Below are 57,671 nucleotides of genomic sequence, written 5' to 3'. Positions count from 1 at the left end.
TGACGGAGTTCATCCGGGATTTTACGGGAATTTCCTCGGAAGTCTGCTTCGTCGGTCGATCGGATCATTTTCAAGTGTGGCAGCCGCAGGCGTTTCACGAGGCGCAGGCGAAGGCCAGGGAGGTTGTCAGGCAGCGAGGCCTGAGAACCTAGAAAGACGGGGAAACGGAATGGCGGCGAATCTTGGCGAGGGAGAACCTGATGCCAATGGCGGACCGGTTCGCCACATTCCGGTTCTTCTTCCGGAAGTTCTGGCGGCGCTCGAGGCGCAGCCGGGCAAGCTTATCCTGGATGGAACCTTCGGTGCCGGCGGCTATACCTCGGCCATACTGGCGGCGGGTGCCAATGTTGTCGCGCTCGATCGCGATCCGAATGCGATTGTGGCGGGCCAGGCTCTGGTCGAGGCCAGCGGTGGTCGTCTGTCACTGCAGCACACACAGTTTTCACAGCTTTCCGAACATGCGCCGACCGAGGGTCTGGACGGCATCGTGCTCGATATCGGGGTCTCCTCGATGCAGATCGACGAGGCCGATCGCGGCTTTTCGTTCCAGCGCAATGGTCCGCTGGACATGCGCATGTCGTCCTCGGGTGTTTCGGCAGCCGACGTTGTCAATCGCGCAAAGCTGACCGACCTCATTCGCATCTTCGGATTTCTCGGTGAGGAAAAGCACGCTGGCCGCATTGCGCGCGCCATCGAGAAGCGCCGTGCAACCGAGCCTTTCCGGACGACTCGTGAGCTGGCCAACCTGATCGAGACGGTCAATCCGCGCAAAGCCAAGGACAAGATCCATCCGGCGACCCGCGTGTTCCAGGCGTTGCGGATTTTCGTCAACGACGAGTTGGGCGAATTGGCGCAGGCACTGTTCGCAGCCGAACGTTCCCTGAAGCCGGGCGGTCGACTGGTCGTCGTGACGTTCCATTCGCTGGAAGACCGTATCGTGAAGAAGTTCTTTTCCGAGCGTTCGGGCAAGGCGTCAGGTTCGCGCCACCTTCCTATGGTCGAAGCACGTCCAGCGACCTTCGAGCCTGTTGGCAAAGGCATGGTTGCTGCAACCGAAGCGGAGGCGGATATCAATCCGCGCGCCCGCTCAGCCAAGCTTCGTGCCGGGATCCGGACAAAGGCGCCAGCAGAACGCGCCGACATGTCGATCTTCGATCTGCCGGACCTCGCCACTCTCGACAAGATCGGAGGCTAACAATGCTCAGAACGTTCGACCTCATTCTGGTCGGATCGATGCTGGCGGCGGCGGCTGTCACCTATCAGATCAAGCACCACACCGATAACAAGGCGGCAGAGGTGCGCAGGCTCGAGGCCGAGATCAAGCTTGAGCAGGACACGATCGAACTGCTCCGAGCCGATCGGGCGCTGTTGACGCAGCCAAACCGGCTGGAACGATTGGTCAAATCCTATTCGGCGGAGCTGAAGCTTGAGCCGACAGCGCCCGAGCAACTGGCGCGTCCGGTAGAGCTGCCGATGCCAAGAGATCAGCTGCCAAAGCCGGAAGTCGCAGAGGGCGAAACGCCGTCTGATCCGGTCAAGGACCTGATCACGACGGGATCTGTGGAACCAATGGAATCGGTGGACGACTGATGACCTTTCTTTCGCGAATCATGCTGTTGAAGAGCCGGGCGCATTTCTCCACGGATGTGCAGCGCAGCGGCACGGTCATCAATGGTGCAACCTTTAAAGGTACCGGCAAGCGCAAGACGGAAATGGCACGCACCCGCGTCGGCATCATGATCGCCGGCTTTTGTTTCGCCTATGCGATCATCGGTGGTCGGCTTGTCCAGTATGGGTATGCGCAGCCGGAAACGGTATCCAGCATTCTGCCCGCCGATCGACTGATGGCATCGCGCCCCGACATTCTTGATCGCAATGGCGAGGTTCTGGCGACCGACATTCGTACCGTCTCGCTGTTTGCCGAGCCGCATAAGATTGTCGATCCGGACGAGGCGGTCGAAAGGCTCGCAACCGTTCTCCGTGACCTCGACATCAAGGGGACCTACAAGAAGCTTTCCTCGAATTCCCGGTTCCAGTGGTTGCGTCGCCAGTTGACGCCGAAGCAGCAGAGCCAGATCCTGGCGCTCGGCATTCCGGGCATCGGTTTTCGTCCGGAAAAACGTCGCTTCTATCCGGGCGGCTCGACCGCCTCGCATATTGTCGGCTACGTCAATATCGACAATCGCGGTATGACCGGGATGGAGAAGTATATCGACAACCAGGGCATGGCAGACCTGCGCGCGCTCGGCATGACAAGCGATATGCCGCTTGAACCGGTCAAGCTGTCGATGGACATCCGCGTGCAGAACATCGTGCGCGACGTGCTTGTTTCCTATGTCGATAAGTTCAAGGCGCTCGGCGCCGGCGGCGTTGTTCTCGATGCTCATACCGGTGAAGTGTTGGCCATGGCCTCGCTACCCGACTACGATCCGAACAATCCCGCTGGTTCCGAGGAGGGCTGGCTCAGCCGCATGTCGAACGGTACGTTCGAGATGGGCTCGACGTTCAAGTCATTCACCATTGCGATGGGGCTGGATTCCGGCAAAGTGTCGCTGAAGGACAGCTTTGATGCGCGCTATCCGATCCGGATCGGCGGTTTCACCATCAAGGATTTCCACGGCAAGAATCGCGTTCTGACGGTGCCGGAAATCTTCCAGTATTCCTCCAATATCGGTACTGCCAAGGTTGCCGATCTCGTTGGTACCGATGGGCACAGGGAATTCCTGACTCGCCTGGGGCTGCTCACCAAGATGCAGACGGAACTTCCGGAAGTGGCAATGCCATCGCAGCCGCGTGAGTGGAAGAAGATCAACTCGATCACCATCTCGTTCGGACATGGTGTATCGACAACGCCGTTGCAGACGGCGGTGGCGGGTGTCGCACTGGTGAATGGCGGCAAGCTGATCGAGCCGACATTCCTGCCGCGCACGCGCGAGCAGGCCGATCTGGTCGCCACACAGGTGATCAAGCCGTCGACCAGCGACGACATGCGCTTTCTGTTCGAATGGAATGGGGTCAAGGGCTCCGGCCGCAATGCGCGCGTCGAGGGATTCGACGTTGGGGGCAAGACCGGCACGGCCGACAAGGTGGTCAACGGTCGTTATGTCGGCGACAAAAACTTCAACGCCTTCCTGGCGGCGTTCCCGATCGACAATCCGCGCTATGTCGTGCTGACATTTATCGACGAGCCGAAGACGGACAAAGGAAACGGCGCCGCACTGGCCGGTAACACCGCCGCGCCGATGGTTGCCGATATCATCCGCAGAAGCGCCGCAATTCTTGGTGTAGAACCGAAATTCGGAGAAGACGGCTCGGCCTTGCTCGTCTCTTATTAAATGGATCGAATATTAACGGGGCGATTCGGAATGATTTGCCCCGAGAGGATGGAATGCAGATGTTACTGGGCAAGCTGGCGGGCGAGCACTATCAGGATCAGATGACCAAGGAGGTCGGCTCGATCGAGATCACGGGTCTTGCTGCCGATAGCCGCAAGGTTGTGCCCGGCACTCTGTTTTTTGCACTCACAGGCAGCAAGGCTGATGGTGCCGCCTATGTCGCCGATGCTGTGACGCGCGGCGCGGTTGCTGTTGTCGCAAGTCATCCTGTCGATGCGCCCGTACCCGTGATCATGTCGGAAAATCCGCGTCATCTGCTGGCAATGACAGCCGCCCGTCTCGTAGGTCGCCAGCCGGCGATCATTGTTGCTGTGACCGGTACCGCGGGCAAGACGTCCGTCGCGTCATTTACCCGACAGATCTGGGCGGAGGCCGGCACGGCAGCAGCCCAGATCGGCACCACCGGAGTGATTTCGCCCAAACGCAATGACTATGGTTCCTTGACCACGCCGGACCCGATCGCGCTGCATACGTTGTTGGGTGAGTTGGCCGACGAAGGCGTGACCCATGCGGCGATGGAAGCATCCAGCCATGGTCTCGACCAGAGCCGGCTGGATGGCGTCAAGCTCGCCGCCGCGGGTTTCACCAATCTCGGCCGTGACCACATGGACTATCATCCGACGGTGGAGCACTACATGGCGGCCAAGATGCGGCTGTTCGATACGCTTTTGCCGAAGGGATCTCCGGCGGTGATCTTTGCCGATGACCCCTGGTCGGACGAGGCGATCCGGGCCGCGACGGCTGCCGGCCATGACGTGCGCACCGTCGGTCGCAAGGGCGATTTCCTCAGCCTCAAGCGCGTCGAGCATTTCCGCCACAAGCAGGTGGCCGAAGTGCATTGCGGTGGCGAGATCTTCGAGGTGCATATTCCGCTCGCCGGCGATTTCCAGATTGCCAATGCCCTGGTCTCGGCCGGGCTCGCGATTGCGACCGGTACGCCTGCATCCGTTGCGCTGAAGGCGCTGGAGCATCTCAAGGGTGCCTCGGGCCGGCTCGAGCTGGTCGGCCAGAGCAAGAGCGGTGCGCTTGCCTATGTCGATTACGCGCACAAACCGGATGCGCTTGAGAATGTTTTGAATTCAGTCCGTCCGTTCACCACTGGCCGTGTCATCGTCGTGTTTGGCTGCGGTGGCGACCGCGACAAGGGCAAGCGACCGATCATGGGCGAAATCGCCACGCGGCTTGCCGATATCACCATCGTGACCGACGACAATCCGCGTTCGGAAGTGCCCGCGACCATCCGGTCCGAGATCATGGCTGCGACACCCGGCGGCATAGAGATCGGCGATCGCGCGCAGGCGATCCGGGCAGCTGTCGCCATGCTGTCTGCTGGCGATACGCTGATCGTGGCCGGCAAGGGACACGAAGAGGGCCAGACCGTCGGCACCGCAACCTTGCCGTTTTCCGATCATGCCGAACTGCGCAAAGCATTGGAGGAGTTCGACCGTTGACCTTTCTTTGGACATCGCGTGACATGGTGGCAGCTATGGCCGGACGACCTTTCGGCAATCTGCCGGAGGGCATTACCGGCATTTCGATCGACAGTCGCACGATCACGCCGGGTGAGGCCTTCTTTGCCATCAAGGGCGATCGGGTCGACGGCCATGACTATGCCAGCATTGCGATTGCCAATGGCGCGTCGCTGCTCGTGGTCAATGAAGCAAAGCTTCCGGCGCTGGGTCGCCTGACCGTGCCGATGATCGTGGTCGAGGACGTTCTGAACGGACTGGAAAAGCTCGGACAGGCTGCGCGCGACCGGACACCGGCCACGGTGATTGCGGTGACCGGATCTGTCGGCAAGACGACGACCAAGGAAATGCTGCGCGTTGCGCTGGAGCCCTCCGGCAATGTGCATGCCGCCGTGGCCTCCTTCAACAACCACTGGGGCGTGCCGCTGACGCTGGCGCGCATGCCGATGGATACGCGCTACGGCGTGTTTGAGATAGGCATGAACCACCCGGGCGAGATCGGTCCGCTGGCGCAGATGGTGCGGCCGGACGTGGCGATCATCACCACGATTGCACCGGCGCATCTCGGCAATTTTTCAAGCGTCGAGGAGATTGCCGCAGCCAAGGCGGAGATTTTCGATGGCCTTGCCCGCGGTGGCGATGTCATCCTCAATCGCGACAACGCCTATTTCGAACAGCTCGAACAGGCGGCCTACGCTGCGGGTGTGGAAAACATCCACACCTTCGGCCAGCATGCCAAGGCGGAATTCAGGCTTGCCGAATTCGATGGCGCGGCGGAACGCTCAACGGTGTGGGTCTCCTTTGGCGGCGAAACCCGCGAGATCAGCATTGGTGCGCCGGGCCGGCATCTGGCGGAAAATGCGATGGCTGTCCTGGCTGCCGTCTCGCTGGTCGGTGCCGATGTCGATGCCGCGATCGAGGCATTGGCGAACCTTGCTCCGGTCAAGGGGCGTGGTCAGCGCCACAAGCTATCGATCGGCCGCGATGTTCTGACATTGATCGACGAGAGCTACAACGCCAACCCGGCATCGATGCGGGCGGCGATTGCCGTTCTTGCGGCATCGCAGCCGGAATATGACGGTCGGCGCATTGGCGTGCTCGGCGACATGCTGGAAATGGGCGAATTCTCGGCCAGCGTTCACGCGGAACTGGCGAGCCCACTTATGGCCGCGGGGATCGAACATGTCTGGCTTGCCGGACCTGAGATGACGGCATTGCGCGATGCGCTGCCGGAAAGCGTGCATGTGGTCTATCTTGAGACCACGGCCGAGCTGGCGAATTTCGTCGCAGCCGAAGTGCGCGGTGGTGACGTGATCATGGTGAAATCCTCGCTCGGGATTGGTTTCGGCAAGATTGTCGCGGCGCTGCTTGACAAGTATCCGGCATTCCCCGACACGGAGCGCCACTTTTAATCCGGGCTTTTGGAAAGGGCTCCAATGCTAATCTGGCTTGTGGAACTGGCGGACCACTTTCAATTCTTCAATTTGTTTCGGTACATCACCTTCCGCACGGGTGCTGCCCTGTTCACCTCTGCCCTTGTTGTCTTCCTGTTCGGTCCGATGATGATTTCGTCGCTTCGTGTCCGGCAAGGCAAGGGACAACCGATCCGCGCCGACGGTCCGCAGACCCATTTCAAGAAGGCCGGCACGCCAACGATGGGCGGTCTGATGATCCTTGCCGGCATTGTCGTGTCGGCGCTGCTGTGGGCCGACCTTTCCAACGTCTATGTCGTGGCCACGCTGATGGTGACGCTGGGCTTTGGTGCGATCGGGTTTTATGACGACTATCTCAAGGTCACCAAACAGACGGACAAGGGCTTTTCGGGCAAGGCCCGCCTTGGCCTGGAGTTTCTGATTGCCGGCATTGCCGTTTATTTCATGATGGGTTCGGCGCTGCATTCGGGGGCGCAGGGCTCCACCTTCGGTTCGTCGATCACCTTTCCTTTCGTCAAGGATTTCATGATCGATCTCGGCATTTTCTTCGTGCTCTTCGGCGGCTTCGTCGTTGTTGCGGCCGGCAATGCGGTCAATCTGACTGATGGTCTCGATGGCTTGGCGATCGTGCCGGTGATGATTGCGGCCGCGTCGTTCGGCGTGATTGCCTACCTGACCGGCAATGCCGTGTTTTCCAACTATCTGCAGATCCATTTCGTCCCCGGTACCGGCGAGCTTGCCGTGCTCCTGGGTGCCGTGATCGGTGCCGGTCTCGGCTTCCTCTGGTTCAATGCACCGCCGGCTGCCATCTTCATGGGCGACACCGGCTCGCTGGCGCTCGGTGGCCTGATCGGTTCGGTGGCGGTGGCCACCAAGCACGAGATCGTCATGGCGATCATTGGCGGCCTGTTTGTCATGGAAACGCTGTCGGTGATCATCCAGGTTGGCTATTTCAAGATGACGGGACGGCGCGTGTTCCTGATGGCGCCCATCCACCATCACTTCGAGAAACTTGGCTGGACCGAAAGCCAGGTGGTGATCCGATTCTGGATCATTGCGGTTGGCCTCGCGATGCTCGGTCTTTCGACCCTCAAGCTGCGTTGAGGTCGAGATGATCCCGGCCACCACATGCAAGGGCAAGCGGGTCGCATTGTTCGGGCTCGGCGGTTCGGGCCTCGCAACGGCGAAGTCGCTGGTTGCCGGCGGCGCGAAGGTGTTCGCCTGGGACGACAATCCCGACAGCGTTGCGAAAGCGGCAGCCGAGGGCATCGACACTGTCGAGTTGCATAGCCTTGACTGGAAAACGATATCGTCCTTCGTGCTGTCACCGGGCGTGCCATTGACCCATCCGAAGCCGCATTGGTCGGTGGCACTCGCCAGGGCCGAAGGCGTGGAGATCATCGGCGATGTCGAGATCTTCGCGCGCGAACGTCGGGCGTTTGCTCCCAATTGCCCGTTCATCGCCATCACCGGCACCAACGGCAAATCGACCACGACGGCGTTGATTGCACATATCCTGGAAAGTAGTGGCCGCGATACGCAGCTTGGCGGCAATATCGGCCGGGCTGTCCTGACGCTCGATCCGCCAAAGGAAGGCCGGTTCTTCGTCGTCGAGTGCTCGTCATACCAGATCGATCTTGCTCCAACACTGAACCCGACGGCCGGTCTTCTTCTAAATCTCACGCCCGATCATCTCGATCGCCATGGCACGATGCAGCATTATGCCGAGATCAAAGAGCGTTTGGTCGCCGGCGCGGCGACGGCGATCGTCGGTGTCGATGACAGCCACTGCGAATTGATTGCCGACCGTGTCGAGCGCGGTGGGCACAAGGTGATACGGATCTCCAAGCGCCAGCCTCTGGCCGACGGACTGTATGCTGATGGTTCGCGGATCATTCATGCTGAAGCCGGTGCGACATCACTGATCGCCGACCTCGACGGCATTCAGACCCTGCGGGGCGCACACAATGCACAGAATGCGGCGGCTGCCATTGGTGCCTGCCTTGCGGTTGGCGTCTCCGTTGCCGATATCCAGGCCGGATTGGCAAGCTTTCCGGGCCTCAAGCACCGGATGCAGCCAGTCGGCCGGCGTCGGCAGGTGGTTTTTGTCAATGACAGCAAAGCGACCAATGCCGAGGCCGCCGCGCCAGCCTTGTCGAGTTATGCGCGGATCTACTGGATCGCCGGCGGTCTGCCGAAAGAGGGTGGCATCACAAGCCTCGCTCCACTCTTCTCCCGTATCGTAAAGGCCTATCTGATTGGTGAAGCGGCTTCGGGCTTTGCCGCGACGCTGGGCGAGCAGGTACCGTACGAGATATCCGGAACACTCGACCGCGCCTTGGCCCATGCCGCCGCCGATGCCGATCAGGATGGCGAAGCCTCTGCGGTCATGCTGTCACCGGCTTGCGCAAGTTTCGACCAGTACAAGAATTTCGAAGTTCGCGGCGATGCCTTTGTCGGTCACGTCGCGGGACTGGATGATGTCACCATGCTGATCGACATGCCAACAGGAGGCAAATGATATGGTTAGCCGTGTGGAGAGAGGTCCGCTTGCGGACTGGTTCTGGACCATCGACCGCCTGTTCATGATCATCTTCGTCATGTTGATGGGCATCGGGCTAATGCTCTCCTTTGCGGCTTCGCCGGCGGTTGCCGAGCGGCTGGGCCTCGACAGCTTCCACTTCGTCAAGCGCCATGCCGTGTTCATGCTGCCGGCGCTGAGCGTGATGATCGGCCTTTCCTTCCTGTCCCCACGGCAGGTGCGTCGGACAGCGATGGCTTTGCTTGCCGTCTCGCTGATCATGATGGTTCTGGTGCTGTTCATCGGTGTCGAGGTCAAGGGTGGCCGACGCTGGCTGTCGCTGGCGGGGCTCTCGATCCAGCCGTCCGAATTCATGAAGCCTGCTTTTGTGGTGATCTGCGCCTGGCTGTTTGCCGAACATGCGCGCCAGCCTGAAATTCCCGGGAACCTGTTTGCCATCCTGCTGTTCGGCATTGTCGCAGCCCTTTTGATTGCCCAGCCCGACCTTGGGCAGACCATCCTGACCGCCAGCGTCTGGGGCAGCATGTTCTTCATGGCCGGCGTGCCGTGGTTCTGGATTGTCGTGCTGGGTGCCCTGGGTGTCAGCGGTTTTGTCGGAGCCTATATGACGTTGCCCCACGTTGCGGGTCGTGTTGACCGGTTCCTAACGGGCGAGGGTGACACGTTCCAGGTGGATACTGCCCGCGAGGCGATCATCCGGGGCGACTGGTTCGGCCAGGGACCGGGCGAGGGGATCGTCAAGCGGATCATTCCCGACAGCCATACGGACTTTATTTTCTCGGTCGCCGCCGAAGAATTCGGCATCATCTTCTGCATGCTGCTGGTGGCGATCTTCGGCTTCCTGGTGCTGCGCGGCCTCAGCCATGCATACCGCGAGCGCAATGACTTCAACCGCTTTGCGGTAGCGGGTCTGGTGCTGTTGCTCGGTATCCAGTCGATGATCAATATCGGCGTCAACCTCGAACTGCTTCCGGCCAAGGGCATGACCCTGCCGCTGATTTCCTATGGCGGTTCGTCGATGACGGCAATCTGCGTAACGGCCGGCTTCATTCTGGCGCTGACGCGCCGGCGTCCGGAAAAACGGGCGCAGGAGCGCAGCCTGTTCCGCTCGGTTGCCGGCGTTCCGGCGGAGTAGGGTCATGTCCAAGGGGATCATATTGCTTGCCGCCGGTGGAACCGGCGGCCATCTGTTTCCGGCGGAAGCGCTGGCACACGAATTGAAGCAGCGCGGCTATAGCGTGCATCTTGTGACCGACCGTCGCGCCGAACGCTACGCCGGCAGCTTCCCGGCCGACGCCATCCATACGGTGGCCTCGGCGACGATCGGATCGAAAAACCCGGTGGCGATCCTCAAGGCGCTGCTGGCGCTGTGGCAGGGATATCGCGAGGCGCGCAAGCTTGTCTCCACATTGAAGCCGAAAGCGGTGATCGGGTTTGGTGGTTATCCGACCGTGCCGCCGCTGATGGCGGCGGCGGGGCTGGGTGTGCCAACGGCCGTGCATGAGCAGAATGCGGTTATGGGCCGTGCCAATCGCATGCTCGCCGCGCGGGTCGATGCCATTGCCGGCGGGTTCCTGGCACCCTCCGGACGCCATGCCGCGAAAATGGTTGTGACCGGCAATCCGGTTCGACCGGCCGTGATTGCGGCGGCGGCCAAGGACTACATTCCGTCGTCCGCCGGTCAGCCATTCCGCCTGGTGGTTTTTGGCGGAAGCCAGGGCGCGCAGTTCTTTTCAGATGCCATTCCGGCTGCGATAGCCCTCCTGCCGCTCGACCAGCGCCAGCGCCTCGTGGTGACGCAGCAGGCGCGCCCCGAAGACCAGCAGAAGGTCATCGGCATCTATCAGGGGCTGGGTCTTCGCGCCGATGTCGAGCCTTTCTTTACCGACATGGCAAAGCGTCTTGCCGCAGCCCATCTGGTGATCTGCCGCTCCGGCGCCTCGACGGTATCTGAACTTGCGGTAATCGGCCGTCCGAGCATCCTCGTGCCTTACCCCTACGCACTTGATCACGATCAGGCCGCCAATGCCGCAGCACTTGCTGCCAACGGCGGTGCCCGGGTGATTGCACAAGCCGAACTGTCGCCGCAACGAATTGCGGATCTCCTTTCGGAGGCCCTGGCCGGGCCGGAATTGCTGGCAAAGACGGCGACGGCGGCAAAAAGCACAGGGAAGCCCAACGCTGCCGGCTTGCTCGCCGAACTGGTTGAGGCTATTGCCGCGGGCAAGGGCGTTGCCCAGGTCAAGGGAGCCATACAATGAAAATGCCGAAATCCATCGGGCTGGTCCATTTCATCGGGATCGGCGGGATCGGAATGAGCGGGATCGCCGAGGTTCTTCACAATCTCGGTCATAGGGTACAGGGATCCGACCAGTCGGACAGCGCCAATGTGCAGCGTCTGCGCGCCAAGGGTATCGAGGTGTTTGTCGGCCACACCGCCGAAAACCTCGGCGAGGCCGAGGTCGTGGTCGTCTCGACCGCGATCAAGAAGAACAATGCTGAACTGATGGCTGCGCGCGAAAAGCTGTTGCCGATCGTTCGACGCGCCGAAATGCTGGCGGAGCTGATGCGCTTTCGCAATGCGATTGCGATCGGCGGCACACATGGCAAGACCACCACCACATCGATGGTGGCGGCCCTTCTTGATGCCGGCCAGATGGATCCGACGGTGATCAACGGCGGGATCATCAATGCCTATGGCACAAACGCCCGCATGGGCGAGGGCGAGTGGATGGTGGTCGAGGCCGACGAGTCGGACGGCACATTCCTGAAGCTGCCGGCAGACGTGGCCGTGATCACCAATATCGATCCGGAGCATCTCGATTATTACGGCACGTTTGACAATGCGCGGGCGGCTTTCCGCCAGTTTGTCGAGAACGTGCCGTTCTATGGTTTCGGCGTCCTGTGTCTCGATCATCCGGAAGTGCAGGCGCTGGTCGGCAGGATCGAGGATCGCAAGGTCATTACCTATGGCGAAAACCCCCAGGCCGACGTGCGCTTTTCCAATGTGCGCCTCGATGGCACGCGGTCGATCTTCGATGTGGAGATCCGTCGTCGCCGGACGGGCCGCGTGTTCACCTTCAACGACCTTATCCTGCCGATGCCGGGCCGCCATAATATTTCCAATGCCTGCGCCGCGATCGCCGTTGCCAATCGTCTGGACATTTCCGAGGATGCGATCCGCAAGGGGTTGGAGGGTTTCGGTGGTGTGAAGCGTCGCTTCACGCTGACCGGAACCTGGAACAACGTTCAGGTGTTCGACGACTACGGGCATCACCCGGTCGAGATCAAGGCGGTGCTGAAGGCCGCGCGCGAATCTTGCAAGGGCCGGATCATCGCGGTGCACCAGCCACATCGCTATTCGCGTCTTGCCAGCCTGTTCGATGACTTCGCGAACTGCTTCAACGATGCCGATACATTGTTCGTGGCGCCGGTTTATGCGGCGGGCGAGGATCCGATCGAGGGGATCGATTCGGAAACGCTGGTCTCGCGGATCAAATCCGGCGGCCACCGCGACGCGCGCTATCTGCCGTCACCGGATCAACTGGCTTCGCTTGTCGCAGGCATTGCACAACCGGGTGATTTTGTGGTCCTGTTGGGGGCTGGTAACATCACGCAATGGGCGGCGGTCCTGCCAGCGGAACTTGATGCAATTTCGGGAAAGTCTTGAATGAAACAGGTGGATGGGGAAAAGCTGCTGGCCTCACTGGGCCCAGGTGTCAACGAGCTGAAGGGGCGGCTGACGCCGGATGCGCCTATGGACCGGGTCACCTGGTTTCAGGCGGGTGGCCTGGCAGAACTGATGTTTCAGCCGCATGATACTGCGGATCTGATCGCATTCCTCAAACTTCTGCCGGAAGAGGTCCCTCTCACTGTTGTCGGCGTCGGTTCGAACCTTCTCGTGCGTGACGGCGGTATTCCCGGTGTGGTCATCCGTTTGTCCGCCAAGGGCTTCGGACAGGTCGAACTGGCGGGGGAGAACCTGATCCGCGCGGGAGCGATCTGCCCGGACAAGCATATCGCCGCCATGGCAATGGACAACAATATCGGCGGCTTCCATTTCTACTACGGCATTCCGGGTTCGATCGGCGGCGCCATCCGTATGAATGCCGGGGCCAATGGCGGTGATACCGCAAGTCGTCTGGTCGAGGTCGAGGCCGTCGACCGCAAGGGCAATATCCATGTCCTGTCGAATGCCGACATGGGGTACAGCTATCGCCATTCGTCAGCGCCGGAAGGCCTGATCTTTACCAGTGCACTATTTCAGGGGTTTGCCGAAGACCGCGCGAAGATCCGTGCCGATATGGATGCGGTTCGCCATCATCGCGAGACGGTGCAGCCGGTCAAGGAGAAGACCGGAGGTTCGACGTTCAAGAACCCGGAAGGCCATTCGGCCTGGGAATTGATCGACGAAGCCGGCTGCCGCGGCCTGATGATCGGTGGCGCCCAGATGTCGTCGCTGCATTGCAACTTCATGATCAATGTCGGTCATGCCTCCGGCTACGACCTGGAATATCTCGGTGAGACCGTGCGCCAGCAGGTGTTCGAACATTCCGGTATCAAGCTCGAATGGGAAATCAAGCGCGTCGGCATCTTCATGCCGGGCCGCGAGGTGAAGCCCTTCATGGGGCAGGTGGCCACGACCGCCTAGACCACGGGCGGACCGGCTGAAGACTGCCGTTCCCGCTCCCCTTTCAGGCGAACGTCTTGCTGAAAGCGGACGTGAACCTGATGGCGCCATTGTTGTCCACGGCTTCCGCAAGGACCACATCCATCGTCTTTCGGCTGATCCGGACAAGCCCGAACCCGCCCATGAATGCGGCTTTCGGCTTGATGATGTCGTAGCCATATGACTGATACAGCATCGGTGTCTCATGCTGATGGCCGTGGATGATGGCGACCACGTTATATCCCTTCAGCGCGTCCAGAAACACTGATCGTGCCTCGTCCGACCACCAATGCGGTGCGCCAGCGCCGTTTTCGTCGAACGTTTGCCTGGCCGGATCCCAGCGTTCGCGTGAAAAGGCATCGAAGCCGTAGTGCTGGAAGATCATTACCGGGCGGCCATCGGCTGCATTTGTGGCCAGATCGCTTTTCAGCCAGTCAATTGCGCTGATCGCGCCCTTGTTGGTGTCGCCGGCAAAGCGCTGTGCCTGGATCAAATGCAAGCCATCCCAGTTCCAGGAATAGCTATCGGACGGGTCGTGGTAGTTGTCGACCGGCACCGTCGGCTTGAAGAATACGCTGGGACGATGGTTCATCTGGACATATTCGCGCATTTCGCGCCGATACCAGTCGACTTGCGATGCGATGCCGTCCTGGTCGAGGTCGTGGTTGCCGAGGCCGAGATAGACCGGGTAGTGGACGCGGTCCGTGCCGACGCCCTGCTGATAGCGGTGGGAAAATTGCAGCAGTTGCGACCCTTCTGCCGCAAGTGCCGTCTGCCCGCCGCCATCGTCCGTCATGTCACCGCAGACAACAATGCCGCGCGGCGTGGCGATCGGTTGTCCGGCACTGGCGAGCCCGGTTGGTTTTCCATCGATATCCGTCGGCCAGTGTTCATGGGCGATACGGTTCAGCGCCGCGATATGCCGCAGCAGGTTCTCATCGGTCTTTCCTTCCTCGGCACAGTTTGGGCTGAGGCCATTGCCCATGCTGCAGGTGTGGACGTCATTGATGACCAGAAACGTGACGTCGGTCGCCGGGATCGGATCACTGGCGATGAGCGGTGAGGGGAGCAGACATGAAAGTCCGGTCGACACTCCGCAACCGATAACCTGACGTCTTGAAATCATCTGGTGCTCCCGTGCTGCTGCTTGACTGCGAGGTTACGGCGGAACTCCCAGGGAGGCAATCGTTCGCAAGCCGCGCAAATCGCAACAAAGGATGCAAAATCAAACCGCTCCGAGAATTGCTTGCCATCTTGATTCCGGTCGCATGCATCTTGCGCGGCTGAGGTCGGTGCGCGTTTCTGTCCACCTCTCTTGACCCCACGAATTTTTAACTTTGCTGAAATACGCTTCGCAGCGATTGGGGACGTTATGATCAGCAAGGCAAACGAGTGGATGATCCGGCAATTGAGCTTGGGCGAATTTGGGTCGCGCAAGGCGGTGTTTTCGCGCTCGATCCGGATGGCGGTCAAGATTGCGGTTTTTGCCTATGTGCTGAACATCCTTTCGCATCTGGGACTCGTTGCGTTCGGCTTGCTGCCGTATGACCTGGGACCGGCCCTGGTAATCGCCACGGTGCTGACGCCTCCTGTTTCTTTTGTTGTCGCTTTGCTCGCCTACTCGGTCGTCGGTTTTGCCGTTTACGACCTCGGTGTTTCACGCCAGCGATTCGAAGCACTCAGTCGAACCGACATGCTATCCGGTTTGATGAACCGGCGTGCCTTTCTCGACGCGTTTGAAAAGAGCCGTGGGCCGGTATCTCTGCTGCTGTTCGACATTGATCGTTTCAAGACGGTCAACGACACTCTCGGGCACAAGGCAGGTGACGACGTCATCGTGGTTGTCGCCGACGTTCTGGCCGCCGCGGTCAACGGGCATGGCGCTCTTTCACGCATCGGTGGCGAGGAATTTGCCATCCTTCTGACTGGTGTTGGACCCGATGAGGCGATGCGGCTTGCCGAAGACATTCGGGCCCGTGTTGCCGATGCATCAATCGGCGCGGTTGGTCGAGTGTTCAGCGTAACCGTCTCGGGAGGCGTGGCGGATGCGACGGCAGATCGCGGTTTTAGCGAAATCTTCTCCGATGCGGACATGGCGCTCTATCATGCCAAGGCCACCGGTCGAAATCGAATCGTGCATGCTGCTTCGATGGTTTCGGCCGCTGCAGATCGCGCGCGTCATCCATCGGCGATCATTGATGCTCCAGCCGCGCTTCGCCGCGCCTGATCAGCCATCGGCATATTTCATCGTTATTTATCAGTTTGTTGCTGACTTTTCCGCTGATTGAGAGTCAGCATGATCAGGTATGGCCTGTCGTTGGAAATTAACGAAAGTAAACGCTTCATTAACCTTAATGTTGTTCTACTCGTGCTGCAAAGGTCGCGGCGGAATGAGAGTTCGCACAGGACCCAGTTCTGGAATGGTTGAGAGGCGTTGATGAGTGGCATGCATGTCGCGGTTCTGATGGGAGGAATTTCCTCTGAGCGTCCTGTCAGTCTCTCTTCGGGGACGGCGTGCGCTGCCGCGCTTGAGGGCGAGGGCTACCGCGTCACCAAGGTGGACGTCGGTCGTGATATCGGTCAGGTGCTTTCCGACCTGCGACCGGATGTTGCGTTCAATGCGCTTCATGGCCCGTTTGGCGAGGACGGTACGATCCAGGGGGTACTCGAATATCTTGGTATCCCGTACACGCATTCCGGCGTTCTTGCCTCGGCGCTGGCTATGGACAAGCGCCAGGCGAAACTAATTGCTTCTCAGGCCGGGGTTCCTGTGGCCGAGGCTGTCGTCATGAGCCGGTTCGATATCGGCAATGAGCACCCGATGGCGCCTCCTTACGTTGTGAAGCCTGTTCGCGAAGGCTCAAGCTTTGGCGTCGTGATCGTGCGCGAGGATATGGCGCATCCGCCACAGATCCTCACCTCTTCCGAGTGGCGCTACGGCGATCTCGTCATGGTGGAGCGATATGTGGCTGGTCGCGAACTTACCTGTGGCGTCATGGATGGACGCGCGCTGGCTGTTACCGAAGTCGTGCCGCTTGGGCATGGCTTCTATGACTATGATGCAAAGTATGCGGAAGGCGGCTCCAAGCACGTGCTTCCGGCGGAAATTTCACCAAAAATTTACCAAAAAATACAATCATTGGCAGTCAAGGCACATCAGGCGATCGGTTGCCGCGGAGTGAGTCGCTCAGACTTCCGCTACGACGATCGGTTCTCCGAAGATGGTGATCTGATCTGGCTGGAACTCAACAATCAGCCGGGCATGACCCCCACCTCCCTGTTGCCGGAAATGGCGGCCCATGCGGGCCTTGGTTTTGGTGAATTCGTTCGTTGGATGGTGGAGGACGCCTCTTGTTTGCGCTAAGCGGCAACAAATCGGCTGATATCGGTGGAGCGTTTCCTGGCGTGCGTGTCGCTTCTTCGGATGCTGTCGTCCTGCCGCGCCCACTGCGTCGCGTTGTTCGTTTTGTGGTCAGTCTCTGCTCTGGCCGAATCGCTTTGCCGCGCCATGCTGGCAAGATCGCATTTGTCGGCTTCTATTCGGTCGTCGCGCTTCATGGTGTTGTTGTCGGTGGTCATGGTCCGGCAGTGCTCCAGTCGATGACCTCGACGGCGGGTTTCGCCATCGAAGACGTTCGCGTTTCCGGTAATCAGCACACGTCCGAAATCGATGTGCTGCAGTTGCTGGGCCTCGATGGTGCAACGAGCCTTCTCGGGCTCGATATCGACCAGGCGCGCAAGTCGCTTGCTGATCTGCCGTGGATCGAGTCGGTCGAGGTTCGCAAGGTTTACCCAAGCACTGTCGAAATTCAGCTGCGCGAGCGCCAGGCCTATGCGATCTGGCAGCATGGTTCCGATCTCTCGATCATCGAGCGCTCGGGTTCCGTGATCGCGCCGCTGCGTGACAACAAGTTTGCCTCACTGCCGCTGTTCGTCGGCCGCGATGCCGAGACTGGCGCTGCGGCAATCGAAGAAGAGTTTGCCAAGTGGCCGGGCATTGCCTCGCGTGTGAAGGCCTTCGTGCGTGTCGCCGGCCGTCGCTGGGATATTCATCTCGATAACGGCATCGTCGTGAAGCTGCCGGAAACCGATATCGATCAGTCGCTGGCGCTGCTGTCGCGTTTCGACGAGGAACAGCAGGTGCTTTCGCGCGATATCGCGGCGATCGACATGCGTCTGCATGATCGTGTTGCAGTTCGTCTGACGCCCGAGGCGCAGGAGCGCCGGATTGCCGCGGTCGAGGCGCGCCGCAAGGCGCTGAAAAAGGCGGAGCAGAACATATGAACTTCTTCGGGGGCTCTAATTTCGGTCTGCCGCGCACCAAGCCGCTTTCGTCCAAGCGCGCCCATGTCGTCTCAGTGCTCGATATCGGCTCGACCAAGGTCGTCTGCATGATCGGCCGCCTGACTCCGCGTCGTGAAACCTCGGTCCTGCCGGGTCGCACGCACAATGTCGAGGTCATCGGTCTCGGTCATCAGCGCTCGCATGGCATCAAGTCCGGTGTGATTGCCGATCTCGATGCGGTCGAAAATGTTGTCCGTCTCGCCGTCGATGCCGCTGAGCGCATGGCCGGCCTGACTGTCGAAAGCCTGATCGTCAACGTGTCTGCCGGTCGCATCGGTTCGGACGTCTATACGGCAACCATCGATCTTGGTGGCCAGGAAGTGGAATCGGGCGATCTGCGCAAGGTTCTGGTTGCTGCCGGTCAGCAGTCGCAGGGCAATGACCGCGCCGTTCTTCATTCGCTGCCGACTGGCTTTTCGCTTGACGGAGAGCGGGGAATCCGCGATCCCCTCGGCATGTATGGCGACGTCCTCGGCGTCGACATGCATGTGGTCACGGCCGAACGTGCAGCGCTCCGCAATCTGGAGCTCTGCATCAATCGCGCCCACCTGACCGTCGAGGGTGTGGTCGCCACGCCTTATGCCAGCGGCCTTGCGGCTCTGGTCGATGACGAGGTGGAGCTCGGTTGCGCTGCGATCGACATGGGCGGCGGCATGACCACCATTTCGGTTTTTGCAGAAGGCAAGCTGATCCATACGGACGCCATCGGGATTGGCGGTCATCATGTGACCACCGATCTGGCGCGCGGGCTTTCGACCCGTATCGAGGATGCAGAACGCTTGAAGGTCGTTCACGGCTCGGCTGTCGCCAATGGCGCAGACGACCGCGAGATGATTTCTGTCCCGCCGATCGGCGAGGACGACCGCGATCAACCGACCCAGGTTCCACGGGCGCTTCTGACTAGGATCATCAGCGCGCGGATCGAGGAAACGCTCGAACTGCTGCGCGACCGGATCCAGAAGTCGGGTTTCTCTCCGGTGGTCGGCAAGCGTGTGGTGCTGACCGGTGGCGCAAGCCAGCTGACAGGCATGCCGGAAGCGGCCCGCCGTATTCTCGCCCGCAATGTGCGGATTGGTCGTCCGATGGGCGTGTCGGGTCTTCCGGCCGCAGCCAAGGGACCGGCCTTCTCCACAGCGGTCGGATTGATGATCTATCCGCAGGTTGCGGATCAGGAAACACATGCCGGGCAGGGCGGGTTGTTCTCGCCCTTCGGCAACGGAAACAGCCGCTTCGCCCGCATGGGTCAGTGGTTGAAAGAGAGTTTTTGAGTTCACCCGCCGGGCCCGCAAGGTTCGGAACAGGGAAATCTGTTGAAATGACTTGGCCGGCTAGGCGATGCGGCCGGAAAAAGAAGGGACTGGTACAATGACCATCAAGCTGCAGAAGCCAGACATCACTGAGCTGAAGCCCCGGATCACCGTATTCGGTGTCGGCGGCGGCGGCGGCAATGCCGTCAACAACATGATCACAGCCGGCCTGCAGGGCGTCGACTTCGTCGTCGCCAATACAGACGCCCAGGCGCTGACCATGACCAAGGCTGAGCGGATCATCCAGCTCGGCGTGAGCGTCACCGAGGGCCTCGGCGCCGGTTCACAGCCGGAAGTCGGCCGTGCGGCTGCCGAAGAATGCATCGACGAGATCATCGACCATCTCAATGGCACACATATGTGCTTCGTCACCGCCGGCATGGGCGGTGGTACCGGTACCGGTGCTGCTCCTGTCGTCGCACAGGCCGCCCGCAACAAGGGTATCCTGACCGTTGGCGTCGTCACCAAGCCGTTCCATTTCGAAGGCCAGCGCCGCATGCGGCTTGCTGAAGCCGGCATCGAAGAACTGCAGAAGTCTGTCGACACGCTGATCGTCATCCCGAACCAGAACCTCTTCCGCATCGCCAATGACAAGACAACCTTTGCCGACGCCTTTGCCATGGCCGACCAGGTTCTCTACTCGGGCGTTGCCTGCATCACCGACCTGATGGTCAAGGAAGGTTTGATCAACCTCGACTTCGCCGACGTCCGTTCGGTCATGCGCGAGATGGGCCGTGCGATGATGGGCACAGGCGAAGCGTCCGGCCAGGGCCGCGCGATGCAGGCTGCCGAAGCTGCCATTGCAAACCCGCTGCTCGACGAAACCTCGATGAAGGGCGCGCAGGGCCTGTTGATCTCGATCACCGGTGGTCGCGACATGACGCTCTTCGAAGTCGATGAAGCGGCAACCCGTATCCGCGAAGAAGTCGACCCGGATGCAAACATCATCCTCGGCGCGACCTTTGACGAAGCGCTCGAAGGCATCATCCGTGTCTCCGTCGTTGCCACCGGCATCGACCGCGCCGCGCTCGCCTCCAAGGGTTTTGAAGCCGCACCGCTGGCAAAGCCAGTTATGCGTCCTTCCGCGGCCGTTGCTTCGGCGCCGGCCGCATACCAGCCTGCAATGACGCAGGCCCCCAAGACCATGGTTGACCCGGTCGCAGAAACCATCCGTTCGGCAGAAGCTGACATGGAGCGTGAACTCGAAATCGCAATCGCTCGCCAGGCTGTATCCCAGCCGCAGGCCGCTGCCGAACCGGAATTCCGTCCGGCGAGCCGTCTGTTCGGTGCTCCGGCACAAGACGTTGCTCCGGCTCCGGCACCGCGTATGGCAGAACCGATGATGGCTCCGGCTCCCGTCGTTTCCCAGCCGGCTCCGGTCGCACAGGCTCCGGTCTACCATGCGCCCGTTGCTCCGGCACCGATGCAGGTGGAGCCGATGGCTGCTGCCCCACGCATGACCCAGGAACCGGCACGCATGCCGAAGGTCGAAGACTTCCCGCCGGTTCTGCGGGCTGAAATCGACCATCGTTCGCAGGTCGCTGCCCCGGCAGCCCAGGACGAACGCGGCCCGATGGGTCTGCTGAAGCGAATCACCAATTCGCTCGGCCGCCATCAGGACGAAGAGCCTGTCGTCGGCGACATGACCGGTTCGGCGCCTGCCGCGCCGCAGCAGCGTCGTCCGCTTTCGGCTGAAGCCAGCCTCTACGCTCCGCGTCGTGGCCAGCTTGATGATCAGGGTCGTGCAACACCTCCGACCCGTACGTCGAATGAAGACGACCAGCTGGAAATCCCGGCCTTCCTGCGCCGCCAGACCAACTGATCAGCATTTCCGACTGCTTGCGGAAACCCGGGCGTAAAGCCCGGGTTTTTTGCTTTTCGGAGGGCCGGCTTGATGAGGATTTTCTTGAGCTTTTTCAATCCGGTAGTTTCGTTACAGTCGGAAAGAAACAGTGATTTGGCTTGAGGGCGCTACCTACGTATGTATGAACACGGAACAGGGCTCAGGCTCTTCATACGACACATTGGTGCGTGTGGCTTCTTCAAGATGCTGGCACCAGGTTAGATAAGGCATTCGGAATGGCAATTGCTTTGCTCGGATTTCAAACGACGATCGCGGCTCCGCTTTCAATTACGGGTATTGGCGTTCATTCCGGTCGTGACGTCACAATCACCCTGCAGCCGGCGGAAGCGGGTACGGGCATCGTGTTCAGCCGCCAGCATGACGATGGCTCGACCAGCGAGTACCGTGCGGTTTCGGCCCATGTCGGCAATACCGATCTCTGCACCGTGCTGGGTACCTCTGCGAGCCGTTCGATCGCCACGATCGAACATGTCATGGCGGCGATTTATGCGCTCGGTCTCGACAATCTGATCGTTGAAGTCGACGGCGCAGAAATGCCAATCATGGACGGAAGTTCGGAAGTGTTCATCGACGCGATCGAGCAGGTCGGCATCAGCAATCTGGGCGTGAAGCGTCGCTATATCCGCGTGACCAAGCCGGTTCGCATCGAGGCAGGCGCGTCCTGGGCGGAATTCCGTCCTTACGACGGCACCCGATTCGAAGTGGAAATCGATTTCGACAGCAAGCTGATCGGCCGCCAGAAATGGCAGGGCGACCTTACGGCCGAGACCTTCAAGACGGAGTTGTCGCGGGCACGCACCTTCGGCTTCATGCGTGATGTCGAGCGCCTCTGGGCGGCAGGCTTCGCGCTCGGCTCGTCGCTGGAAAATTCCGTCGTCATCTCCGATGATGATACAGTGATCAATGTCGAGGGGCTCCGTTACGAAGACGAGTTCGTTCGTCACAAGACGTTGGATGCGGTTGGTGACCTGGCGCTTGCCGGTGCCCAGTTCATCGGGTGCTATCGTTCCTATCGGGGCGGTCACAAGCTGAACGCGAACGCGCTGAAGGCACTTCTCAGCGATGCGTCGGCCTATGAAGTGGTCGAAGCTCCGGCGCGCAGCCTTCAGGCGCGGGCACGCGAATTCGTGCCTGTCCAGGCAGTTGAATTTGCGCCGTGGACGGCTTGATCGATCTGTTCCAGATTCCAAAGTTGTTTGAATGATTTGGGCGCCGGTTCCGCTTGTTGCGGGTCGGCGCCTTCGCTTTTCCGGCCGGAACCGTTCGAATTGGAACTTTCTTCGGCCGTCGCCACAAAATTGCGTTAAATCGCCATCACTGCGTTGCTCTCATACGTCTTTTGTGGCTAGAAACGCCATTTGAAAGCGACGACTTTTTAGGCGGCGCTGCAATCGGGATCTTTCGGAATGAGTGAAGTAGGATCGGTCGTTGTGAAGAAAGCCGCGCGTGTCGCCAGTCTTTGCCTGATGATGTCGCTGGCCGGTGTGCTGGCCAGTTGCCAATCGGATCCCGACATCGACATCACCAAGCTCTCGGCAGAAACCGATCCGCCGGATGTTCTCTACAATCAGGGCCTTGCCAATATCAAGGCCGGCAACATGAGCGAAGCGGCTCGCAAGTTCGATGCCGTCGATGCCCAGCATCCGTTCTCCGAATGGTCGCGCAAGGCTCTGGTGATGAGCACCTTCACCAAGTATCGCCTCGGCCGCTATGGCGATTCCATCGCCAGCGGCAACCGCTACATGAGCCTTTACCCCAGATCGGATGATTCAGCTTACGTCCAGTATCTCGTCGGCCTTTCCAACTGGAAGCAGATCGCCAACGTCACGCAGGACCAGAAGGCTTCGCAGAAGACCATCGAGGCGATGCAGCGCGTGGTCGACGAATATCCCGATTCAGAATATGTCGATGACGCACAGGCCAAGATCCGTTTTGCCCGTGACCAGCTTGCCGGCCGCGAAATGCAGGTTGGACGCTATTATCTGGAGCGGAAGGAATATCTCGCCGCCGTGTCGCGTTTCCGTGTCGTGGTCGAGGAATTCTCCAATACGAACCAGATCGAGGAAGCGCTCGCGCGTCTCGTGGAAGCCTATTTCGCCATGGGCATCGTGCAGGAAGCGCAGACCGCTGCAGCCGTTCTCGGACATAACTATCCAGACAGCCAGTGGTATGCCGACTCCTACAAGCTGCTGCAGAGCGGTGGTGTCGAGCCGCGCGAAAACGAGGGTTCGTGGATCGCACGCGCCGGTCGCAAATTCCTGACCGGCAGCTGAGAACCATTTCCTGTTGCCACCGTCCGTCAAGTGAGATCTTGAGCCCATGCTGGTCCAGTTATCGATCCGGGATATCGTTCTGATCGAGCGGTTGGATCTTGCCTTCGAGGCAGGCCTATCGGTTCTGACAGGTGAGACAGGCGCCGGCAAATCGATCCTTCTGGATAGCCTGTCGCTCGCTCTTGGTGGGCGAGGCGACGGTTCGCTAGTGCGTCATGGCGAAGACAAAGGGCAGGTCACTGCGGTCTTCGACGTCGGCGGCAGCCATCCATCCCGAACGCTTTTGCGTGGCAATGGCGTCGATGACGATGGCGATCTCATCTTCCGTCGGATCCAGTCAGCCGATGGCCGCACCCGCGCTTTTATCAACGACCAGGCGGTTAGCGTTCAACTGATGCGCCAGGCCGGCCAATTGCTGGTCGAGATCCACGGCCAGCATGACGACCGCGCCCTGATCGATACCGATGCGCATCGTATGTTGCTCGATGCCTTTGCCGGCCTGTCCGATGAGGCCGTGACACTGGGCGAGAGCTATCGTCGCTGGCGCGAGGCAGAGCGTAGCTTCAAGACCCACAAGGCCAAGGTCGAGGCGGCGGCGCGCGAGGCCGACTATCTGCGTGCCTCGGTCGAGGAACTGGAGACCTTGTCGCCACAGGATGGCGAAGAGGACGATCTGGCAGAGCGCCGCTCACGGATGCAGAAGTCCGAGCGCATTGCCGGCGACATTTCCGAGGCCTCGGAATTTCTCAATGGCAATGCATCGCCAGTCCCGCATATCGCGTCGTTAATGCGCAAGCTCGAGCGCAAGAGCCATGAGGCGCCAGGGCTTCTGGAAGAAACGGTACAGCTTCTCGGCTCGGCCCTCGACACGCTCTCGAGCGCGCAGATGGAGGTTGAGGCTGCATTGCGGCGGACGGAATTTGATCCGCGCGAGCTTGAGCGGGTCGAAGAACGGCTTTTCGCCCTGCGCGCCGCCGCCCGGAAATATTCAGTGGCCGTTACCGGTCTACCGGCGCTGGCCGAAAAGATGGTTGTCGACCTTGCCGATCTGGATGCCGGTGAAGAGCGCCTTGGGCAGCTTGAAGCTGCTGTGACCGAGACGCGGGCGCATTACGACCATCTGGCAGTCCTGCTCTCCTCCAAGCGTCATCATGCGGCCGTGGCACTCGCCGAAACTGTCATGGAGGAGTTGCCGGCGCTCAAGCTGGAGCGGGCCAAATTTATGGTGGAAGTGGCCAGCGACCCTCAAGCCGCGACAGCCGAGGGCATCGATACGGTCGAATTCCACGTGCAGACCAATCCAGGCACGCGACCGGGTCCGATCATGAAGGTGGCCTCGGGCGGTGAACTGTCCCGTTTCCTGCTGGCGCTCAAGGTTGCGCTGGCAGACCGCGGTTCTGCACCGACGCTGGTCTTTGATGAAATCGACACGGGCGTGGGTGGTGCGGTGGCCGATGCCATCGGCCAGCGGCTGAAGCGGCTGTCGAGCAAGGTTCAGGTGCTGTCCGTGACCCATGCACCGCAAGTGGCCGCACGCGCCGCGACGCATTTCCTGATCTCCAAGGGACCGGCGGGCGATGCCGGCGACAAGATCGCGACGCGGGTGGCGATCATGGAGCCGGATCATCGCAAGGAAGAAATCGCCCGCATGCTGGCCGGCGCATCGATCACCGACGAGGCCCGGGCGGCGGCGGCCAAGCTTCTGGCGGGTGAGGCCTGAGCAGGCCGTTGAGGGCTATCGATTGCCGTTGCATTCGGGTGGGAAACCTGTTTCGCTCCGGCAACCATGATTGATATTCTTACGACTTACTGGCCTCATGTGCTTTTCACGCTGTCGATCATTCTCGGCACAGTGGCGGCCGTGCATGCGACGATGACAAAGCGGGAAGTTCGCTCGGCCCTCGGCTGGGTGGGGGTCATCGTGCTGTCGCCACTGGTCGGGGCGATGATCTATGCCGTGGCTGGCATCAATCGTATTCGACGCGCCTCATTGATCTCGCGACGCGCGCTGCGCCTTGATGAACTGTGGCGCAGCATCTCCTCCTACGGTGTGACGGGAGACGTGATCGCTGCGCGTTTCGGTCCCCAGATGGCATCGCTCAAGACGCTGGGGGACCGGGTGGCGCGCCATCCGCTGTCATCGGGCAATCGCATCACGATGCTTGGAACGGGTGAGGAAACCTATTCGTCGATCTGCAATGCAATTGCCGGGGCCGAACGCAGCGTCATTCTTGAAACCTATATCTTCGATCGAGACGAGATCGGCCTCAAGGTTGCCGATTGCCTGATCGCAGCCCACAGGCGCGGCGTGGCCGTACGTGTCCTGATCGACGCCGTCGGTGCCCGCTACAGCGTGCCGAGCATCATCGGCTATCTGCAGGCAGCAGGCGTCTCGGTGGCTGCCTTCAACGGCCAAGTCATCATGGGACTTCGGCTGCCCTATGCCAACCTCAGGACACATCGCAAGATCGTGGTTGTCGATGGCACAACCGCTTTTATCGGCGGGATGAATATCCGGGCCGGCTTCACCGGACCGGACAGCGCCCGTGATACACATTTCAAGGTCAGCGGGCCCGTTGTCGCCGACATTCTGGCTGTTGCAGCAGAAGACTGGCATTTCGAAACCAGGGAAGTGCTGAAAGGTGCGGAATGGCGGCTGGGGCTGGATGGCGCAGTCGCGGGAGAACCGTCTTTTGCCCGGCTGATCGTGTCGGGCCCGGATGCCCATCTGGAAACCAACCACAAGATGCTGATCGGCGCGTTTTCGGTGGCGCAGCACTCGATCCGGATCATGTCGCCATATTTCTTGCCGGATGCCGTGCTGATTTCCGCACTCGCCACCGCAGCACGCCGCGGCGTGCAGGTCGATATCGTCGTTCCCTCGCGCAACAATCTGGCGATCGTCAGCTACGCCATGACGGCGCAGTTCGACCAGGTGCTGAAGGACGGCTGCCGGGTTCTGCGGGCCGCCGGTCCCTTCGATCATTCCAAGCTTGCAGTGGTCGACGGCAAGTGGGTGTTTGTCGGTTCTTCCAACCTCGACTCGAGGTCGCTTCGGCTGAACTTCGAAATCGACATGGAAATCTTCGACAAGGACGTGGCAAGCGAGATCGAGGGTCGGATTGCCGCTGCCATGGAGGATGCCGAGGAGGTTGTGCTGGATGAGCTGCGAGCGAGACCGTTCGCGATCAGGCTCTTTGAACGTTTCCTCTGGCTTGGATCGCCCTATCTGTAAGGGACGGCGAGCCAACTGCTTGCGACACGGCCGGACTGTGACCTTTGGGTATCTGACTTTGACTGCTTGAGGCTTGATTGGTGGAATGAAAAAGACGAACGGCAGTCTCGCACGGACGATGATCTCGTCGATCCGCAATCGGCGTCAACGGCCGTATGGTCCGGCGTTGCGCGAGGCCGAGGATGGTCTGATCACTGTCGCATCCTACAATGTGCACAAATGCGTCGGCACCGATGGGCGTTTCGACCCCGAGCGGGTGATCGAGGTGATCCGTGAGATCGAGCCGGATGTGATTGCGCTTCAAGAGGCAGACCAACGTTTCGGCGAACGCTCAGGATTGCTCGACCTGACGCGTCTTCGGCTGGATACCGGCCTGTTGCCGGTGCCGGTCGTGGGCGGTCCGAAATCACATGGCTGGCGCGGCAATGTCCTGCTGTTTCGCCAGGGCATGGTGCGCGACGTGCACCAGATTGCCTTGCCTGGGCTCGAGCCGCGTGGAGCACTTGTCGCCGAACTCGAGATCAAGGGGCATGCGGGACTGCGGGTGATCGCGGCGCATCTCGGCCTGCTGCGCTGGGCTCGCCGGGCGCAAGCTGATGTGATCCTCGACATCCTGCAGGCACGTGAAGAGCGGCCAACAATCCTGATGGGGGACTTCAACGAATGGCGATTGGGGCCTGGCTCGGCGCTCACCCGCCTGGAACCTATCTTCGGGCCGCTGCCCCCACCGATCCCGAGTTTTCCGGCGCGCCTGCCGGTCCTGTCTCTTGATCGGATCATGGCGAACCGCGCCGACCTGATATGCGACATGACGGTGCATGATACGCCTCTGGCCAGACTTGCCTCCGATCATCTGCCGTTGACGGCAAGGATCAGGCTTCATCCGGCTATGGATTAGCGCGACGGAGGCTTTTCAACCGGTCAGATTCGGGGGTAAGACCGGCGGATAATTTTTCGGAGGGCGCCATGGCCGTTGAACTGATCGCAGTCGAGGATCTGAACGAAGAACAGGCGCGCGCCGAGTTGGCTCGACTTTCTGGCGAGATTGCCCATCACGATGCTTTGTATCACGGCAAGGACAAGCCGGAGATTTCCGACGCAGACTACGATGCGCTGAAGTGGCGCAACGATGCGATCGAGGCGCAGTTCCCGCAGCTTGTGCGCATCGACAGTCCTTCGCAGCGGGTGGGTGCTGCACCTGCCGGGATTTTTGCCCAAGTGACCCACGCCCGACCGATGCTGTCGCTCGACAACACGTTTTCCGACGAGGATGTCTCGGACTTCGTTGCCTCCGTCTACCGGTTCCTCGGCGTGATGCCCGACAATTCAATCGCCTTCACAGCGGAGCCGAAGATCGACGGGCTTTCGATGTCGCTGCGCTACGAGAACCGCAAGCTGGTGACGGCCGCGACCCGTGGCGATGGAACGACCGGCGAAAACGTGACAGCCAACATCCTCACGATCAAGGAGATCCCGACAGAACTTCCGGCGGATGCACCCGATGTCGTCGAGGTGCGTGGCGAGGTGTACATGGCCAAGAGCGCATTTTTCGCGCTCAATGCGCAGATGGAGGCCGAGGGCAAGCCGACCTACGTCAATCCCCGCAACACCGCCTCCGGTTCGCTGCGGCAGCTCGACCCCAAAGTGACGGCGAGCCGCAATCTGAAATTCTTTGCCTATGCCTGGGGCGAGATCTCGTCCATGCCGGCCGACACGCAATGGGGCATGGTCGAGACCTTCAGGACATGGGGCTTTCCGGTCAATCCGCTGACCCGGAGACTGACGTCGGTCGAGGAGATCATCGGCCACTACCGCGACATCGGCCTGCAGCGTGCCGATCTCGATTACGATATCGACGGTGTTGTCTACAAGGTCGACCGGCTCGATCTGCAGGGGCGTCTCGGCTTTCGTTCGCGCAGTCCGCGCTGGGCGACCGCGCACAAATTCCCGGCCGAACAAGCCTTCACCACCGTCGAGGCGATCGATATCCAGGTGGGGCGTACCGGGGCCTTGACGCCGGTGGCGCGGCTTGAGCCGATCACCGTCGGCGGTGTCGTCGTCACCAATGCGACACTGCACAATGCCGACTACATTGAAGGCATCGGCAATGGTGGCGAGCGCATCCGCCCCGAGGGGCACGACATCCGGGTTGGCGATACGGTCATCGTGCAGCGTGCCGGCGATGTGATCCCGCAGGTTCTGGATGTGGTGCTGGAAAAACGGCCGGCAACGTCAGTTCAGTATCTCTTTCCGACAAAATGCCCGGTCTGCGGCAGTCATGCGGTTCGGGAAAAGAACGAAAAGACCGGCAAGCTCGATTCCGTCACGCGATGCACCGGTGGCTTCGTCTGCCGGGCGCAGGCGGTGGAGCACATCAAGCATTTCGTGTCTCGCAATGCCTTCGACATCGAGGGGTTGGGAACCAAGCAGGTCGACTTCTTCTTCGAAGCCGAAGATCCGTCGCTGTCAATCCGCACGGCGCCGGACATCTTCACGCTCAAGAAGCGCCAGGACGGCTCGCTGCTGACCAAACTGGAAAACATCGAGGGTTTTGGCCGCGTCAGTGTCCGCAAGTTGTTCGATGCGATTGATGCTCGGCGCGAGATAGCCTTGCAGCGTTTCATCTTTGCCCTTGGCATCCGTCATGTCGGCGAGACCACAGCGAAGCTTCTGGCGCGCTCCTATGGTTCCTACGCGGCGTTTGCAGAGGCGATGCAGGCGGCCGCTCCGCGACACGGCGATGCCTGGAACGAGTTGAACAGCATCGATGGCATCGGCGAAGTGGTTGCGGCCTCTATCGTCGAGTTTTTCAAAGAACCGAGGAACCTGCAGGTCGTCCAGCGCTTGCTGGACGAGGTGACGCCGCTCGATGCGGAAGCGCCTGTGGCCAGCAACAGTCCCGTTGCCGGCAAAACCGTCGTCTTTACCGGCTCGCTGGAGCGGTTCACCCGTGATGAAGCCAAGGCGCGCGCGGAAGGTCTCGGCGCCAAGGTTGCAGGCTCGGTCTCGAAGAAGACGGATTATGTGGTGGCGGGTCCGGGGGCCGGTTCCAAGCTGGACAAGGCGCGGGAACTGGGCGTGTCGGTCATGACCGAAGACGAGTGGCTCGAATTGATCGGTGGCTGAACAGGGCTCGCCGCGGAAAAGGGAACCGGACGGCGGGGTGAAAAATACCTCTTCGTCTAGTGAAAAAGGATAAGTTGAAATACCCCCCTGAAATATAGGTCAATCAGGTTTGAAAACGAGGAAACGGGCGCTCCACCGGGGAGTGAAAGCTCTCTTCTTCGTTTGCTTCCCCTCTCTTGAACCACGGCGGGTCATGCGGCTTATTCTGATCAATGATGTGTCCGTGGTCCTGGGTGGCGCCACCAAAGTTGCGATGCAATGCATCGAGGCTGGCCTGTCAGCCGGACTCGACTGCACGGTGCTTGTCGGGGACGATGGCGAGGGCGTGAGGCGGAATTTTCCGGCGGCCAAGGTCGAGGCGCTGGGAGAGAGACCGCTTCGCGACGGGGTGCATCTGCGTGACGTGGTCGACCGGAATTTCAATCGGCAGGCCTATGCGGCGCTTGATCGGCTTTTGGGCGCCAGCCGGGAAAGAACCGTCGTTCATGTCCATGGCTGGTCGCAGATCCTGTCGCCGTCGATCTTTCACGCGCTGGCTAAACACGGTAGCCGGGTCATCGTGACGGCCCATGATTTCTTCCTCAGTTGCCCGAATGGCGGATATCTCAATTTCAACACCGGCGATGTCTGCGAACACAAGCCGATGTCGGCAGCCTGCATCACGAGCAATTGCGACAAGCGCAACTACCTGCACAAGCTCTGGCGTGTCGGTCGGATGTTGACGCAGACTGCGGCCGGCAAGGAATTCTGGGGGCGGGTCGAGGTCATCCTCGCGCATGAGAATATGGAGCTTCATCTGACCGGGGGAGCGTTGAGCCGATTTCAGACTCTGCGGACGCCCTGTAAACCATTGACGGTCGGACCCGTCAGGGCCTGGGAGAACAGCCGCGCGCTTTTTCTCGGGCGCATGACCTGGGAAAAGGGCGTGCGGACGCTTGCCGAAGCATTGAACAGCACCGGCAGGGCGGCAACGTTGATCGGGCGCGGGCCCTTGCTGCAGGAGATGCAGGCAGCGTTGCCACACTGCTACGTGCCGGGCTGGCTGGAGGACAGCGAAGTCGACCGCATGGCGGCCGAGGCGCGATTCTTCATCATGCCTTCGCGCATGCCCGAGCCTTATGGCCTGGTGGCGGCGGAAGCGGTGATGAGCGGGATTCCGGTGATTGCCAGCAGCAACGCTCTGATTGCCGAAGAGGTTTCGCGCAACGGCGCAGGTTTGGTGTTCGAAAGCGGCAATGCCGCTTCGCTCGCCGAGAAGATCGCTCTGATGGACAATGACGCACTCGTTCGCAACCTGAGCGAGGGAGCTTACGAATACGGGAAGCGCATTGCGCCGTCGACCGATGAATGGCGCCAGCGGATCGTCGATATCTACAGAGGCAATGCCAATTTGTCCGTGCACTGAGGAGGGGGATGTCATGACCAGGGCTTTGGTGACCGGTGGAGCCGGGTTTGTCGGACGTCATATCTGTGCACGGCTCCTGTCGGAGGGGCTGGACGTCGTCTGTGTCGACAACCTGGTCGCGGGAACCGGTGCGCTGCCTCCTGAACGGTGGCCGCATCCACCGAATGGCCGCTTCACATTCGTTGCTGCCGATTGCCGTGACTATTTTGCCCGCACGGATGAGCACTTTGACTATGTCTATCATCTCGCGGCCGTTGTCGGTGGACGGATCATGATGGAGACGCAAGCGCTCTGCGTTGCCGAGGACCTTGCTGTTGATGCCTTGATGTGGAAATGGGCCGCCGCCACCCGACCTGGCTGCGTCGTCTTCTTCAGTTCGAGCGCCGCCTATTCGATCGGTTATCAGCGGGTCGTCGGGCATCAAAGGCTGCGTGAGGAGATGATCTCGTTCGAGGATGCACTCGGGGTTCCGGATCTCAGCTATGGATGGGCCAAGCTGACCGGCGAATTCCTGATGAAGCTCTATGTCGAGCGGTATGGCGGCCGCGCAATCGCCTATCGCCCTTTCAGCGGCTACGGCGAGGATCAGGATCTCGCCTATCCGTTTCCGGCAATCTGCCAGCGGCTGATGGCTGAAGCGGGCAGGGACGAGGTTTTCGTCTGGGGGTCCGGGCGGCAATGCCGTGATTTCATCCATATTTCCGATTGCGTGGATTTCGTCTGGCGCAGCGTGGACCGGTTGCCATCGGGGAAGAGCCTCAACCTGTCGACCGGGATCGCAACGTCTTTCATCGCCCTTGCTGAGGAGGTTGCGCAGCAGATCGGATGGCAGCCGAATGTCTCCGGTCTGTCCGAAAAGCCCGAGGGTGTCTTTTACCGTTGCGGCGATACGGCAATGCAGGAGCACTACGGCTTGTTGCCATCGGTCACCCTTTCCGAAGGGATTGGCCGGATGTTGGACCAACTTAGATTTACCGCCGGGCGGGCAGCGTAAACGCCCACTGGTGGACTTCATTCGACACTGGCTGAAGGGCTCAAGGCTCGGTGAAACCGACGGCGCGAATCTTGAAATCGCGGTCGTTCGGGTTCTGGGTGAATATCAATGCACCATGCGCAGTTGAACGCGCGGCGACATAATCGACTGTGACTGCGGCTTCCTCAACAAGGCGACCCTGTTCAGACACGGTGCCATGCACCTCCACGGCAGCAGCGGTGGATTCGCCATTGTTTCGCAGATCAAAGAGCACCCGCCACCCGGCATCCGTTCTTTCCGTCGAAACGATGTCGACCTGCAGCTCGGCCGGACTGTCCGTGCCATTGACTGCTTCGTAGCTGATCCAGCCGACAACCAGAAGGATGAGGAGCGAAGAGACTGCGCCGGTCAGCCACTCTATCCAGTGCGGCTGCAGTGTCTCGGTATTCAGCCGTTTGCCTGCTGCCGTCGCCGTTTTACTTTCGGATTTTTTCATCGGCGATCTTCCTACAAAATCAGCCGGGCTGCCGCAGCACCGATGGCCGCGGGAAAGCCCAGGACGATGACGATCAGAACAATCTGGGTGATGCCCGTGTCGTCCAGCCGTTCGAATGTCCACAATGTGTAGAGGCTGACGCACAGGGCGACGAGATAACCGGGCAGGGTGAAACGGATGAGGGCGTGCCAACCGGGCACGCCGCTTTCCAGCCTGTGGCCGCCGCGAAACGACAGCGCATAGACGAAGCCGTGCATCATGCCGATGGAAATGGTCACCAAGGCAAGCGTATGCCACGGCGTCATCTTATAGGCGATCAGGATCATTTCCTCCGTCGGGGCCAGATTGAGCGACAGGAACAGCGCGCCAACCGCCATCATGGAGAGTTCGACGGCATAGCTGCTGCCATCCTGCGCGACGTTACAGTCAGCGCCGTCATCGTCGGCGTCTTCCGTGCCGATACCGAGCTGGCTGCGTGCGAGTAGGGCACCGATGCTTGCCGGCACCGCCTGGATGGCGACCATGCCGACCCATTGGCGTGGCGCCATGTCTGGCGTGATGACGCCGAGGATCAACAGGAGTGTGGCACTTGCCGCAATGCCCATGCCGTAGGCCACGACGGCATCGCGAATGCTGGTGCTCCAGCAGTTGGTATGCTCGAACCCGATCCGGTGCGAAAGAAAGATGAGAAGCGGCATGTTGAGGACGAGGAGCAGGAGCAGACGCGTCCGCTCCATGTAGAAGCCAAGGTTCCACATCTCCATGGTCATCAGCATCGGCAGCGCAAACAGCAATGCGCCTGCCAATCCCCGAGCCAATCCGGTCAGGAATTCGCTGACATCCGTGGATGTGTGTTTTCGAGCGCTGGTGCTGGCGGCCATTGGCAATTGTTCCCCGTCGCGCACTCAATGCGCGGGGGCGGGGCTTGTTCCATCGATGACGGAGCCCCTGCCTCAAACAGGCAAAGATGGGGCAGAGGCTGCCCCATCGATCGTTCAGCCCTTAGGCTTGAAGGTCTTCTTCTTCGGTCCAGCCGAAGGGCCTCGGTCGTCGAACTTCGGCTTTGCGGCATAAGCGGGCTTGTCACCCTTGGGCTTGCCTGCCCAATCGGACTTGGCCGGCTTATCCCAGGCGTTGGACGCGCTCTTTGGCTTCTTCTTGAAGTCAGGTTTGGCCGCGGCTGCGTCGTCACGTTTCGGCCTGGCCGGTGCATCGCCCCAGACATCGGCATCGGCGCGCGCCATGTCGTCCTTGTACGGCTTGCGCTCTCCGCTATCGCTCTTTGCGGCATACGGCTTCTTGTCACCATAGGGCTTTTTATCGCCGTATGGCTTCTTGTCAGCGAAAGGCTTCTTGTCGCCATAGGACTGGCGTTCGCCTTCTTCGCGTGGCGGACGCGCTGCGCGTTCCTTGGGGGCTGCCGAGAAGTCCGGAGTTCCAGGCAACTGGGTTACGGTGATGCCGCGCTCAAGTGCCTTGTTGGGGCCAAGCGCCGAGAGGAACTGGTCGAGATTGCTCTGGGCAATTTCAACGAAGGTTTCTTCCGGCTGCATCTTGATGGCGCCGATTTCGTTCTTGGTGATGTTGCCGTTGCGGCAGAGCATCGGGATCAGCCAACGCGGCTCGGCATTCTGGCGACGACCGACCGATAGCGAAAACCACACGCTCGGGCCGAATTCGCTGCGCGGACGCACTTCGGCGTTGCGGGGTTCGAAGGTTTCGCCTTCGCGGCGCTTGCGTTCTGCCTGCAAAGCAACCGGGATAAGATCCTCGGGTGCCGAGCGGTTGCCGCGCTGCAGGCGAAGGAATGCGGCTGCGACCTGTTCGGCGCCATGCTGGGCAAGAAGGGTTGCGATGAACGGGGCTTCGTCCTCGTTGATCGCCTGCGCCAACGCAGGGTCGGCCAGCAGGCGCTCGTCGTCACGCGCCAGAACCTCGTCCGCCGATGGCGGAAGCGCCCAGTTCGGCTGGACATTGGCGCCGGCGAGCAGGCGTTCGGCCTTGCGGCGGGCGCTGACCGGCACGATCAGGGCCGAGACGCCCTTGTTGCCGGCGCGGCCGGTCCGGCCCGAACGGTGCAGAAGCGTTTCGGAATTGTTCGGCAGGTCGGCATGGATGACGAGTTCGAGGCCGGGCAAGTCGATACCACGGGCGGCGACGTCGGTTGCGATGCAGACGCGAGCCCGGCCGTCACGCATGGCCTGAAGCGCATGCGTACGTTCATTCTGCGACAGTTCGCCAGAAAGCGCCACGACCGAGAAGCCGCGATTGTGCAGGCGCGCGGTCAGATGATTGACGGCGGCGCGGGTCGCGCAGAACACGATGGTGTTGCGTGCCTCGTAGAAGCGCAGCACGTTGATGATGGCGTTCTCGCGGTCGGGATTGGCAACCGTCAGCGCGCGGTATTCGATATCGACGTGCTGCTTCTTTTCCGAAACGGTCTCGATACGCTTGGCATTGCGCTGGAAGTTCTTGGCAAGGTCCGCGATCGAGCGCGGAACCGTCGCCGAAAACATCAGGGTACGGCGTTCGTCCGGCGAGGCTTCAAGGATGAATTCGAGGTCTTCGCGGAAGCCGAGGTCGAGCATTTCGTCGGCTTCGTCTAGAACCACGGCGCGCAGTTCGGACAAATCAAGCGCGCGGCGGGTAATGTGGTCGCGTAGACGGCCAGGCGTTCCGACAACGATATGGGCGCCACGCTCCAGAGCACGGCGCTCGTTGCGGACATCCATGCCGCCGACGCATGATGCGATCACGGCTCCGGTCTTTTCGAACAGCCATTCCAGTTCGCGCATGACCTGCATGGCCAGTTCGCGGGTCGGTGCGATGCACAGAGCCAGAGGAGCGGCCGCGCGGCCGAAGCGATTCTCGGTGCCGAGCAAGGTCGGGGCGAGTGCGAGGCCGAAGGCGACCGTCTTGCCAGAGCCTGTCTGGGCGGAGACCAGCGCATCCGAGCGTTCGAGATCGGGATCGATCATCGCCAGCTGCACGGGGGTCAGCGTGTCATAGCCACGTTGGCGCAATGCCTCGGCGATCGCCGGGACGATGCCGTCAAAATCAGTCATCGGGGTCAACTTTCGAAATTGGTGTCTCTTGCGGGCCAAAGCACCGCGCCCGCCGATTGCGGGTATGTTGGCGCCGTTCCTACTCGTCTCGGCCCAGAAAGTATAGAGGGCAGGGGACAAAAGGCCGCATATGGTGAAGGCGAGGCAGCAAAACTGCCGCCTGGCCGTGTGTGCCAAGGGCCAATCGGCCGGTTTGTGGTCAGGTTCGGAGCCTTGCCATTGCATGGGCGTCGACACGAAACCCGGCACGCAAGGCGAAGGCGCGGTGCGTGCCCTCATGCTCGAAGCCGAAACTTTGGTAGAGCGCGATCGCAGGCGCATTGTCGGTGAACACCGTGAGTTCGAGCCGTGTCAGATCCATCCAGTCGAAGGCGATAGCGACCAGTTCGCCCAACAGTGCTCGACCGATACCACGTCGCTGGTATGCATCATGTACGCCCATGCCGATCTCGCCGACATGCGCCCGACGCCCGGACTGACGTGTCAAACCGGCATTTCCGACAATTGTGCTGTTCATGATCGCGACCAAGGCAACCGTGTTGGCAGGCTGATTCTCGATATGTTTTCGGACATCCTCGACGCGGGGATATGGCGGACGCAAAGTGCCGGCACGGACACCCGGCAGGCTCTGCATGGCAGCGATGCCGCTTGCGTCGCCGGGGCATTGGGCGCGGATCGATAGGCCGTCCGGCCACCTTGCATTCATGGCGAGGGGGCATTGCGCCTCCGGTCGTGACGCACTTGGAAATTGGCTTGTGGGTGGGTCGTCCTGCATTGCTGCTCTCCTTGACGTGTGCGGGAGCAGGGACTTGTCGAGCCCTGCTTATCCCGGCAGGGCTCGTGGTTTGATCGCTGCGCGGACTAGTCGCGCAAGGATGCAGCCACGTTCCCGGAGGGAACGGTGGTAAGCATCATCACACGATGTGTCGAACGGTTTGCGATCATGACGTTACTGTGCGTTGTCGGCCCGTCTTCGTCAATCCGGGTTTGCGCCAACCGTCGTCTCGGCTAAGACAGGGCGTATATAGGTTGAGAAGAGTCGCGCCCGTTGAAAACCATCGCCATTGATTTCGAGACAGCCAACGAAGAGCGCGGCAGCGCGTGCTCGGTTGGCCTTGCCTGGATCGAGGACGGGCGGATCGTAAGGGTCGAGGAACGGATGATACGGCCGAAGAGTATGCGTTTTTCGCCGTTCAATGTGGCCATTCATGGAATCAGGCCAGAGCATGTCGAAGATGCCGACGAGTTTCCCGAGGTTATGGAAGAGTTTGCGGACGATTTTGCCGGAGCAACCATGATCGCCCATAATGCGGCTTTTGATTTTTCGGTCTGGCGGGCTTCGCTTGACGGCTACCGCATGGCCTATCCGACATTCTCCTATCTCTGTAGCGTCAAGATGGCGCAACGTGTCTGGCCGCATCTGCCATCGCACAAGCTCAATATCCTGGCCGCCCATCTCGGCATGCGCTTTGTCCATCACAATGCTGCTGAGGATGCGGTCGTCTGCGCTCAGGCATCGATCGCCATGGCCACGCAGAAGGGCGCAGCGCAGATCATCGATCTAGCCGCGATGATCGGGCTTACACCTGGGCGGCTGCACGCGACAGGTTACCAGGCCTGTTCGGTGCGCAAGGCAACAGTGCGCGCCTTGTAAAGGTGCGAAACCGCCTTAAGTCTCTGACAAGACGAAAGCGGAGAAGCTCAATGACAATTGCAAAGATGATTCGAAACCTCGCCAGCGCTGCGATGCTTTCGCTGGTTATGCTGCCCGTGGCATCCAGTGCCCAGGTTGTGGGCGAGGTGGGTGTGGACTGGGTCGGTAATGACATTATCGTCGAGGCGGTGAATGACCCAGGCGTCAAGGGCGTAACCTGCCACGTGACCTATTTCGACCGTTCGATTATCGATCGCCTGTCAAAGGGCAACTGGTTTGAAGACCCGTCCAATAATTCCATTGCCTGCCGGCAGACCGGTCCCATCGAGATCGGCGACATAGATCTGTCGAAAGACGGTGAGGAAGTGTTCCGCGAAGGGCGCTCCATCATCTGGAAATCGCTGGTGGTGAACCGGATCTATGACAAGCCGAATGATACGCTGATCTACCTCATTCATTCCCGCCAGGTCGTGGACGGCTCGGCGAAGATGGCAATATCGACCGTGCCTCTGTTCAATCAGCCGGTGACATGGGTCAAAGGAAAGCCGGAGTGATCGACCGTTTTAGGGGGCATTGACGCTCAAAGGCACTTTTGTGATGCGGCCCTCTTTCGTTTCGGCGGGCACTTTGTCAGGACAGTCGCAGGCTAGGACCGGTCGGCGTGATCCCCAATATCGCCGTCCATCTTTGTTCGGCCCTGTCTAAGGCGGGTAAGGACCTGTTCACCGAAGCCCCGTCATACGGACAGCGCCCTGAAGCCTTGCGGCTCCAGGGCGCTTTTGAAAATCCGGTCGGTCGAGATTACTTGACGTAAACGACCTTGCCGCCATCGGCAGCGGTCTCGATATGGACCACGTTCTCCAACTGCACGTTCTGTGCAGTGAGGGCCGCAGAGAGTGTTGCGTCGCTCTGCAGCGCGCTCTGTGCTTCGGCGACAGCGGTTTCGCTCTTAGATAGCGCTTCGATCTCGGCAAACTTTGCGTTGCCATTCTCGCCTTCCAGCGCGCTCATCATCACAACGGAGACTTTGTCATTCATTGTGGTCGAATTGGTCGTGGTGGTCGTGTCCACCATCGGTGCGGTGGTCGTTTGCGCCATTGCGACGCCGGAAAGCGAGGCAACGGACATGGCGCCGGCGAGTGCGATCTTAAATGCTGAATTCATGATCTTTCTCCTTGGTTTCTTTACAGAAACTTCCGTTTTTTCTTTTGGAAGTGAATGTAGAACTCCTCGCAGGCGGACTGGTTCCGATAAAAATGCACATACATTTGCGGATTGAAGGGAGATGCCCTGCGCATGCCCTCGTTGAAACGCAAAAAATCGCAATCGGCCGGTGCTGATTGCGTCTGTGTCGTCAGGCGTGTCGAATAGGGTTGGCCCCGCCTGTAAGCGGGGCCTTATCTCTGGGAAGAGATGATTGGTTTATGCAGCCTGGGCAAGCTCGTCGGCAATGACCGTATCGAGATTGAGGAAGCAGACCATGGATTTTTCCAGCGCAACGATACCACGGCAGAATGCGCGCTGTTCTTCCGGAATGATTTCCGGGGCCGGCTGCAGATCTTCGCCACGAATGGTCATCATGTCGGAAACCTGCTCGACGAGAAGGCCGACCAGCTTGCCGGCGATATCGGTCACGATGATTGCTGCGCGCTCCGACGGCTCGGTCATGTTCATGCCAAGGCGGCAAGCCATGTCGATAACCGGGATCACCGCACCACGCAGGTTGATCAGGCCGAGAACGTAAGGGGGGGTGTGCGGCATCGGCGTTACCGGTGCCCAGCCGCGAATTTCCCGGATTGCCATGATGTCGATGCAGAATTCCTGCTCGGCCAGATGAAAGGAGACGATCTCCAGATAGGCGCCGGACTGCTTGATTGCGTTGGACATATTAGAACTCTTCCCAGTGCTCTGCTACTGCGGCGTTGGTTGCGGACGCCGGAGTCGTTCGGTTGAATGTGCCTGCCACCTTGTTGATCAAGGCGTTTGCAGGGGATGGTCTCGGTTTGGAGGCGGCATGTGCCGGCTCCGGTTGGAAAGAGCCGACCTTCTGATCGGCGCCGACCTTGAATTGCCCGACGAGGCGCGACAGGTTTTCCGCGTCGCCCGCCAGAGTATGGCTTGCAGCATTGGTCTGTTCGACCATGGCTGCATTCTGCTGCGTGACCTGGTCCATCTGGCCCACCGCAGAATTGATTTCACTCAGTCCGACTGATTGTTCACGCGCGCTGGTAACGATTGCCTTAACGTGCTCATTAATTCTGAGAACGTCTTCGCCGATGCGATGCAATGCCTCGCCGGTTGCTGTGACCAGTTCGACGCCGGTCTTGACCTCAACCGACGAGCGTCCGACCAGAGCCTTGATGTCGCGCGCGGCTTCAGCGGCCCGGCCCGCCAGTGCGCGGACCTCCTGTGCAACGACGGCAAAGCCCTTGCCCGCTTCGCCGGCGCGCGCCGCCTCGACACCGGCATTCAGAGCTAACAGATTGGTCTGGAAGGCAATTTCATCAATCACGTTGATAATCTTGCCAATCTCGCCCGTCGCATCCTCGATGCGTTCCATCGCCGCCATCGCGTCGTTGACCACCAGGCCCGACTTCTCGGTGAAGTCCTTGGCATTGTCGACCATTTGGCTCGCTTCCTCGGCGCGATGGGTCGCACTCTGGACGGTTGCCGTGATTTCGGAGAGTGCAGCCGACGTTTCCTCCAGAGAGGCTGCCTGCTGCTCCGTCCGGCGGGCCAGATCATCGGCGGCGCTGCGCATCTGGAGGCCATTGCCGCGAATCGAACTGCTATTGGCGGCGATTTCACCCATGACGGTGCGCAGGTGCAGCGTCACCTGGTTGAAGTCGTTGCGCAAGCGTTCAAGATCGGCAGGGAAGGGACCGCTGATCTCGGCGCAGAGGTCGCCCTCGGTCAGTTGCATCAGGCCCGCCCCCAAAGCATCGACGGCCTGTTTCAAGGCACGCGTGTCGGCTTCCATCGCGGCTGTTCGGCTTTCCCGTTCCGCCTCATTCTGTCTGTTGGCATTGCGGGTCGAGGCTTCAAGCTCGCGCTTTTCGATCGCCGCGGTGCGGAAGATGTCGGCGGAATGGGCCATGCCACCGATCTCGTCATTGCGATCGGTGCCTTCGACGGTACTATCGTAGTCACCGTCGACGATGCGTTGCATGCTGGCCCGTACGATTCTGATGCCATTGGCGATCGAATTGCCGTGGATCAGCTGCAACAGGAGAACAAGCATAAAGGCGATTCCGCCGAGGCTAAGCTGGATATGGAGCGCGCTGCTGCTGCGGGCCGTGGCTTCGCCGACACGCTCTTCGACTTCATTGCCGCCGAGCGTGGAGATCTTGCCGAGCACGCTGCCGAGGCGCTCGCCGGCGCCATCGATCGCATCGTCAATGGCTGCGTATTCCTCTTCCGCTGCGCCTTCTTCCACCAGGCGCTTGAGGTCGACCTGAATGGCGTTGGCGACGGCTTTCAAGTCCTCGTCGTAGGTGGCGACCTCGGAGGTGGCGCCCGCTTCGGCTGCAATTGACTTGAGCGTGGACGAGCCTGCAGCGAGCAGTCCGACTGCGTTGTCGATGATCGCTATCCGCTCGGGCTGTATAGCGCCTTCCGAGCGGTCGATAATGGTGTCCATGGCCGCCAGAACCAGATTGGCATTGGCGAGCTGCATCTCGTTGACGCGCTCGACGTCGGCCTTCATCTGCACGGCGCGCTTGAGCGCGCTGTCCAGTCCTGCGTTCTGGTACCAGCCGACGCCGAGCATTGAACCGATACCGACAATGGCAGCGACCCCGAGCGTCATCAGCCGTTGGCGCACCGACAGGCTTCGTCCTGAAATATAATGTAGCATTCGTTCCCCCAGCGCGACCTCCACCGGCGGGTGCCTGGCGGAAACTTATCATGCGAAAACCAGGGGGACGTCGAGCGGCCTGGCGGACGGGTCATGTCCGTGTGCGATCCGGTAGGATCGCAACGCGCATTAACAATCTCGAATATTAGTTAACCTGCGGCTAACGGTATGATCGCGGGCCGGGTCACAGCGAGCCTGAATAGGGATCTACAGTTTGCTGATGGCCCGGCGATACAGATGCCACGTCGCATGGCCTGCAACGGGCAGCACAATCAGCAGGCCAAGAAACCCGGGCAACAGGGCCAGGATCGCAAGCGTCGCGACGAGTGCTCCGAATGCGAGCATGGGGAGCGGATTTTCCAGAACCACACGCATGCTGGTCAACATGGCGGTGATGAAGTCGATGTCATAATCGAGCAGAAGCGGCATGGAGATGACCGTTGCAGTGAACAGAATGGTCGCCAGCACCGCGCCAACAACTGTACCAACCGCAAGAAAGAGAAGTCCCTGCGGTGTGGATATCAGCAGATGGCCAAAGGCATCCAGCGATGCGGGAATCCTGAAGCCTAGGAACAGGGCCATCAGAAGACGCACCTGGTAGATCCAGATCCAGAAGATGAACAGCACGACAAACGCCATCCACGACAGCTGGCGTTCGCGCTGCCGGAAAACTTCGGTCAGAACCGCCGACCATTTGAATTCCTCGCCACGATGGTGGCGCCGGCTGATATCGTAAAGGCCAACGGCGACGAAGGGTCCGATCAGGGGAAAGCCGATGGCGACCGGGATAATCATCCACGGCAGGTGATAGTGAATGAGAACCACGGCAATGAACAGGCCACCCGCGGCATAGATCGCGCCGAAGAACAGGCCGATCGCGGGATAGCGGCGGAAATCGCGCCAGCCATCGCGGAATGCTGCGGTGACATCGGAGCCCATTAGACGGTTGACGCGAAACTTCGGCGTCTGGCCACTGTGTATCGCCTGTTCTTCCATCGGTCCCTCCCAAGATCCCCTAGGCTCGAAGTGTCAGCAAAATTCAGATGGCTTCCTTGATCTCTGTCAATCATTGCATGGAGATCGCCTCGATCCCCGGTTTTGCAGCCAGCGCAAACGCGCTATAGTGATATAATGATCGCGTCAAAACCCCGTCTCAAGCTTCTTCCCCTTGCCGCCATCACACTGGCGGGAACACTTGTCGCGTGCCTGGTTTTCCTTGGATGGATCCGTTTTGGGTCGGCGATATTTCTCAGCATGGTCGAGACCGGGCTGTCCTATTGCTTCTGATCATTCCACCCGCTCTTTTGCGACAAATCAGCGCTTGATGCGGATTTGACGGCGAGTTGAATTGCCTTTCATCAACGTCCGGCTTATCCGGCTTCATAGAACTGGACAGTTTTGAGGACATTGAGACATGCGGACTTTGCGGGTCGTTTTATGGGCAGGCGTGCTGATCATGGCGGGTCTGCTTGGCTGGCTGACGCTGACCGTCACGCAATCTGGCGACAAGATCGCCGAAGGTCCTTTCGGTGTGCCCTTCGAACTGGTGGACCAGAATGGCAAGCCAATCTCAGAACAGGCGTTTCGCGGCAAGCCGACGGCCCTGTTCTTCGGCTTTACCCATTGCCCGGAAGTCTGCCCGACGACGCTGTTTGAGCTCAATGGCTGGATGAAGCAGGTCGATCCGGATGCCAAGGGACTGCAGGCTTATTTCGTCACGGTCGATCCCGAGCGCGATACGCCCGAGCTTCTGGGCCAATATATCTCGAACGTGACCGATCGCGTGACCGGCATAGCGGGTGAACCGGCCAAGGTCGCTGACGTGATCAAGGGCTTTCGCGTCTATGCAAAGAAGGTGCCGCTGGATGAAAAAGATCCGAACGGCGACTACACGATGGATCACACCGCTTCGATATTCCTGCTCGATGCGGATGGCCGCTTCAAGGGCACGATTGCCTATGGGGAAAATCCGGATACGGCCGTCAAGAAGCTCGAAAACCTGATGAAGGGCTAAAGACTGCGCGGGCGTCGGAGGCTGAACGGTTGCCTTGGCGGCAATTGCGTTGTACCGCAACGGCTTCAAGTCTAGATCGACAGGACGCGCGCCCGTGAGTGAAATCCGCCTCTATGTGACGACCACCGAGACCCGTGCCAACGGTGTGCTTGACGTGATGACGTTCGGCTTTGGGGAGGAGGATTATGCGATCGCCACCACCGAGGTCGACGAGAAGAATGACATCTGGGAAACGTCGATTTACCTGATGTTCGAGGAAGAGGATGACATCCGCGGCCGGCTGGCCGAAATGTTGGCGCCAGACTTTTCCGACCTCGGAATCGAGCGGGAAATCATTCCGGAGATCGACTGGATTGCCAAGTCGCTTGAAGGATTGACGCCCGTGCGTGCCGGACGCTTCCTGGTGCACGGATCTCACGACCGCGACAAGGTCAGGCTGAATGACGTGGCGATCGAGATCGATGCCGGCCAGGCTTTCGGGACCGGTCATCACGGAACGACGGCCGGATGCCTTGAAGTCATCGAAGAGGTCGTGCGTGCCCGCAAGGTGCGCAATGCATTGGATCTGGGCACGGGCAGCGGTGTGTTGGCGATCGCGGTTCGCAAGCTTCTGCCGGTGCCGGTTCTCGCGACCGACATCGATCCGATTGCCGTGCGTGTCGCCAAGGAAAATGCGCGCCGCAACCAGATCGTCACGGGCATCGATTTCCGTACGGCGCCCGGCTTTCACTCGACAGCCTTCGGCGACTACGGTCCGTTCGACCTGATCATCGCCAATATCCTGGCGCGACCGCTGATCAGGATGGCCCCGCAACTGGTCAACCATCTTGCCGATGGCGGCTCGGTGATCCTGTCGGGCATCCTGGCCGCCCAGCGGTGGAAGGTGATTGCGGCCTATAGTGGTGTAGGCCTGTCGCATGTGCGGACCATCTGGCGCAATGGCTGGGTGACGATCCACTTTCGGCATGGCAAGGGCTGAGACCCTTCGCTGACCGTGCCGCGAAAAAAAAGGCGACCCGAAACCGGGTCGCCTTCGGCGCAGCATCACGCAGCGCGATCCGCGAGCCCCGGGAGAGCTCAAGCGTATATTGGTGTCGCCGTCGGTGACCGGAAGGCGGTATTAGCTGATCGAACGCAGCGAAGGCTTGCGACGCAGTTCTTCGCGGTTCAAGCCCATTGCCGAGAGCGTTTGGTCATCGAGGGTCTGCAGGGCGCCGTTGGCATAGAGGTTGGCGCGACGCTGGCGTGCTTCAACGAAATTGTCGAGGGCGATACGCAGGAATGACTTGGCCATTTCTCTGTTCCTTTCGGGTAAGACGCGATCGCCGCGTCTTTCGATGGGCCAGATATAGATCCGTTCTGCCGGTTCAGTCAGGTGGGCAATGGCACGGGAGACCTGCAATTGCTGCATAGCAACATGAGGATTGCCTGAATTTAGGGCGCTTTTGCGATCACCGGCGTTCAACTGCATCAAGATATCGCATTGAGAAAGTGCGGATGACCTTTGGCAACGGATGGGCAGGTGTCGGGTGCCTTGTTATAACGGTCGCCGAGACTCCTCCATCATGCAGGCTTTCCATGTTTCAATCCTTTGATGTCAAATCCACTCCTCATCATGGCAAGGAGCGCATTGCGGCGCTTCGCGCGCTGTTTTCCGAAATGGGCGTCGATGGCGTGCTGGTGCCGCGCTCGGATGAATATCTCGGGGAATATGTGCCGCCGTGCGCCGAACGACTGGCCTGGGCGACCGGCTTTACCGGTTCTGCCGGGCAATTGCTGGTCACGGAAGCAGAGGCTGTCGTCTTCGTCGACGGTCGCTATGTTACGCAGGTTGCACAGCAGGTCGATCTGGCGGTTTTCACGCCCGGCGATCTGATCGGGGAGCCGCCGCATACCTGGATCGCCAACCATGCGGGCAAGGGTTTCCGGCTTGGCATCGATCCCTGGATGCATACCGGCGTTGAGGTCAGCCGGCTGGAAAAGGTGCTGGAGGACAAGGGCGGTTCGCTCGTTCTGTTGTCGTTCAACCCGATCGACAGGCTGTGGAGCGATCGACCGGCCGAACCGCTGGGCCAGGTGAGCATTCAGCCGGAAAGCTATTCCGGTGTGCCGGCAGCCGATAAAATCACCAGGATTGCTGCCGATCTGACCGCCAAGGGACTTTCGGCGGTGCTGATCAGCGACCCTTCGTCGGTGGCCTGGATTTTCAATATCCGGGGTGCTGACGTGCCGCATACGCCGCATCCGCTGGCGCGCGCGATCATCAAGGCCGATGGCAAGGCGGAACTCTTCCTCGATAGCGCCAAGACCAATCTGGAGGTGGAAACCTACCTGCGCGACCTGTGCGAGCAGGTCGATCCGCAATTGCTGGCCGAACGGGTCGAGCGGGTGGCCACCGGCGGCGGACGCATCCTGATCGATCCGGATCTCGCACCACATGCAGTGGCGCAGATGATCAAGCAGGGCGGTGGCACTGCCATTGTCGGCAATGATCCGGCCAAGCTTGGGCGGGCGGTGAAGAACCTCGTCGAACTGAATGGCTCGGCTGCGGCCCATTTGCAGGACGGCGTGGCCGTGGTCGAGTTTCTGACCTGGCTCGATCAGCAGCCGGCCGGAACCATTACCGAGATCGGCGCGGCCAAGGCGCTCGAAGCAAGTCGGGTTCGCGTTGGCGAGCGGATGCAGAACCCGCTCAAGGACATTTCCTTCGAGACAATCTCCGGAGCCGGTGAGCATGCCGCGATCATGCACTACCGCGTGACGACCGAGAGCGATCGGACGATCAATGCCGGCGAGATGTTTCTCATCGATTCGGGCGCGCAATACGTGAATGGCACGACCGATATTACCCGGACGATCTCGATCGGGGCCGTACCGGAAGAGCAGAAGAGGTTCTTCACGCTGGCGCTCAAGGGCATGATCGCGATCAGCACGGCGCGCTTCCCAAAGGGCACGCGCGGCTGCGATCTCGATCCGCTGGCGCGCATCGCCTTGTGGAAATCCGGGGCCGATTTCGCCCATGGCACGGGCCATGGTGTCGGGTCCTATCTGTCCGTGCATGAAGGTCCGCAGCGGATTTCCCGTCTGTCGACGCAGGAATTGCTGCCCGGCATGATCCTGTCGAACGAGCCGGGTTACTATCGTCCCGGCAGCTTCGGCATCCGCATCGAGAACCTGATCTATGTGCGTGAAGCGGAGGCGATCGAAGGCGGTGATCAGCCGATGCTCGGCTTCGAGACGCTGACCTTTGCGCCGATCGATCGCCAGTTGATCGTCGAAGACCTGCTCACGCGCGAGGAGCTGCAATGGCTCGACGACTACCATGCCCGCACGCGGGCCGAACTGATGCCGCTGATCAGTGATCCGTCCGCACGCGAATGGCTGGAGCGGGCGACAGAAGCCTTCGAACACTGAAGTCCCGGCTGGAGCAGTTCGTCCAATGGCGAAGTGCTCCAGCATTAGGTCTGTCGTTCCCGACGCGGTCGGCCGCTGCCGGGTTCGCCGATCGTTTAGCCGACGAAATGGCGGATCGCGACGGCGACGGCCCAGCCGGCCAGCAACATGGGAATGGTCGACAGGCGCAGGCCCGCCAGCAGGCTGACGGCCAGCGCAATCTTGACCTCGATGCCGCCGGCAAAGAACGCAGGCGCGACAAGCGTGGTCAGAACGGCGGCGGGCACGGCATTGAGGGCGGCCTCCATGCGCGGCGGAATGTTCTTCATCTTGCGGATCAGCACGTAGCCGCCGATGCGCGTGATGTAGGTTGCGACCGCCGAGGCTAGAATGATCGCCACCATTTCAGGATTGAAGAGCGCGGTCATTGGCTGTCCTCCGCAACCACACTGGATGCGGCTTTGGAATCATCAGCCTTGGCGGGCGGCAACAGCGCTGCGGCCAGAACGCCGGCCAGTGCGCCGATGCTGACATGCCAGGGCGAGCCGACGGTCTTGTGGGCGATGGCCGAAGCGAGCGCGCTGACGATGACCACCGGCAGGAAATTGCTGCGGCGGCGAAAACCCAGCACCAGTGCGAGAAAATAGATCGGAAGCAATACATCAAAGCCGAAGCGGGCAGGGTCGCCGATCAGGCGGCCGAAATAGGCGCCGACGATGCTGAGCAGGACCCAGGCGACAAAAATCGGCAATCCCAGACCCATGTACCAGGCAAATGTCACCTTCGTGCCGGTCTCCGCACGCTTCAAGGTTTCGGCAAATTGCGGATCCGTCAGCAGGAAGAATGTCGCGGCTTTTTGCGACAGGGAAAAATGTTCAACGAAGGGGGCGAGCGCGGCCGAATACAGTACATGGCGGAAGTTGACGGCAAAGATCGACAAGACGATCAACCAGGCCGGCACATGGTGGCCAAACAGTTCGATGCCGACAAGCTGGCTAGCGCCGGCAAAAATGGTGCTGCTGGTCAGCGCAACTTCGCCGATTGTCTGGCCGTTGGCGATGGCAATGGCGCCGAAAAGTATGGCAAAGGGACTTGCCGAGACGACAATGGGAATGGACCGGGTGATCCCTTCGCTGAATTCTGAGCGTGACATACTGAAGTTCCGTGTTTTGCAGCCCGGTTACCCTGTCTGCCGGGTGCTGGCAAACCAATAGGTTTGATGGGACGTGCATCAGGGTTGATGGAACAGACCTGATGCACGCAATCCCTTTGAGGATCTTGTCGGAAAGAAACACGAGCCCGGTTTTTCAACCGGACGAATTCCGGCCCGGGCGTCATGCGGGTTGTCTATGGTCGGGGACAATCGTTTCGGTTCAGCCGCCACGCGTTGACGATGTTCGGTGGGGCTCGATTTTTGGGAGGCGGACTATTGCTGACATCTGAATTTTCAAAGGAAGAGCAGACACGCCTTGTCGGGCTCGTCCAGTCTCACTTCAAAAAGGAATTCGATCTGGAACTTGGACGCTTCGAAGCGGAGGGGGTCGCTGAGTTCTTTTCAAAGGTGCTCGGCCCGCAATTTTACAATCGCGGGCTGCACGACGCGCAGGCACTTCTCGCCAAGCAGATCGATCTGTTCAACGATGCGGTTTACCAACTCGAGCGGACACCGGAAAAATAACCCGGTCGACTATTTCTTGGGGCGGATCTGGAACGTGTGTTCCGGGCCCGGGAAATTGCGTGCCTGAACTTCGGATGCGTAATTTTCGGCCGCGGTCGAGATGACCTGGGCGAGATCGGCGAAGTGCTTGACGAAGCGCGGCTTGAAATCGTCGAACAGGCCGAGCATGTCGTCGGAGACCAGAATCTGGCCGTCGCAAGCGGGTGATGCACCGATCCCGATCGTCGCGGCGCCGACTGTTCCCGTAATTTCACGGGCCAGCGGTTCGACGGTGCCTTCGATCACCATGGCGAATGCTCCGGCCTCGTCGATTGCCTTGGCATCCGCGCGGATCTTATCCTGTTCCTTGTCGCTATGGCCTTTGGAGCGGTAGCCGCCGGACGTGTTGACCTGCTGTGGCATCAGGCCGATATGGCCGAAGACCGGCACGCCGCGCGCCACCAGAAATGCGACCGTCTCGGCCATTTCCGCGCCGCCTTCGAGCTTGACGCCGTCGCAGCCTGTTTCCTTCATCAGGCGCGCGGCATTGCGGAACGCCTGTTCCTTGGATTCCTGATAGGAACCGAAGGGCAGGTCGACGATGATGCAGGCACGGTTGGCGCCGCGCATCACGGCTTGTCCATGCGCGATCATCATCTCCATGGTGACGCCGACGGTTGTCTCAAGGCCGTAGAGCACCATGCCGAGGCTGTCGCCGACCAGGAGCATATCGCAGTGTGCGTCCAGCAATCGCGCTATTGGCGTCGTATAGGCCGTCAGGGAGACGATGGCCCGGTTGCCCTTCAGTGCGGTAATGTCTGCGGGTGTGAAGCGTTTCTGGCGGGGTGGTGTGCTCATGTCAGGCGGCCTCCATGCCGGCGGTGGCCTGGTGGCCGATGACGCGATTGTCGAGGAGTTTGGTCTTGCCGAAGCGTACGAAGAGAAGCACGAGGGCAGGGCCGTCGATCGTCTCAAGCTTTGCAAGCGTTGCCGGGTCGCGGATGGCAACGACTTCGGGAATAGCCAGTGGTTCCGTCTTGAGGAAATTGCTCAGCCGTGCCTCCAGCGCCTTCACGTCGCGGATGCCGGCGAGCAGAAGCCGATCGGCTTCGGCCAAGGCTTTCGGGACGATGACGGCGGCGGCTCGCTCTTCTTTCGACAGGTAGACATTGCGCGAGGAGCAGGCGAGGCCGTCTGTTTCTCGAACCGTTTCGACCGGGACGATGCGGACGGGGAGAGCGAGATCCTGAACCATCTTCTGGATGATCGTGACCTGTTGGTAATCCTTCTCGCCGAAATAGGCGGCATCCGGCTGGACGATGTTGAAGAGCTTGGTCACCACAGTGGCGACGCCGGCGAAATGGCCGGGCCGGGCTTCGCCTTCGAGTTCGGAGCCGAGCTTCGGCAGGTCGACCACCGTTTGCATCGGCTCGGGATACATGTCGGTGACGCCGGGTGCAAAAATGAAATCGACGCCTGCCTTTTCCAGCATGGCGCTGTCGCGGGCGAGATCGCGGGGATACTTGTCGAGATCCTCGTTCTTGCCAAATTGCAGCGGGTTGACGAAGATCGACACGACCGTGACGTCGTTCTCGGCCTTTGCATGCGCAACAAGGCTGAGATGGCCCTGGTGCAGGTAGCCCATGGTCGGCACCAGGCCAATCGCATGACCGGCGCGGCGGTGGGGCGCGAGCTTGTCGCGCAATGCGGCGATCGTGGTGATGATTTCCATGATCGGCGTCCTCCCTGACTTTTCATTGGCTCGGGCTCTAACCCGTGGCGTCAAAAAAGGCAATCGCACGAATCGTTTGCAGTCATCTGCTCAGAGGGTGATTCCGCTGCTCTCGATGATGTCGACGCCGGCCTCGCGCATCGCCTCGATCGCCTCTTCAACGCCTTTAGGATCAATCCCACGGCAACCGTCGGCGATCAGGCGCGCCTTGACGCCGGGCAGCATATCGACCGCATCCAGGGCCGAAAACTTGACGCAGTAGTCGGTTGCAAGGCCCATGATGTCGAGTTCCTTCACGTCTTTCGACACCAGATACGCAGCGAGACCCGTCAGGGCCGCCTTGTCATTGTCGCGAAACGCGGAGTAGCTGTCGACGGCGGGATTTTGCCCTTTTTTCTGAACGTAGTTGATCTTTGCGGTCAGGAGTTCCGGATGAAAAGCGGCGTCCGGTGTTCCCTGAACACAGTGGTCGGGCCACATCACCTGCGGTTGACCTGACAGTTCTCCCATGTCGAACGGTGCCTTGCCGGGATGTTGCGAGGCGAAGCTGCCGTGATCGGCGGGGTGCCAGTCCTGGGAGGCGACGATCAGGTCATAGTGACCGCTTTCCATCAGGCTATTGGCGATTGGAACCACGATGTCGCCATCGGCGACGGGCAGATTGCCGCCCGGACAGAAGCCGTTTTGGATATCGATCAACAGTAAGACCTTGGTCATGGACGCTCCCCAGCGCTTGTGTGCAATGCAAGATGACGATTCAGGCGACACTGTTCAAGCGTTCGCACAACAGTTCGCGCGTTCGGGTGCAGTCGGCCTGTATGGATTTTTCTCATGAGCATGGAACAATTGCCGATTTTGTGCGTTGCGGCATGGTCATGCGCCTCCTGCCGGAGGCGCTTCGATCCATTTTAGAATGAACGGAATTGGAAATGCTGATCACCATTACTGCCATCATTTTTGGCGTGCTGGGGCTGGTGCTTGCCGTGGGTGGCGGGCAGCTTTTGATGCTGGGAGGCAGCCTCTATTATCTCATCGCCGGGGTCGTCCTGCTTCTCACGGCTGTGTTGCTGCTGCTCCGACGGGCGGAGGCTTTGTGGCTTTATGGCTTGTTCATCGTCGGCAGCCTGGCCTGGGCGATCTGGGAGGTCGGATTCGACTGGTGGCAACTCGGAACGCGCGGCGGACTGGTCGTGGTGCTTGGCCTGTGGCTGATGTTGCCGGCGCTTCGCCGTAAGCTCGGTCCAGTTCATCGGCTGGGTCGGGTTCCGGCGAATGTTTGGCCGGTTGCGCTTCCCGTGTTGCTTGCCTTGGTGGTTGCTGTCTTTTCGATGACGCAGGACCCCTATGACCGTTCCGGCGCCTTGCCGACGGAGCAGGTCGCGGCTGCACCCAGCCTTGGCGGGAATGTGCCGGATGGTGATTGGCACCAGTACGGCCGCACGCCCTACGGCCAGCGCTATTCGCCGTTGACGCAGATCAATACCGAAAACGTCGATCAGCTTGAAGTCGCCTGGACGTATCAGACCGGCGACGTCAAGTTGCCCGACGATGTGGGTGAAACGACGTATCAGGTGACACCGCTGAAGGTGGGCAATACGCTTTACATCTGCACCCCGCACAACTGGGCGATCGCCATCGATGCCGAAACCGGCAAGGAAAAGTGGAAATTCGACCCGAATGCGGGCCTGAACCCGGACCGCCAGCACCAGACGTGCCGGGGCGTGACCTACTACGCGGATCCGGCTGTTGCGGCTGGAACCAGCTGTGCTGCACGCGTCTACCTGCCGACATCCGATGCACGCCTCATTGCTTTGGACGCGGAAACAGGTGCTGTCTGCACCAACTTTGCTGACGCTGGCACGCTGCGCCTGGAGCAGGGCATGCCTTACAACCCGGCCGGCTACTATTATTCGACGTCTCCGCCAGTGGTCGCTGCCGGCAAGATCATCGTTGGTGGTGCGGTCAACGATAACTATTCGACGCAGTCGCAATCCGGCGTCATTCGTGCATTCGACGTCAACACCGGTGCTCTGATCTGGAACTGGGATGCCGGCAATCCGGGCCAGACGCAGCCGATCGGCCCGGGCCAGACCTATACGGCCAATTCGCCGAACAGCTGGTCGGTGTTCTCCGTCGACGAACAACTGGGTCTCGTCTACATTCCGCTTGGCAATCAGGTTCCTGACCAACTGGGCATGGGCCGGAGCGAAAATGTCGAGAAGTATTCGTCGTCGATCGTGGCGCTTGATCTGAACACCGGTGCGGATCGCTGGGTGCGTCAGACCGTGCATCACGATCTCTGGGATATGGATGTACCGGCGCAACCGGTGCTGCTGGATATCAACAATGCGGAAGGCACGCCTGTGCCAGCACTGGTCGGGCCGACCAAGCAGGGTGATATCTATGTGCTGGACCGCCGGACCGGCGATCCGATCATCCCGGTCAACGAGATTGCGGCACCCGGCGGCGCGATCGAGGGAGATTTTTCAGCGCCCACGCAACCGATCTCCGATCTGAGCTTCCGGCCGAAAACCATGGTCGAAAGCGACATGTGGGGGCTTAGCCTCATCGATCAGATGATGTGCCGCATCGCCTTCCATCAGCTGAAATACGAGGGCCAATATACGCCGCCGTCGCTCGAAGGCACGTTGGTCTATCCCGGCAATTTCGGCACGTTCAACTGGGGTTCGGTCGCGGTTGATCCCGAGCGTCAGGTGATGTTCGGCATGCCGACCTATCTGGCCTTCACTTCGCGTCTTGTGCCGCGATCGGAAATCGCGCCAAAAGGCGAGGGAGAGAAGGGCTCCGAACAGGGGCTTAACCGCAACGAGGGAGCGCCCTACGGTGTCTATATGGGACCGTTCCTGTCGCCGATCGGCATTCCCTGCCAGGCGCCGCCATGGGGCACGGTCGCAGGCGTCGATCTGCGCACCGGCAAGGTGGCCTATCAGCATCGCAACGGCACGGTCTATGACATGACGCCATTGCCGCTGCCGCTGAAGGTCGGCGTGCCAGGGATCGGTGGGCCGATGATCACCAAGGGCGGTGTCGCCTTCCTTGGGGCGGCCGTCGACGATTACCTGCGCGCCTATGACCTGACGAGCGGCAACCAGCTTTGGGAAGCCAGGCTACCGGCCGGTGGTCAGGCGACGCCGATGACCTATGCGCTCGACAATGGCAAGCAATATGTGGTGATGGTCGCAGGCGGTCACGGGTCGGTCGGCACCAAGCCGGGCGACTATGTGATCGCCTATAAATTGCCTGACTGAGCTCGGCCAGATCACCACGATGAAGAGCAACCCTTCGGGCGCAAACGCCCGGAGGGTTTCCTTTTAGCACGGTTTTTCGATCGATTCGGCTGCGGGTGGCCGAAGGAAACCAAACGTTAACCATGTGATTCTACACACATTCACGTAACGTGAGGATGTATTCGCATGAGTGACCAAGCCATGATCGGCCATACCAACCCGTCCATCGCCTTCTTCCCGCTTGCGAACCGCACGGATCTGGTGCGTCGCTCGGCTGTCGAACTCGACCGCCTTAACGGTTATGCTGCCGCTGAATTCTGGAAGACGACGTGCCGCGCACTCGGCAGCGAACTGCTCTCACTAGGCTGCCCGGAAGACGAGATGCGGGCCGAAATCATGGATTTCCAGGCCGCCGTGCAAATGGAACTGATGTGGCTTCATCGCGCCGAAGAAGCCAACGGCTGAGCCACGGTCCAAAAGCCTTCCAGGCTGCCCCGTGGTCTCGGTTTGTTAGAAAAACCTGTTCTTCAGTAGTTGGAAGCCGCGTGAGAAGAAGCGCGATATTTCCAGATACGCGCGATAGGGCAGCACCGTCAGGTAGCGCCAGCGCGGCAGCTTGTATTGCTGCATGTTGCTCTGGATCTGGGTTTCGTGTTCCGAATACTGGCTGGCCGGTTGCGGATCAACGAAGGCAGCCTTGAGGCCGTCGAGATATTCCAGATCGAACGCGATATCATAGGCCAGCCGCATCGGGATCAGGCGGTTGACGATCCAGCGCGCACCCTCGCGGTTGATGACATAGGCACCGGCGCCTTTTTCCCGGGTGAGGGCAAGCGCGAGAGCACGGCCGTTTTCCAGTTCCCTGAAGCGAAATTTCCGCCCCCGGTTCACCGTTGTCAGACGCAGGATGTCCCAATCGGTCGGGTGCATGGCGGCACAATCGAGGCTGTCGAGGAAGTCGGGCTCGAACGAGACATCATCTTCCAGGATGAGCGCCAGGTCTGCGTGGCCGGCGAGCAGACGCCGGGCGCACTCAACATGGCTCAGATAGCAGCCAACTTCGGCAGGCGTGGTTCGTCGCCCGTGCAGAAGTTTGTAGGACAGTTCGCTGAATTCCTTGATCGGAAAACTGATCGCGCGTCCGTTGACGCCAGGTACGCGGGTGAACTCAAGATCACGGTCGGCGAGCTTTTGCACCATCGCGTCCAGACGATCCGTCGCGCCGTCCATGTTGATCAGGTAGACGTCGAGCGTCATCTGGCTCTTTGGCAGGAATTGCAAGGTGATCTCCGGCGATCTGTGTCTCGTTCCCATGCCTCCTAACAGGGTTTGCGCATGGGTCAAGGGAGAGGGTGACCGACCGGGCAGACGGTGCTCACCCCGCCTTTTCGACGAAACCGTCGAGCACACGTTTCTCACCGGCGCGGTCGAAGTCGATCGTCAGCTTGTTGCCCTCGATCGACGAAATGTTGCCGTTGCCGAACTTGATGTGGAAGACGCGGTCGCCGACGGAGAAGCGCGAAGGTTCGTTGCTGGTGGATTTCGCCACCAGTTCGCCGTCGATGGTCCTGGCGCGGGGGCCGCTCTCGCCATAGCCGACGCGTTCGACCGCGTGGCCGGAGCGACTGCCCCAGTTGTCGCGGGTCGCTTCGGTCTTGTTGGCCTGGGCACGTTTCCAGCCAGGGGTCGAATAGGAGTTCTGGAAAGGCTCCTGCTTGTCGAAACGGGATTGGCCGTAAGGATTGCGACCGTAACCGCCATAGGATGTCTCGGATTCGGACACTTCGACATGGGCCGGCGGCAATTCTTCCAGAAAACGCGACGGCATGGTCGATTGCCAAAGGCCATGGATGCGGCGGTTGGAGACGAACCAGATGTGGCAACGGCGCTTGGCCCGAGTGATGCCAACGTATGCCAGCCGACGCTCTTCTTCGAGACCGGAGCGGCCGCCTTCGTCGAGCGCGCGCTGGTGCGGGAAAAGGCCTTCCTCCCAGCCGGGCAGGAAAACGGTTTCGAATTCGAGGCCCTTGGCCGAATGCAGCGTCATGATCGAGACGGCGTCCATCTCGGCATTCTGCTCGGTGTCCATCACTAGCGACACATGTTCGAGGAAGCTGCGCATGCTCTCGAATGCTTCCATCGAGCGGATCAGTTCCTTCAGGTTTTCCAGACGACCGGGGGCTTCGGCCGATTTGTCGTTCTGCCACATGGCGGTGTAGCCGCTCTCGTCGAGGATCTGCTCGGCAAGTTCCGTATGGGGCGTGTTTTCCAGCAAGGTCTGCCACCGGCGGAAATCTGTCACGACATCGAAGAGCGACTTGCGCGCTTTGGGCTTCAATTCGTCGGTTTCGATGATGTCGGATGCGGCGGCCAGCATGGGAATGTCACGGGCGCGGGCATAGTCGTGCAGATTGCGGATGGTCGTGTCGCCAAGGCCGCGCTTCGGTGTGTTGACTATACGCTCGAAGGCAAGGTCGTCGGCTGGCTGGCAGACCATGCGGAAATAGGCCATGGCGTCGCGGATTTCGAGACGTTCGTAGAAACGCGGGCCGCCGACCACGCGGTAGTTCAGGCCAAGCGTGACGAAACGGTCTTCGAATTCGCGCATCTGAAAGGATGCGCGCACCAGGATCGCCATGTTGTTAAGCGGGTGCTCGTTGCGCTGCAGTTGCTCGATTTCCTCGCCGACGGCGCGGGCTTCCTCTTCCGAATCCCAGGCGGCGTGCACCACTACCTTGTCATCATTCGGATCGACGCGGTCGGTGAACAGGGTCTTGCCGAGGCGGCCCTCATTGTGGGCGATCAAATGACCAGCCGCGCCGAGGATATGTTCCGTGGAGCGGTAGTTGCGCTCCAGCTTGATCACTTTCGCGCCAGGGAAATCCTTGTCGAAGCGCAGGATGTTGTCGACTTCCGCGCCGCGCCAGCCATAGATCGACTGGTCGTCGTCACCAACACAACAGACATTCTGTGGCACGCCTGCAGGTCGCTGGGCCAGCAGCCTGAGCCACATGTACTGGGCGGTGTTGGTATCCTGGTACTCATCGACCAGAATGTATTTGAACTTCTGGTGATACTCCTTCAGCACATCCGGATTGGCGCGGAACATGCGGATCGGATGGAGAAGCAGATCGCCGAAATCGCAGGCGTTCAGCGTTTTGAGCCGTGCCTGATAGGCGGCATAGAGCTCGCGGCCCTTACCATTGGCGAAGGCGCGAGCATCGCCTTCGGGGATCTGTGCGGGGTCCAGGCCCTTGTTCTTCCAGCCGTCGATCATTGCGGCAAACTGCTTGGCCGGCCAACGTTTGTCGTCGAGGCCCTCGGCCTGGATGATCTGCTTGATCAGGCGCACCACGTCATCGGTGTCGAGAATGGTGAAATCCGACGAAAGCCCGACCAGTTCGGCATGGCGACGCAGAAGCTTGACGCCGATCGAGTGGAAGGTGCCAAGCCAGGGCATGCCCTCGACCGCCCCGCCGACCAGATGGCCGATGCGCTCCTTCATCTCGCGCGCGGCCTTGTTGGTGAAGGTCACGGCGAGCAGCTGGGAGGGGAATGCGCGGTTGGTTGCAAGAATATGCGCAATACGGGTGGTCAGGACGCGGGTCTTGCCGGTGCCGGCGCCGGCCAGAACCAGGACGGGGCCATCGACGGTTTCGACGGCCAGGCGCTGTTCCGGGTTCAGGCCAGACAGATAATCGGGAAAACGCGCCTGGTCGCGTGCGGCCATGGCGCGGGCAGCGATGCCCAGCCCGCTGCCGGATGGCGTGGCCGCTGTATTTGCATTCGTCGATGTCGGGGCGGTCGGCGGCTTGCGCGGAGCGGGCTCTTCATCGAAGAAGGGTATATCGTCAAAACCGTTACTCATGCGGCTCAATGTAGTGATTCGGGTGGGAAAGGCCAGACAAGACGTTCTGGTTTTATTCCATCTACTTGCTTGCTCACGGTTTTTGCCGCTGGCGCAGCAGTCCGCGTTGACGGAAGTATGGAACGCTCAGTGCACCGGGTGTCGGCGGTGCCAGATTTGCAAAACCGCTGCCGCGAAGGCCGGTGCCTCGTTGGTCGACGATCACGACCGCGTGAATTCGCGTGATATTACAAATCAGTAAGCTTGGCTGTCGGCCATTGCTTTCGGCCCCTTGAAACCGGATACTTCAGCACGATTTTCATTGAAACTATTTGGAGTTCCGCATGCCGCTTTGGAAGCAACTCGGTCTCAGTCTCGTGCTGCTTTTTGCAGGGCTCTGTCTTTGGGTCTACATCTCCCCGCAGGCTGGCCAGACGCTCGTTCAGATGGGCGTTCCGTCAGGTGTGGTCGCTCTGGTGTCCAATTCGACCTCTAGCGGAGAGGGTCAGCAGGCCCAGGGCCAATCGCAGGGTAGAGGCCAAGGCGCTGGCCAAGGGCAGAGGGAAGGTGGCCGCAACCAGTCGATCCTGATTGTTACGCAACCGGTGTCGATTGGCGTGCTGAATGATCGACTAAGCGCGATCGGCGACGGTGAGGCGATCCAGGCTGTGACG

52 protein-coding genes (2 of these 52 cut by a window edge) are annotated in these 57,671 nt (G+C 60.3%); 35 read left to right on the top strand and 17 right to left on the bottom strand.

Annotated elements, in window-relative coordinates:
* The 12 genes in view from mraZ to murB are tightly spaced (at most 59 nt apart) and all read left to right on the top strand, a layout consistent with a single transcriptional unit that may run on beyond the window.
* On the top strand, positions 1–152 hold the 3' portion of the coding sequence (gene mraZ / locus LQ231_RS14780) for a division/cell wall cluster transcriptional repressor MraZ (RefSeq protein WP_230171881.1). It extends 286 nt beyond the left edge of the window; 152 of the gene's 438 nt are visible here — the last part of the coding sequence; its start codon lies beyond the left edge, outside the window; the stop codon is at positions 150–152.
* A gap of 17 nt (positions 153–169) precedes the next feature.
* Complete coding sequence (gene rsmH / locus LQ231_RS14775) at positions 170–1,195, top strand: 16S rRNA (cytosine(1402)-N(4))-methyltransferase RsmH (RefSeq protein WP_230171880.1); 1,026 nt, start codon at positions 170–172, stop codon at positions 1,193–1,195.
* A gap of 2 nt (positions 1,196–1,197) precedes the next feature.
* A complete protein-coding gene (locus LQ231_RS14770) occupies positions 1,198–1,590 on the top strand; it encodes a hypothetical protein (protein WP_113141747.1) in 393 nt (130 codons plus the stop codon).
* Complete coding sequence (locus LQ231_RS14765) at positions 1,590–3,335, top strand: penicillin-binding protein 2 (RefSeq protein WP_113141746.1); 1,746 nt, start codon at positions 1,590–1,592, stop codon at positions 3,333–3,335. The genes LQ231_RS14770 and LQ231_RS14765 overlap by 1 nt, the downstream gene beginning before the upstream one ends.
* A gap of 59 nt (positions 3,336–3,394) precedes the next feature.
* Positions 3,395–4,846: a UDP-N-acetylmuramoyl-L-alanyl-D-glutamate--2,6-diaminopimelate ligase gene (locus tag LQ231_RS14760; protein ID WP_230173374.1), complete on the top strand. Its 1,452-nt coding sequence runs from the start codon at positions 3,395–3,397 to the stop codon at positions 4,844–4,846.
* Positions 4,843–6,276, top strand: a complete 1,434-nt coding sequence (locus tag LQ231_RS14755) for a UDP-N-acetylmuramoylalanyl-D-glutamyl-2,6-diaminopimelate--D-alanyl-D-alanine ligase (RefSeq protein WP_230171879.1) — start codon at positions 4,843–4,845, stop codon at positions 6,274–6,276. Before LQ231_RS14760 ends, LQ231_RS14755 begins: the two co-directional genes overlap by 4 nt.
* Positions 6,277–6,300: 24 nt before the next feature.
* On the top strand, positions 6,301–7,401 hold the full coding sequence (mraY, locus tag LQ231_RS14750) for a phospho-N-acetylmuramoyl-pentapeptide-transferase (protein ID WP_113141743.1): 1,101 nt from the start codon (positions 6,301–6,303) through the stop codon (positions 7,399–7,401).
* Positions 7,402–7,408: 7 nt separating this feature from the next.
* On the top strand, positions 7,409–8,818 hold the full coding sequence (gene murD / locus LQ231_RS14745) for a UDP-N-acetylmuramoyl-L-alanine--D-glutamate ligase (protein WP_230171878.1): 1,410 nt from the start codon (positions 7,409–7,411) through the stop codon (positions 8,816–8,818).
* 1 nt (position 8,819) lies between these two features.
* Positions 8,820–9,974 carry a putative lipid II flippase FtsW gene (gene ftsW / locus LQ231_RS14740; protein WP_113141741.1) on the top strand — a complete coding sequence of 385 codons (1,155 nt, stop codon included), beginning with the start codon at positions 8,820–8,822 and terminating at the stop codon, positions 9,972–9,974.
* Between the two features lie 4 nt (positions 9,975–9,978).
* Positions 9,979–11,100, top strand: coding sequence for an undecaprenyldiphospho-muramoylpentapeptide beta-N-acetylglucosaminyltransferase (gene murG, locus LQ231_RS14735; protein ID WP_230171877.1), 1,122 nt, complete (start codon positions 9,979–9,981; stop codon positions 11,098–11,100).
* The gene (gene murC / locus LQ231_RS14730; protein WP_230171876.1) at positions 11,097–12,509 is read left to right on the top strand and encodes a UDP-N-acetylmuramate--L-alanine ligase; all 1,413 of its coding nucleotides are present in this window, start codon (positions 11,097–11,099) and stop codon (positions 12,507–12,509) included. The genes murG and murC overlap by 4 nt, the downstream gene beginning before the upstream one ends.
* A complete protein-coding gene (gene murB / locus LQ231_RS14725) occupies positions 12,510–13,490 on the top strand; it encodes a UDP-N-acetylmuramate dehydrogenase (RefSeq protein WP_230171875.1) in 981 nt (326 codons plus the stop codon).
* Between the two features lie 43 nt (positions 13,491–13,533).
* Here the strand turns inward: murB and LQ231_RS14720 are convergent, their stop codons facing one another.
* Entirely contained in the window at positions 13,534–14,634 is a 1,101-nt protein-coding gene (locus LQ231_RS14720) for a metallophosphoesterase (protein ID WP_230171874.1), read from the bottom strand.
* A 246-nt stretch (positions 14,635–14,880) separates the two neighbouring features.
* Between LQ231_RS14720 and LQ231_RS14715 the strand changes: the two genes are divergently transcribed.
* The 13 genes from LQ231_RS14715 (at position 14,881) to LQ231_RS14655 (ending at position 32,056) form a co-directional block, all read left to right on the top strand.
* A complete protein-coding gene (locus tag LQ231_RS14715) occupies positions 14,881–15,735 on the top strand; it encodes a GGDEF domain-containing protein (RefSeq protein WP_230171873.1) in 855 nt (284 codons plus the stop codon).
* A 210-nt stretch (positions 15,736–15,945) separates the two neighbouring features.
* The gene (locus LQ231_RS14710) at positions 15,946–16,872 is read left to right on the top strand and encodes a D-alanine--D-alanine ligase (RefSeq protein WP_113141735.1); all 927 of its coding nucleotides are present in this window, start codon (positions 15,946–15,948) and stop codon (positions 16,870–16,872) included.
* A gap of 20 nt (positions 16,873–16,892) precedes the next feature.
* Positions 16,893–17,792: a cell division protein FtsQ/DivIB gene (locus tag LQ231_RS14705; protein ID WP_230173372.1), complete on the top strand. Its 900-nt coding sequence runs from the start codon at positions 16,893–16,895 to the stop codon at positions 17,790–17,792.
* Positions 17,789–19,120, top strand: coding sequence for a cell division protein FtsA (ftsA, locus tag LQ231_RS14700; RefSeq protein ID WP_113141733.1), 1,332 nt, complete (start codon positions 17,789–17,791; stop codon positions 19,118–19,120). The genes LQ231_RS14705 and ftsA overlap by 4 nt, the downstream gene beginning before the upstream one ends.
* Before the next feature lie 97 nt (positions 19,121–19,217).
* On the top strand, positions 19,218–20,981 hold the full coding sequence (gene ftsZ, locus LQ231_RS14695; RefSeq protein WP_230171872.1) for a cell division protein FtsZ: 1,764 nt from the start codon (positions 19,218–19,220) through the stop codon (positions 20,979–20,981).
* Positions 20,982–21,238: 257 nt separating this feature from the next.
* Positions 21,239–22,192, top strand: a complete 954-nt coding sequence (lpxC, locus tag LQ231_RS14690; RefSeq protein WP_113141731.1) for a UDP-3-O-acyl-N-acetylglucosamine deacetylase — start codon at positions 21,239–21,241, stop codon at positions 22,190–22,192.
* Positions 22,193–22,429: 237 nt separating this feature from the next.
* Positions 22,430–23,296 (top strand): outer membrane protein assembly factor BamD, encoded by an 867-nt coding sequence (locus tag LQ231_RS14685; protein WP_113141730.1) that lies wholly within the window; start codon positions 22,430–22,432, stop codon positions 23,294–23,296.
* A 46-nt stretch (positions 23,297–23,342) separates the two neighbouring features.
* Positions 23,343–25,016, top strand: coding sequence for a DNA repair protein RecN (gene recN, locus LQ231_RS14680; RefSeq protein WP_113141729.1), 1,674 nt, complete (start codon positions 23,343–23,345; stop codon positions 25,014–25,016).
* A 66-nt stretch (positions 25,017–25,082) separates the two neighbouring features.
* Positions 25,083–26,531: a phospholipase D-like domain-containing protein gene (locus LQ231_RS14675; protein ID WP_230171871.1), complete on the top strand. Its 1,449-nt coding sequence runs from the start codon at positions 25,083–25,085 to the stop codon at positions 26,529–26,531.
* An 85-nt stretch (positions 26,532–26,616) separates the two neighbouring features.
* A complete protein-coding gene (locus LQ231_RS14670) occupies positions 26,617–27,429 on the top strand; it encodes an endonuclease/exonuclease/phosphatase family protein (RefSeq protein ID WP_230171870.1) in 813 nt (270 codons plus the stop codon).
* A gap of 68 nt (positions 27,430–27,497) precedes the next feature.
* Positions 27,498–29,657, top strand: a complete 2,160-nt coding sequence (gene ligA, locus LQ231_RS14665) for an NAD-dependent DNA ligase LigA (protein ID WP_230171869.1) — start codon at positions 27,498–27,500, stop codon at positions 29,655–29,657.
* Positions 29,658–29,850: 193 nt separating this feature from the next.
* On the top strand, positions 29,851–31,062 hold the full coding sequence (locus tag LQ231_RS14660) for a glycosyltransferase family 4 protein (RefSeq protein ID WP_230171868.1): 1,212 nt from the start codon (positions 29,851–29,853) through the stop codon (positions 31,060–31,062).
* A gap of 13 nt (positions 31,063–31,075) precedes the next feature.
* Complete coding sequence (locus LQ231_RS14655) at positions 31,076–32,056, top strand: NAD-dependent epimerase/dehydratase family protein (protein WP_230171867.1); 981 nt, start codon at positions 31,076–31,078, stop codon at positions 32,054–32,056.
* Positions 32,057–32,096: 40 nt separating this feature from the next.
* Here LQ231_RS14655 and LQ231_RS14650 read toward each other — a convergent pair whose 3' ends face one another.
* From LQ231_RS14650 to LQ231_RS14635, 4 genes are all read right to left on the bottom strand, one after another.
* Positions 32,097–32,531, bottom strand: coding sequence for a TIGR02588 family protein (locus LQ231_RS14650; RefSeq protein ID WP_230171866.1), 435 nt, complete (start codon positions 32,529–32,531; stop codon positions 32,097–32,099).
* 11 nt (positions 32,532–32,542) lie between these two features.
* Positions 32,543–33,412, bottom strand: coding sequence for a TIGR02587 family membrane protein (locus LQ231_RS14645; RefSeq protein WP_230171865.1), 870 nt, complete (start codon positions 33,410–33,412; stop codon positions 32,543–32,545).
* Between the two features lie 114 nt (positions 33,413–33,526).
* Positions 33,527–35,596 carry a DEAD/DEAH box helicase gene (locus tag LQ231_RS14640; protein WP_230171864.1) on the bottom strand — a complete coding sequence of 690 codons (2,070 nt, stop codon included), beginning with the start codon at positions 35,594–35,596 and terminating at the stop codon, positions 33,527–33,529.
* 199 nt (positions 35,597–35,795) lie between these two features.
* On the bottom strand, positions 35,796–36,302 hold the full coding sequence (locus LQ231_RS14635) for a GNAT family N-acetyltransferase (RefSeq protein WP_230173370.1): 507 nt from the start codon (positions 36,300–36,302) through the stop codon (positions 35,796–35,798).
* 342 nt (positions 36,303–36,644) lie between these two features.
* On the opposite strand from LQ231_RS14635, the gene LQ231_RS14630 reads away from it, so the two are divergent.
* Positions 36,645–37,250 carry a 3'-5' exonuclease gene (locus LQ231_RS14630; RefSeq protein WP_230171863.1) on the top strand — a complete coding sequence of 202 codons (606 nt, stop codon included), beginning with the start codon at positions 36,645–36,647 and terminating at the stop codon, positions 37,248–37,250.
* A 65-nt stretch (positions 37,251–37,315) separates the two neighbouring features.
* Complete coding sequence (locus tag LQ231_RS14625) at positions 37,316–37,804, top strand: CreA family protein (RefSeq protein WP_230173368.1); 489 nt, start codon at positions 37,316–37,318, stop codon at positions 37,802–37,804.
* A gap of 247 nt (positions 37,805–38,051) precedes the next feature.
* Here LQ231_RS14625 and LQ231_RS14620 read toward each other — a convergent pair whose 3' ends face one another.
* From LQ231_RS14620 to LQ231_RS14605, 4 genes are all read right to left on the bottom strand, one after another.
* The gene (locus LQ231_RS14620; protein WP_230171862.1) at positions 38,052–38,414 is read right to left on the bottom strand and encodes a hypothetical protein; all 363 of its coding nucleotides are present in this window, start codon (positions 38,412–38,414) and stop codon (positions 38,052–38,054) included.
* 258 nt (positions 38,415–38,672) lie between these two features.
* Positions 38,673–39,137 carry a chemotaxis protein CheW gene (locus LQ231_RS14615; RefSeq protein WP_007602076.1) on the bottom strand — a complete coding sequence of 155 codons (465 nt, stop codon included), beginning with the start codon at positions 39,135–39,137 and terminating at the stop codon, positions 38,673–38,675.
* A gap of 1 nt (position 39,138) precedes the next feature.
* A complete protein-coding gene (locus LQ231_RS14610) occupies positions 39,139–41,106 on the bottom strand; it encodes a HAMP domain-containing methyl-accepting chemotaxis protein (protein WP_230171861.1) in 1,968 nt (655 codons plus the stop codon).
* 207 nt (positions 41,107–41,313) lie between these two features.
* Positions 41,314–42,102 carry a DUF2189 domain-containing protein gene (locus LQ231_RS14605; RefSeq protein WP_230171860.1) on the bottom strand — a complete coding sequence of 263 codons (789 nt, stop codon included), beginning with the start codon at positions 42,100–42,102 and terminating at the stop codon, positions 41,314–41,316.
* Between the two features lie 418 nt (positions 42,103–42,520).
* Here LQ231_RS14605 and LQ231_RS14600 point away from each other — a divergent pair, with 418 nt between their 5' ends.
* The gene (locus tag LQ231_RS14600; protein WP_113141715.1) at positions 42,521–43,120 is read left to right on the top strand and encodes an SCO family protein; all 600 of its coding nucleotides are present in this window, start codon (positions 42,521–42,523) and stop codon (positions 43,118–43,120) included.
* Between the two features lie 94 nt (positions 43,121–43,214).
* Positions 43,215–44,099, top strand: coding sequence for a 50S ribosomal protein L11 methyltransferase (locus LQ231_RS14595; RefSeq protein ID WP_230171859.1), 885 nt, complete (start codon positions 43,215–43,217; stop codon positions 44,097–44,099).
* 141 nt (positions 44,100–44,240) lie between these two features.
* Here LQ231_RS14595 and LQ231_RS14590 read toward each other — a convergent pair whose 3' ends face one another.
* Entirely contained in the window at positions 44,241–44,591 is a 351-nt protein-coding gene (locus LQ231_RS14590) for a hypothetical protein (RefSeq protein ID WP_230173436.1), read from the bottom strand.
* Positions 44,592–44,698: 107 nt separating this feature from the next.
* Here LQ231_RS14590 and LQ231_RS14585 point away from each other — a divergent pair, with 107 nt between their 5' ends.
* Positions 44,699–46,534, top strand: a complete 1,836-nt coding sequence (locus LQ231_RS14585) for an aminopeptidase P family protein (RefSeq protein WP_230171858.1) — start codon at positions 44,699–44,701, stop codon at positions 46,532–46,534.
* A 95-nt stretch (positions 46,535–46,629) separates the two neighbouring features.
* On the opposite strand, the gene LQ231_RS14580 is transcribed toward LQ231_RS14585, so the two are convergent.
* Together LQ231_RS14580 and LQ231_RS14575 are read right to left on the bottom strand one after the other, a co-directional pair.
* On the bottom strand, positions 46,630–46,941 hold the full coding sequence (locus tag LQ231_RS14580; RefSeq protein ID WP_230171857.1) for an AzlD family protein: 312 nt from the start codon (positions 46,939–46,941) through the stop codon (positions 46,630–46,632).
* Complete coding sequence (locus tag LQ231_RS14575) at positions 46,938–47,666, bottom strand: AzlC family ABC transporter permease (RefSeq protein WP_230171856.1); 729 nt, start codon at positions 47,664–47,666, stop codon at positions 46,938–46,940. Before LQ231_RS14575 ends, LQ231_RS14580 begins: the two co-directional genes overlap by 4 nt.
* A gap of 276 nt (positions 47,667–47,942) precedes the next feature.
* Here LQ231_RS14575 and LQ231_RS14570 point away from each other — a divergent pair, with 276 nt between their 5' ends.
* Positions 47,943–48,191, top strand: coding sequence for a DUF2164 domain-containing protein (locus tag LQ231_RS14570; RefSeq protein WP_230171855.1), 249 nt, complete (start codon positions 47,943–47,945; stop codon positions 48,189–48,191).
* A 9-nt stretch (positions 48,192–48,200) separates the two neighbouring features.
* Here LQ231_RS14570 and panB read toward each other — a convergent pair whose 3' ends face one another.
* The 3 genes from panB to pncA all read right to left on the bottom strand — a co-directional run bounded on the left by panB (position 48,201) and on the right by pncA (position 50,619).
* On the bottom strand, positions 48,201–49,028 hold the full coding sequence (panB, locus tag LQ231_RS14565) for a 3-methyl-2-oxobutanoate hydroxymethyltransferase (protein WP_230171854.1): 828 nt from the start codon (positions 49,026–49,028) through the stop codon (positions 48,201–48,203).
* Between the two features lies 1 nt (position 49,029).
* Positions 49,030–49,902, bottom strand: a complete 873-nt coding sequence (gene panC, locus LQ231_RS14560; protein WP_230171853.1) for a pantoate--beta-alanine ligase — start codon at positions 49,900–49,902, stop codon at positions 49,030–49,032.
* Positions 49,903–49,992: 90 nt separating this feature from the next.
* On the bottom strand, positions 49,993–50,619 hold the full coding sequence (pncA, locus tag LQ231_RS14555) for a bifunctional nicotinamidase/pyrazinamidase (protein WP_230171852.1): 627 nt from the start codon (positions 50,617–50,619) through the stop codon (positions 49,993–49,995).
* 32 nt (positions 50,620–50,651) lie between these two features.
* Here pncA and LQ231_RS14550 point away from each other — a divergent pair, with 32 nt between their 5' ends.
* From LQ231_RS14550 to LQ231_RS14540, 3 genes are all read left to right on the top strand, one after another.
* The gene (locus LQ231_RS14550) at positions 50,652–50,819 is read left to right on the top strand and encodes a hypothetical protein (RefSeq protein WP_230171851.1); all 168 of its coding nucleotides are present in this window, start codon (positions 50,652–50,654) and stop codon (positions 50,817–50,819) included.
* A gap of 12 nt (positions 50,820–50,831) precedes the next feature.
* On the top strand, positions 50,832–53,171 hold the full coding sequence (locus LQ231_RS14545; protein ID WP_230171850.1) for a glucose/quinate/shikimate family membrane-bound PQQ-dependent dehydrogenase: 2,340 nt from the start codon (positions 50,832–50,834) through the stop codon (positions 53,169–53,171).
* 165 nt (positions 53,172–53,336) lie between these two features.
* The gene (locus tag LQ231_RS14540) at positions 53,337–53,615 is read left to right on the top strand and encodes a DUF6074 family protein (protein ID WP_113141706.1); all 279 of its coding nucleotides are present in this window, start codon (positions 53,337–53,339) and stop codon (positions 53,613–53,615) included.
* Positions 53,616–53,660: 45 nt separating this feature from the next.
* Here LQ231_RS14540 and LQ231_RS14535 read toward each other — a convergent pair whose 3' ends face one another.
* Entirely contained in the window at positions 53,661–54,431 is a 771-nt protein-coding gene (locus tag LQ231_RS14535) for a glycosyltransferase family 25 protein (RefSeq protein ID WP_113141705.1), read from the bottom strand.
* Positions 54,432–54,525: 94 nt separating this feature from the next.
* A complete protein-coding gene (locus LQ231_RS14530) occupies positions 54,526–57,018 on the bottom strand; it encodes a UvrD-helicase domain-containing protein (protein WP_230171849.1) in 2,493 nt (830 codons plus the stop codon).
* A 323-nt stretch (positions 57,019–57,341) separates the two neighbouring features.
* Here LQ231_RS14530 and LQ231_RS14525 point away from each other — a divergent pair, with 323 nt between their 5' ends.
* A protein-coding gene (locus LQ231_RS14525; protein ID WP_230171848.1) for an efflux RND transporter periplasmic adaptor subunit crosses the window boundary here: on the top strand, positions 57,342–57,671 show its beginning. Its footprint extends 870 nt past the window's final position; only the first 330 of its 1,200 coding nucleotides appear in the window; the start codon lies at positions 57,342–57,344; its stop codon lies off the right edge, out of view.

This window comes from Rhizobium sp. CECT 9324 (assembly GCF_918741265.1).
Classification (GTDB): Bacteria; Pseudomonadota; Alphaproteobacteria; order Rhizobiales; family Rhizobiaceae; genus Allorhizobium.
The sequence above is the reverse complement of the archived record's forward strand: the minus strand, read 5'-3'. Positions and strand labels throughout refer to the sequence as shown.

Coding starts and splice junctions, on each gene's coding strand:
- LQ231_RS14620 (WP_230171862.1), bottom strand. CDS start 38,414: ATGAATTCAGCATTTAAGATCGCACTCGCCGGCGCCATGTCCGTTGCC.
- LQ231_RS14660 (WP_230171868.1), top strand. CDS start 29,851: ATGCGGCTTATTCTGATCAATGATGTGTCCGTGGTCCTGGGTGGCGCC.
- LQ231_RS14580 (WP_230171857.1), bottom strand. CDS start 46,941: ATGACCGCGCTCTTCAATCCTGAAATGGTGGCGATCATTCTAGCCTCG.
- murC (WP_230171876.1), top strand. CDS start 11,097: ATGAAAATGCCGAAATCCATCGGGCTGGTCCATTTCATCGGGATCGGC.
- murB (WP_230171875.1), top strand. CDS start 12,510: ATGAAACAGGTGGATGGGGAAAAGCTGCTGGCCTCACTGGGCCCAGGT.
- LQ231_RS14575 (WP_230171856.1), bottom strand. CDS start 47,666: ATGTCACGCTCAGAATTCAGCGAAGGGATCACCCGGTCCATTCCCATT.
- LQ231_RS14685 (WP_113141730.1), top strand. CDS start 22,430: ATGAGTGAAGTAGGATCGGTCGTTGTGAAGAAAGCCGCGCGTGTCGCC.
- pncA (WP_230171852.1), bottom strand. CDS start 50,619: ATGACCAAGGTCTTACTGTTGATCGATATCCAAAACGGCTTCTGTCCG.
- LQ231_RS14530 (WP_230171849.1), bottom strand. CDS start 57,018: ATGAGTAACGGTTTTGACGATATACCCTTCTTCGATGAAGAGCCCGCT.
- LQ231_RS14645 (WP_230171865.1), bottom strand. CDS start 33,412: ATGGCCGCCAGCACCAGCGCTCGAAAACACACATCCACGGATGTCAGC.
- LQ231_RS14715 (WP_230171873.1), top strand. CDS start 14,881: ATGATCAGCAAGGCAAACGAGTGGATGATCCGGCAATTGAGCTTGGGC.
- mraY (WP_113141743.1), top strand. CDS start 6,301: ATGCTAATCTGGCTTGTGGAACTGGCGGACCACTTTCAATTCTTCAAT.
- LQ231_RS14635 (WP_230173370.1), bottom strand. CDS start 36,302: ATGAATGCAAGGTGGCCGGACGGCCTATCGATCCGCGCCCAATGCCCC.
- LQ231_RS14545 (WP_230171850.1), top strand. CDS start 50,832: ATGCTGATCACCATTACTGCCATCATTTTTGGCGTGCTGGGGCTGGTG.
- ligA (WP_230171869.1), top strand. CDS start 27,498: ATGGCCGTTGAACTGATCGCAGTCGAGGATCTGAACGAAGAACAGGCG.
- lpxC (WP_113141731.1), top strand. CDS start 21,239: ATGGCAATTGCTTTGCTCGGATTTCAAACGACGATCGCGGCTCCGCTT.
- ftsA (WP_113141733.1), top strand. CDS start 17,789: ATGAACTTCTTCGGGGGCTCTAATTTCGGTCTGCCGCGCACCAAGCCG.
- recN (WP_113141729.1), top strand. CDS start 23,343: ATGCTGGTCCAGTTATCGATCCGGGATATCGTTCTGATCGAGCGGTTG.
- LQ231_RS14710 (WP_113141735.1), top strand. CDS start 15,946: ATGAGTGGCATGCATGTCGCGGTTCTGATGGGAGGAATTTCCTCTGAG.
- LQ231_RS14610 (WP_230171861.1), bottom strand. CDS start 41,106: ATGCTACATTATATTTCAGGACGAAGCCTGTCGGTGCGCCAACGGCTG.
- LQ231_RS14770 (WP_113141747.1), top strand. CDS start 1,198: ATGCTCAGAACGTTCGACCTCATTCTGGTCGGATCGATGCTGGCGGCG.
- LQ231_RS14760 (WP_230173374.1), top strand. CDS start 3,395: ATGTTACTGGGCAAGCTGGCGGGCGAGCACTATCAGGATCAGATGACC.
- LQ231_RS14605 (WP_230171860.1), bottom strand. CDS start 42,102: ATGGAAGAACAGGCGATACACAGTGGCCAGACGCCGAAGTTTCGCGTC.
- LQ231_RS14650 (WP_230171866.1), bottom strand. CDS start 32,531: ATGAAAAAATCCGAAAGTAAAACGGCGACGGCAGCAGGCAAACGGCTG.
- rsmH (WP_230171880.1), top strand. CDS start 170: ATGGCGGCGAATCTTGGCGAGGGAGAACCTGATGCCAATGGCGGACCG.
- ftsZ (WP_230171872.1), top strand. CDS start 19,218: ATGACCATCAAGCTGCAGAAGCCAGACATCACTGAGCTGAAGCCCCGG.
- panB (WP_230171854.1), bottom strand. CDS start 49,028: ATGAGCACACCACCCCGCCAGAAACGCTTCACACCCGCAGACATTACC.
- panC (WP_230171853.1), bottom strand. CDS start 49,902: ATGGAAATCATCACCACGATCGCCGCATTGCGCGACAAGCTCGCGCCC.
- LQ231_RS14655 (WP_230171867.1), top strand. CDS start 31,076: ATGACCAGGGCTTTGGTGACCGGTGGAGCCGGGTTTGTCGGACGTCAT.
- murD (WP_230171878.1), top strand. CDS start 7,409: ATGATCCCGGCCACCACATGCAAGGGCAAGCGGGTCGCATTGTTCGGG.
- LQ231_RS14765 (WP_113141746.1), top strand. CDS start 1,590: ATGACCTTTCTTTCGCGAATCATGCTGTTGAAGAGCCGGGCGCATTTC.
- murG (WP_230171877.1), top strand. CDS start 9,979: ATGTCCAAGGGGATCATATTGCTTGCCGCCGGTGGAACCGGCGGCCAT.
- ftsW (WP_113141741.1), top strand. CDS start 8,820: ATGGTTAGCCGTGTGGAGAGAGGTCCGCTTGCGGACTGGTTCTGGACC.
- LQ231_RS14600 (WP_113141715.1), top strand. CDS start 42,521: ATGCGGACTTTGCGGGTCGTTTTATGGGCAGGCGTGCTGATCATGGCG.
- LQ231_RS14550 (WP_230171851.1), top strand. CDS start 50,652: ATGACGATTCAGGCGACACTGTTCAAGCGTTCGCACAACAGTTCGCGC.
- LQ231_RS14540 (WP_113141706.1), top strand. CDS start 53,337: ATGAGTGACCAAGCCATGATCGGCCATACCAACCCGTCCATCGCCTTC.
- LQ231_RS14670 (WP_230171870.1), top strand. CDS start 26,617: ATGAAAAAGACGAACGGCAGTCTCGCACGGACGATGATCTCGTCGATC.
- LQ231_RS14625 (WP_230173368.1), top strand. CDS start 37,316: ATGATTCGAAACCTCGCCAGCGCTGCGATGCTTTCGCTGGTTATGCTG.
- LQ231_RS14615 (WP_007602076.1), bottom strand. CDS start 39,137: ATGTCCAACGCAATCAAGCAGTCCGGCGCCTATCTGGAGATCGTCTCC.
- LQ231_RS14640 (WP_230171864.1), bottom strand. CDS start 35,596: ATGACTGATTTTGACGGCATCGTCCCGGCGATCGCCGAGGCATTGCGC.
- LQ231_RS14585 (WP_230171858.1), top strand. CDS start 44,699: ATGTTTCAATCCTTTGATGTCAAATCCACTCCTCATCATGGCAAGGAG.
- LQ231_RS14720 (WP_230171874.1), bottom strand. CDS start 14,634: ATGATTTCAAGACGTCAGGTTATCGGTTGCGGAGTGTCGACCGGACTT.
- LQ231_RS14675 (WP_230171871.1), top strand. CDS start 25,083: ATGATTGATATTCTTACGACTTACTGGCCTCATGTGCTTTTCACGCTG.
- LQ231_RS14590 (WP_230173436.1), bottom strand. CDS start 44,591: ATGCAGTTGAACGCCGGTGATCGCAAAAGCGCCCTAAATTCAGGCAAT.